Below are 57152 nucleotides of genomic sequence, written 5' to 3'. Positions count from 1 at the left end.
ATTGGTTGGATGCAAGACAATAACAGACTACAAAGAAAATAGTTATTATAATGCTACCATTGGCCCGGTCGCTGGTCGCATTGCCGGCGCACAGTTTGAATTAGATGAAACAATTTACAAAACAGAGGCTAATCAAAAGGGCAATACATTACATGGTGGTTTTGTAGGATTTGACGCGCGAAATTGGGAGGCACAAACCTTCACTAAGGATAATGAGGCTGGTGTTATCTTCACATTAAATGATCCGGATGGCAATCACGGTTTCCCTGGTAATTTAGTGGCAAAAGCAATTTATACTTTAACCGATGATAATCAATACAGTTTCAAATTTGAAGCAACCACAGATAAAAAAACTTTGTTCAATCCAACCAATCATGGTTACTATAATTTGACGGGTTCGCCCAGTGAGTCAATTGATACGCATAATTTACAAATTAACGCACATTTTGTTGCTAAAACCAATGATGACGTCACAACAACTGGCGAGAAAGTTGCGGTCGCTGGTACAAAATTTGATTTTGTGACAGGTGCTAAAATTGGCGAGACGCTTTTAGATGATCCTTTTTTGATTGATGAAGGTGCCCAAAAAGCATTAACTTTAACTGCACCAGATGGAAAAGTTGCCTTAAGTTTGATGACACAAGCTCCAGCAGTAGTTATTTATACCACCGGCACTGGGGAAGCGGGGACAGTAATGAAAAACGGCGTTATGGCAAATCACGGGGCAGTGGCGATTGAGCCACAAGGGGTGCCTGGTACTGAAATTTACCCTCAATTTGGCAGTATTACTCTGACAGCTGATAAACCTTACACAATGGAAAGTACTTTCAAATTAATTTTTTAAAAAATAGGCATAAAAAAACTTCACTAAAAAATTTGGTGAAGTTTTTTCTTGACCATTTACGTTTACAGATGTAAACTTAAAAAGAAGTTGAGATTACACTTGTAAACGAGGTGAGGATAACATGATGACAGAACCTGTCAAAATCAGCGATGCAGAATGGGAAGTGATGCGGGTATTGTGGACAGTAAAAGCTGCAACTGCGCATGAGATTGCTGAAATTTTAGGTGATAAGATGGATTGGAAGCTTGCTACGGTAAAGACACTATTAGGACGGTTAAGTAAAAAAGAAGTAATTCGGAGTGAGGCAGAAGGTAAAAAATTTATTTATTACCCCAATGTATCAGAAACTGCAACTGTTCGCAGTGCAACCGAAAATCTTTTTTCTCACATCTGTGCCAAAAAGATTGGTGTAACAATTGCTGACTTAATCAACGAAGCAGAATTGACAGCAGCAGATATTGCGGCAATTAATACTGCGCTACTTGCCAAAACACCAGTAGCAAGTATTGCTTGCAATTGTATTCCTGGTCAATGTGAATGTAGTCAACATCAAGTCAAAATAAATCATTAAAAAATATGAAAAGAGGAAATCAAGATGAAACAAACATTTAATATTAGTGGTATGAGTTGTGGGCATTGTGTCGCAAAAGTAGAAGGTACAATCAATGAATTACCGGGCGTGAAAAAAGTCAAAATTAATTTAAAGAAAAACAACGGCGTGGTGAAATACGATGATAGCCAATTAACCGATGAAAAAATTATTGCAGCAGTTACGGCGGCTGGGTATCCAACTGAGGTGGCCTAATGAATAATGAGCAAGTCGCAACCTTTGTCATTACAGGGATGACCTGCGCCAATTGTTCAGCTCGCGTTGAAAAAGAATTAAAGGCACAACCAGGAGTTGCGCAGGCGACAGTCAACTTGGCTACGGAAAAAGCTACCGTACAATTTAATGAAACCACTGCCGAAGCGTTAATTAAAAGTGTGGAAAACATTGGGTATGGTGCAATTTTGGATGATGAAGCGCATCGACAACAAGTAGCAGAAAAGAAACAAGCACGAATTCAAAAAATGCGACGGGATTTAATGATCAGCGTTGTTTTAGTTGCCCCTTTAATGGTTGCAATGATTGCGATGATACTTGGTGTTAATGCCTCCTGGGTGCACTTTTTCCATCGTCCTATCGTGCAGTTGATTTTAGTTGCCCCGATTCAATTTGGTGTTGGGCTACGCTTTTATAAAGGTGCTTATCACGCTTTAAAAACCAAAGCACCAAACATGGATGTTTTGGTCTCTTTAGGTACTACGGCAGCTTTTATTTTGAGTTTTTATAATGGTTTTTTAGGCGGTGATCCCCATGAACTTTACTTTGAAAGTAGCGGAATGATTATAGCCTTAATTTTACTTGGAAAATACTTGGAAACTACTGCAAAAAATAAAACTAGTTCTGCCATTAAGCAATTGATGCAACTACAAGCAAAAACCGCACGGGTGGTCAATGAAGATGGAAGCCAAAGTGAAGTAGCCATTGCATCTGTAAGACAAGGAATGCAAGTAATTATTCGCCCTGGAGAGCAAATTCCCGTAGACGGTATTGTGCTCAGCGGTAAAACGACCGTTGATGAAAGTATGCTGACAGGGGAAAGTATGCCTGTGGCAAAAACAAGCAGCAGTACTGTTTTTGGCGGGACTGTTAATAATACCGGCCAATTAGTGATTAAAACCTTGAAAGTCGGCGATGAGACAGTTTTAGCTCGAATTATTCGTATGGTTGAAGATGCCCAAGGACAAAAAGCCCCGATTCAACAAATTGCGGATAAAATTTCAGCAGTGTTTGTACCCAGCGTTTTAGCAATTGCTATGGTAACATTAATTGTAACAGGACTTGTGAGTGGCAATTGGCAGGAAGCTTTAATTCATAGTGTTGCTGTACTAGTTATTGCGTGTCCGTGTGCTTTAGGGCTGGCAACGCCAACTGCAATTATGGTTGGGACTGGACTAGGCGCTAAAAACGGTATCTTAATTAAAGGCGGAGCGGTATTGGAACAAGCTGCGCAACTAAATGCCATTGTCTTAGATAAAACGGGAACAATTACAAAAGGAAAACCTACTGTAACGAATTTGCAATTAGCCACAGCGGATTTATTAACTGTTTTAGTTAGTTTAGAAGCTGCTTCAGAGCATCCCTTAGCCGGTGCAATCGTTGATTATGGCACAGAAAAAAATATTCAAGCCGTAAAGGTTGATCACTTTGAAGCATTGCCTGGTTTGGGGATTGCCGGACAAATAAATGGTAAAACTTATTTTGTTGGCAATGCGAAGCTTATGGCAGAAAAAGAAGATTGTGACAACTACCTTTCAAAATTAAACCAATGGTCAAAAGAAGGTAAAACAGTCATGCTGGTTTCAGATGAAACAAATGTTTTAGGGATCGTAGCTGTAGCTGATGAAATCAAAGCAACTTCCAAAGCGGCAATTGCAACATTACAAAATCATGGGATTGCAGTCTATATGCTAACAGGTGACAACAAGGCCTCAGCTGAATATATCGGTTCACAGGTGGGAATTTCTGTTACGAATGTTTTTGCTGAAGTTATGCCAGATGAAAAATCTGCCAAAGTAGCAGAACTACAAGCAAAAGGTGCATTAGTAGGTATGGTAGGCGACGGAATTAACGATGCGCCTGCGCTAGCCTTAGCTGATGTTGGTATTGCAATGGGAAGCGGAACAGATATTGCCATGGAGACTGCCGATGTAACGTTGATCCACAGTGATTTAACCTATTTGGATCAAATGCTGCAATTGTCAAAAGCAACAATAAAAAAAATAAAACAAAACTTATTTTGGGCATTTGTTTACAATACAATTGGTATTCCCTTTGCTGCTTTAGGCTTTTTAAATCCGATTATTGCTGGCGGGGCAATGGCCTTTAGTTCAGTCAGTGTTTTACTAAACTCACTTAGTCTGAATCGATTAAAACTAGAAAAGAGGGAGTAGTGATGAAAGACGCAAAAGATGTAGATGAAAAAAAGCAGCCAATGAATCATGATAAAGCGGCAGCTATGGATCATATGGCTCACATGGATCACAAAGGTCATCAGGAAGATGAAAAGGGTGAAAATTCTGCTGAAAACACCCAGATTGCTACCAATCATAATATGACCGGTAGCAATCCTAATCATATGGGTCACGAGCAAATGAAACATGAACACATGGAACATGAGCAAATGGAACATGAACACATGGAACATGAACACATGGATCATGAACACATGAATCATGAGCAAATGAATCATGAGCAAATGGAACATGAACATATGGATCATGGGCACATGAATCACAACCATGGTGATCATGGGCAAATGCATCATGGAATGAGTCATGGTGATCACGATATGCAGCATATGGATCACGATATGAGTGGGATGGACCATTCTATGCATATGGGAAATTTCAAACAGAAATTTTGGCTCTCTTTAGTTTTAGCAATTCCGATTATCATCCTTTCACCGATGATGGGGGTGAGTCTGCCTTTTCAATTTACTTTTCCTGGTTCTGATTATGTCGTTTTAATTTTGGCTACGATTTTATTTATTTATGGTGGTCAACCATTTTTAAGCGGAGCTAAAATGGAATTACAAATGAAAAATCCTGCAATGATGACCCTAATTGCCATGGGGATTACGGTATCGTATATCTATAGTCTTTATGCATTTATTGCCAATCACTTTTTACACACCGAACATGTGATGGATTTCTTCTGGGAATTGGCGACCTTAATTGTGATTATGCTGCTGGGGCATTGGATTGAAATGAATGCTGTCTCAAATGCCAGCAGTGCTTTAAAAAAATTAGCTGAATTACTACCAGATACCGTGACAAGAGTTAATAAAGCGGGAAAAGAAGAAAAAATCTCGCTACAAGAAGTCCACGAAGGTGACACGTTGATTGTTCGTGCTGGGGATAAAATGCCAACAGACGGTCAGATTTTAAAGGGTGAAACAACTGTTGATGAGTCTGCCGTTACTGGTGAATCCCGAGGTGTGATCCGTAAAACTGGAGATCAAGTTATTGGCGGTTCTGTTAATGGCGACGGTACAATCCAAATTGAAGTAACCGGTACTGGTGAAAATGGATATTTAGCCAAAGTGATGAAAATGGTCAAAGACGCCCAAGCTGAAAAATCACATTTGGAAGCTTTGTCAGACAAAGTAGCAAAATGGCTTTTTTATGTCGCTTTAGTCGCTGGGGTATTGGCATTTGTCGCTTGGCTTGTAGCAGCGGATCTGCCAACGGCACTTGACCGCATGGTGACAGTCTTTGTAATTGCGTGTCCCCATGCTTTGGGTTTAGCAATTCCGCTTGTAGTGGCACGTTCAACTTCTCTAGCTGCCCAAAACGGGTTATTGCTAAAAAATCGGAATGCTATTGAAAATACGCATGATTTAGATGCCATTCTTTTAGATAAAACAGGGACCTTAACAGAAGGTACTTTTGCGGTCACCGGCGTTGAAATATTAGCCGCAGATTGGCAAGAAGACCAGGCGTTACAATATATTGGTGCTTTAGAAAAAAACGCCAATCACCCAATTGCAACTGGAATTATGAAATATATCGAAGAAAAAGAAATTGAAGTTCTAAAAGGCGAAGATTTAAAAAATATTGCTGGTGTCGGCTTGTCTGGTGTCGTTAATAACACCCAAGTTCTAATAGCAAACGACAAAGAGCTAGCAAAACGCAAACAAACAGTTGATAAAAAAACGTTGGCACCTTATTTAACACAAGGCAATACAATTAGTTACTTGTTTGTTGATGATAAATTAATTGCCCTCATTGCCTTAGGGGACAAAGTAAAACCGGAAGCAAAAACCTTTATTCAAGCGCTAAAAGATCGTGGTGTTGAGCCGGTTATGTTGACTGGTGACAATCAAGAAGCCGCTACAACTGTGGCCAATTATTTAGGCATTGATAATTTTCATGCAGGGCTATTACCCGATGGCAAAGAAAAAATTGTTAGTGAAATGACGAATGCCGGTAAAAAAGTAGCTATGGTAGGAGATGGCATTAATGATGCTCCAGCCTTAGCCCGCGCGACAGTGGGAATTGCGATTGGTGCAGGGACCGATGTTGCAATTGACTCTGCTGATGTGGTCTTGACTAATAGTAATCCAGAAGATATTTTACACTTCTTGGATTTATCAAAACAAACCCGGAACAAAATGATTCAAAACTTATGGTGGGGTGCAGGCTACAATATTGTGGCGATTCCTTTAGCTGCTGGTATTTTGGCACCAATTGGGATCATTTTAAGCCCAGCTGTGGGAGCAATTTTGATGTCTTTAAGTACGGTTATTGTGGCTATTAATGCCATGACTTTAAAAATTAAAAAATAGTCATTGAAACTGTAAAGTCATAGAAATTTTATGATTTTACAGTTTTTTTTATTCGTAGAAAAAAATTTTAGCCTAGTCAAAAAGTCAATTTTAAGCCGTTATTTGAAAAAATAGCGTGTATATTTGTTGTAGGTGTGTCAGACTTTATTTTTTTTGTGGCAATATGCACAGGATTTGCTAAAATGAAATAACAATAGAAAAATCATTTGCCTCATCTAAGCTTAGGTGTGCTATAATGTGTTCGTTGAACTACTTTGCTATGGAATTGATAAATACTAAATACGCAGGGCGGCTTGCTGACTGCCTTTTCTATAGTGGGAATTTTTCAAGGAGGAAGCAAAATGGAACTGAAAAAGTTAGAGGTGCCGACGACTTCTATTACCGAAGTGAAAAAATCTCCAATGGATGTTTTTAATCAGGCTCGAGAAGCGGGAACAGCAGTTTACGTTTTTAATCGGGAAAAAGTAGCCGGTGTAATGTTGACCCAAGAACAATATGAAAATCTATTACAGGAATTACATAATCGTCCAGAAGTGGAAGAGGATGATTTACAAACAGCCGATGGTCTAGAAGAATTTTTAGGAAAAATGCGGACTGCTTTGATTACAGGTTCTGTAATTTCAGCTAAAAATTTAGATGAGCGGATGGTTGCCCTCGGTTTTATTACCCGTAAGACTGGTTTTGGCGGTGTTGTGGATATGATATCTGAATTAAAAGAAAGCGGCAAAATTGTCTATCAGTTACGCAAAAAACACGAAGGTAAAACGATTGTCGCAGAAATTATCGGAGAACAAGATAGCACCTCTAGTTTATTTGACAAATTGATTATTAAAAAGATTCATTTGAAAGAGTCTTAAAATAATAGTATTACTTGTTAAACGTGGGGCGCTGAATTTTTAGAGTTTTTATGAGGCAAATAAAGGCTTCAAGTTACTTATTCGTGTAAGTAACTTGAAGCCTTTTTATAATTTATAACGCTATTTAAAAAAATGTACTTGTAGGGTCGTCGCCCAAATAATACCAATAATTTGCGGGATTAAATAGAGGACAGACAAAAGTAATACTAAAAATGCTGGGTTAAAAGGTTGGTAGAAAAAGTGCCATTCAGGATGTTGATTTTGCAAAATAACGGAAAAAACAGTAGAAAGAATATTGCCTAAAAACCATAAGAATAACTGATCACAGGCTTTAAAATAAAAACCGACACCAAGTGAAAAAATTAGTGTGATTAAAAAGCCAAACATCGAATGAAAATATGTATCAAGAAGTAAGGATAAGTAGACAAATGGAATTGCAAAAAACATGACGGGGAGTTTCAAAAATGCTTTTGACATCGGGCACCTCCTAGTTTAAGATGAATTACAAGTAACGGTGTTTTTTTAGTTATAATTCATTTTAGGTACTAAAAATGATAAAAACAATGTTATTTAATCATTTTGTTTTGAAAGTAATAAAATTCTTATTTTCCTCTTTGTTAAATAAAATAGAACGTTTTTTATTTTTTCGAATTTTTCGAATAAGACTGAATTTCATATGGAAGTAATTGTTATATTTTTCAGATCGATAAATGATTGTTAAAGCACTACAGCCAGCAAGTTTAATTGTTATCAAATCAGTAAGGAGATACTTTGATGATTGAAGCAAGTCAAATTTTAGATAAAATGAAGAACCAAAAAATTAACTATGACTACGTTTTACGGAAAATGATTACCCGTTGGGAAGAAGAAGAAAAACGCCCCACAATTTTGATTCATAGTTGTTGTGCTCCTTGCAGTACGTATACTTTAGAATTTTTAACACAATATGCAGACGTTACGATTTATTTTGCCAACTCCAATATTCACCCCAAAAGTGAATATGAGCGGCGTTTACTCGTACAAAAGAAATTCGTCGCCGATTTTAATGAAAAGACCGGCGCTGAGGTGGGGTTTATTGCTGCCGATTATAAACCCAATGAATTTTTAGCCATTATCAAAGAAAACCACCTACAAGATGAACCAGAAGGTGGCAAAAGATGTACGGCTTGTTTTCAAATGCGCCTCGATTTAGTAGCAGAAGAGGCGTTAAAGCTGGGGTATGATTATTTTGGCAGTGCCCTGACAATTTCGCCAAAGAAAAATGCGCAATTAATTAATCAGATCGGGATGGACATTCAAAAAATTTACAGTGTGAATTATCTACCAAGCGATTTTAAAAAGAATAAAGGTTATGAGCGCTCTATTCAAATGTGTAAGGAATACGATGTCTTTCGTCAATGCTATTGTGGCTGTGTTTTTGCTGCCAAACAACAAGGGGTAGATTTAAAAGTTGTGAACAAAGAAGCCAAAGCCTACTTAGCACAACAGTCAGAGCTGACTCATTAAAATTTTGCCACTTTAAACCGTACTAAAGACTGAAACACACAGTTTTTAGCACGGTTTTTCTATATTTGTACTGCATTTTATTTTTATTGAAAATTTCACTGCCGCTTTTTTTCATTTTATGGTAGGATAAAACATAAAACGTGATACAGTATCAAGGTTATTCATAAAAAGGAGTGGAGAAGATGGATTTAACAAAACGCTTCAACAAACAAGTTTATCAAATTGCAGTTTCTTTAATCCGCCAGTTTGATGAAAAAGTTTCCGGCATTGAAGATATTTTGAAATTGACTTTAGGAGAACCAGATTTCAATACCCCCGATCATGTCAAAACAGCTGGTAAAGATGCCATTGAGCAAAACTTCAGTCATTATACCGGAATGTCTGGCTTAGCAGACGTCAGGGAAGCTGCTGCTCTTTTTTTAAAGCAGAAATATCACGTCACCTATGATTACACTTCAGAAGTTTTAGTGACAATTGGTGCTACAGAGGCAATTTCCGCTTCATTGTTAGCTGTTTTAAATCCTGGCGATAAAGTACTATTACCTGCCCCTATTTACCCTGGGTATGAACCGGTTATTACCTTAGCCGCAGCCAAACCTATTTATATGGATACAACTGGTGATAATTTTGTTTTGACACCAAAAGTTTTGGAGGAGCATCTAATTGCCCATGGGGATGCTGTTAAGGCAGTAATTTTAAACTATCCAAGTAATCCTACTGGAGTTACTTATTCCAAAGCAGAAGTTAAGGCTTTGGCGGACGTCTTAAGAAAATATCCGGTATTTGTCATTAGTGATGAAATTTATAGCGAACTTTCTTATGATGAAGAGCATGTTTCGATTGCCGAATTTTTACGGGAGCAAACAATCTTGATTAATGGCCTATCGAAATCTCACGCCATGACTGGTTGGCGAATTGGCTTTATTTTTGCACCAAAAGAGTTGACCCAAGAAATCATTAAAGTTCACCAATATTTGGTAACCGCTGCTTCTACAATTTCACAAAAAGCGGCAGTTCGGGCTTTAATTGAGGGAATTGACGATGGTTTAATCATGAAAGAAGAGTATCGCTTACGGCGGGATTTTTTATATGAAAAAATGACAGCACTGGGTTTTGAAGTAGCTAAACCCTCCGGTGCGTTTTATCTTTTTGCCAAAATTCCTGCACATTTGGAACAAGATTCCATGAAATTTTGTATCGATTTAGCACAAAAAGCCAAATTAGCTGTTATTCCTGGGATTGCTTTTGGAAAAGAAGCAGAGGGGTATATTCGCTTAAGCTATGCTTCTAGTATGGAAAAATTAGTTGAAGCGATCGACCGCTTGACTGCTTATTTGGAAAATTAATGAAGATAAAAAAGATGGTCACCAATTCTTTTGCTTTCGTTTACAAGACGAAAGCAAAGATTTGTTAGCCATCTTTTTTTAGATCATAAAATTTTTTTACCACAGTTGTTCTTTGTTACTTTCAAAGAGTTGTCGGTTTTTTGTTAAATTTCGACTTTACGCATCAGACGACGAGTAGCCCAGTATTCTAAATCACTTAATAGAGCACCGATTTTTAGTAAAACTTCTTCGGATAATTCTTGCCGCATACTAACGCTAGATAAAAAGCGGCTGTGATAATTTGATTCTTGGTTTAAAAATGAGGTGGCAAAAGCATTTAGTTCTTCTTCTAAATTGACACTCGTGTCCTCACCTGAATAGTGAAGCCAAAATTCAACGGCGTAGCCGTAATGAACAAGTTCATAATCGGGATTTAAAAAGCACACAGGTAAATCTTCAAGTAATAGTTTCAGCTGATTATAGTGAGTGCTTGTTGCAAAGTGGTGAACACAGAAGTTTTCAAATTGAGAATTAGGCAGCTGTACGAGTTCTTTTAAAATCGGGGAGCCATAGCGTTTCTTCTGTTGTAGTAAACGGGCTTTTTCAGCTGCCCATAGTTCTAAATCCCGCAGTAATGGTTCTAGTAAAAAGAAGCGATATTTTGCCCCTAATTCAATGTCTTTGACGATGGCTTGATAATTTTTGGGTAAATAGCTGTTTTGATCAAAAAAAGCTTGGACGTGGCGTGCAACAAAATTTTCTTTGTCAACAGGAGCAAATTGTTCCCATAAAATACTTGCATACCCCATTACATATCGGTTACCGTTACCGTCTTCTTTTGGCACATAGGCGTATTTTGGCATTGTCGCCAAAACGGAACCATTTTTTTTGTTTTTAAGATAATAAACGGAAAAGTCTACTTCTTCACCGTCAAAATATTGGGTGATTTTCTCTTGAAAAGTGACAAAATCCATCTGTTCTAAAAGACGTGTCGTTTGTTCTTTACTTAAGTGCATCAGCGCCCCTACTTTCGGAAGTTTTCGTAATCTCATCTTAAGTTAATTGTAATTTAATTATATCGGGTATTTAGACAGAAGTAAACTAATGTAAAATAGATGCAAAGTAAATGAATGAAATGAAAGAAGGTTTTGAAATGAAATATGCTATAACCGAGTTTTTTCGTCGTTATCGTCAAGGTATTATCTTTTTTGAACAATTGCTCTTCATTCCGACAATGGTCATGATGTTAGCGGTGGGCATGCAGTATTTTGTTCGTTTTTTTCTGACTTTTATTGCAGTCGGAATCTTTTATAGTGTGATTCATTTTTTTGTACATAAAAAGCAAAGTAAAAAAGAGCGCCTTTATATTTTATTACATCCCAATCACGATCAACGTGAGAATGTTTTATTCATTGTGTTAACATTATTTTTGCTTTATGCATTTATTGTCTTTAACTTTATTAGATAATAAAAAATTCAAAAGAATTCTGCAGCTTAAAGCCAAAGGAGCAAAATTTGCAAAAATGGCTTTTTGTTTTGCACATTTTAACTTTTAACTAAAGAAGGAAGTGTGAAATAAGCCAGTTGGAAAAGCTTTTTTCACTCCTGTAACAGGACAGATAAAAAACCACTTATGAAAAAATCATAAGTGGTTTTTTTTATCTTCAAAAAGTAACTTAGAATTATTTAACTATTTGTTCAAATAATTGAATAAACCACCAATGGTTTTGTCGTCTAATTCAATTTCTTTGCCGTCTAATAGTGCTTTGGTTACTTGATAGTTATCTTGTAAGTCTGGCACTTCTTTATATTGCGCCCCAACAAAATCACTAGCTTTGTCGTATTTTTTTACTTCTTCATCTGAACCGGTTACGATGTAATGAATTTCTAACATGATTATCAATTCCTTTCTTATGTAACACAATTGTCTTTACAACTTTTATTATATTCCTTTTTTTTAAAATGAGGGTGAAATAAGCTCATGACAAATTGCTTTACGTAAATTTTACAATGCTTGATAAAATCTTTACACACTGCTTATATCAAGTTTACAAAGCTTGTGTAAACTGAGTTTGTAATTAAAGATAGGAGTGGAAAACGTGAAAAAAGTATATTTAGTAGCAACTGCAGTGGCAGCAACTTTATTATTAGCGGCCTGTGGGAATGGTAGTGCAAAAACTGGAGAAGAAAATAAAGCAAGCGGTGCAAAAATTACCGCGGTTGGTTCAACAGCCTTACAACCATTAGTTGAGGCAGCCAAAGATAGTTTTACTACTGAAAATCCCAATTATCAAATTACTGTTCAAGGTGGCGGAAGTGGTACAGGGTTGAGCCAAGTTGCTGCTGGTGCTGTAACGATTGGCAACTCAGATGTTTTTGCCGAAGAAAAAGATGGTGTCGATGCAAAAGAGCTAGTGGACCACAAAGTAGCGGTTGTAGGAATGGCCCCAGTAGTAAATAAAGACGTCGCAGTCAAAAATATTTCCCAACAGCAATTAATTGACATTTTTACTGGTAAAATTACCAACTGGAAAGAAGTTGGCGGCAAAGATGAAAAAATTGCAGTCGTTAATCGTGCTTCTGGCAGTGGGACCAGAGCAACTTTTGAAAAATGGGGACTTGATGGTGAAACACCGGTGCAATCCCAAGAACAAGATTCTTCTGGCACCGTGAAAAAAATAGTCGCAGAAACACCGGGGGCTATCAGTTACTTGGCGTTATCTTATATTGACGATAGTTTACAGGAACTTTCTGTTGATAATGTGACGCCAACCCCAGAAAATATCGAAACAAACAAATGGAAAATCTGGTCTTACGAACACATGTATACAAAAGGTGAACCAGACAAGGATGTAAAAAAATTCTTGGATTATCTACTAACCGATGAAATTCAAAACGGTCCTGTAAAAGAATTGGGTTACCTGCCAATTACCACCATGAAAATTGAACGTTCTGTTGACGGTAAGGTGACAAACAAATAGTCACACTCCTTTTTGGAGCTAGTAAAAAAAGCTACTGACAATAAATTTTGTCAGTAGCTTTTTGCCGTTTTGCTCTATTTAGAGCTTTGGTAGTGTCACGGTGAAGGTTGAGCCAACACCGGGGTGACTTTCTAATTGGACTTTGCCTCCGAGTTTTTCAACAGATTCTTTTACAATCGCTAAGCCTAAACCGGTGCCGCCGGATTGTCTTGCGCGGGCTTTGTCTACCCGATAGAAGCGTTCAAAAATGCGTTGTTGATCATCGCTGTCAATGCCAAGGCCTTGATCTGAAACGTTTAAGGTTAAATTATCTGCTAGAGTATAGCTAATTGTAATTTTTTTAGCTTCCGGTGTGTACTTAATTGCATTTTCAATTAAATTTTTAGCAATCGGATAGAAAAGTTCAACTTTTGTGGACCAGACTAAAGCTTGATCTCCTACTAAATGAACACTTAAATTTTTCGCTTGAATTTGAGCCTGATAACTTTCTAAAATTTGGGCTAAAAGTTCCGCGACAGTGATGTTTTGAATCGGGTAATCTAGGGCTTGACGTCCTTTTGAAAGCTGAATGATATCTTGGATTAAAGCTTGCAGCCGTTTGGCATCTTTTTCCATAATGCGTAAAAATTCTGTCGTTGTCCTTGGATCGTCTTTGGCACCATCTAAGAGCGTTTCGGTAAAGCCAATTAAGGAGGTGACAGGTGTTTTTAGTTCGTGGGAAACATTGCTGACGAAATCTTGCTGCATTTTTTCCAGTTGGCGCACTTGTGTCATATCATAAGACATCACTAAAATTTGCCGTTCTTCATTAAATAAACGCAAATCAATATCCAGCACGCGTTCACCGTTTTGATGTAAGGTAATTTCATCATGTAAAAAAGGATTATTCGGTGAGATGCGATAGACTAGCTGAATAAGTTGCGGATCTTTAATCACTTCGGCAAAATTAACTTTTTCTGCTAGATTTTGAAATAAGCCAAGTTGCCGTTTCATTTCAGGGTTGATCATGACGAGTTTGTTTTCACTATCGACAATGAAAATACCAATCATTAAATCGTTTAAAAGTGTATGCAGCTTGTGTTCGGTTGCAGAATAGGCTTTATACGTGTGGCTCATTTGTTCGCTTAATTGATTTAAGGCTTGGTAAAGTTCTTCCCATTGCGGCGTGGTTTGCATAATTGTTTCAGTACGGGTGGGATTAGCCACCATTTTTTTGATCGCTGGCAATAAAGTTTCTAAAGGCCGATTTTTTTGGCGTAAAAAATATAAGACAAAAATGGTAATCAACAAGCACAAAATCACATACACTGTTAAAATTGAATTTCTAACGCTACTAGCAGCGGTCATAAAAGTTGTAGTGCTTTCGGCGATCCGTAAAATACCAATTAAATGATTGTCTTGCTCCACAGGTAACGCGACATAGAGTAATTCTTTTTTTAAAGTGGCACTTTTTCGCAGCGAAGTACCCAATTTTCCTCCGGCTAAGACGGTTTTTACCTCGGGACGATTGGAGCGGGTCCCTAAAAGATTGCTATTAGAAGTATCAAAAATAATTTTACCAGTAGCCGACAGATAAGTTACCCGTTCATCTACGTGTTCAATATAGTGCTGACTCAATTGATGTAGACTCGCCTCATTATAATTTTCTTCTTTTGCCATTCGTAACAGTAGATTCCCTTTTTTTTCTAAGTAATTCTCTTGTTGGCTTAAGACCTGGTGCTCAAAAAAACCACCAATTAATTGCCAGGCTCCTACAAAAAGCACGAGTAATGTTGTAATCCACAGCAAATATTCTAAAACACGCCGTTTTTTCATGCTTTGGGCTCCTGAAATTTGTAACCAAAGCCTCTAACTGTTAAAAGATAGCGGGGATTTTTAGGATCTTCTTCAATTTTTTCCCGTAAATGTGAAACGTGGACATCCACGATGCGACTTTGACCGGCAAAGTCGAAATTCCAGATGCGGTCTAATAGCGTATCACGGTCAATCACACGATCTTTTCGCTTCATAAAGTAGACGAGTAATTCAAATTCTTTGGGGGTTAAAAATATCTTTACGTCGTTAACGGTGACTTCGTAATTATCCATATCCGCTTTAATTGCACCGATTTGTAAAATTTCTCCGGTTAATTCATCGTCGGTATCTTTTGGCTCATTGGCACGCAACGGAGTTTCAACGGGACGCATCCGTCGAAAAATAGCTTTCATGCGGGCCAAAACTTCTCTGGGACTAAAGGGTTTAGTCAGGTAATCATCAGCGCCGATTTCTAAGCCTAAAATTCGATCAATCGTATCATCTTTTGCCGTTAGTAATAAAATCGGCGTTTCTTTTTTTTCTTGCCGTAATTTTTTCGTAATTTCAATGCCGTCAATTCCCGGCAGCATAATATCTAAGATAATAAAGTCAAAATCTTTGGTTAAAGCCAATTTTAAGCCAGTTGTACCATCTGTGGCAGAGGTCACAACGTAACCTTCTTTTTCTAAATTAAAGGTCAGCAATGTGACGATGGAAGGTTCATCGTCAACGATTAACACTTTTTTCATAGCAAACTGCTTTGCGGTGTTTTTCTTAGTCGCATACCTGCGACAGATGGTTTTATTTTAGCATAGAAAAGCGGTGGGGACTATTTAAGGAAGGGAAATAATGCTATAATAAAGGGCGTTAAATTGACTTTTAAGAAAAAAAGAATGGCTTTTGTTGCTAAAATTTTAGCTTTGTGTATAAAAAATCGTGCTGTTGTTTAAGGAGGACATATGATTGGAATTAGTGCCTGTTTAGGTGGCGTTTTTTGCCGTTATGATGGCAATACGCAAACAATCCCACAGCTGCAAGCTTTGGTGGCAAAGAAACAAGCAATTATGATTTGTCCTGAGGTTTTAGGTGGATTAAACACCCCAAGAGATCCGGCTGAAATTATCGGCGGCGATGGATTTGACGTCTGGAGGTGCGATGCGGTGGTTGCTTCTTGTCAAGGCGTCGATGTGACCGCCGCATATAAAGCAGGTGCGATACGCGCTTATGAAAAATTGAAAGCTCTGGATGTTACGCAGGTAGTCTTAAAAGAGGGCAGTCCTTCTTGTGGCAGTCATCAAATTTATGACGGTGCTTTTAGTGGCAATAAAGTAGCTGGTGTCGGGGTTGCAACTGCCTATTTTGTAAAGCAAGGCATAGAAGTTTATTCAGAAAACAATTATCATCAACTGATCACAATAGCTACCAATTAACTAATTTTTCATGACAGGAGGAATCTCATGGAAATCGAAAAGACAAATCGTATGAATGCATTATTTGAATTTTATTCTACGCTTTTGACCGAAAAGCAGATGAATTATATGGAGTTGTATTACGCCGATGATTTTTCACTAGGGGAGATTGCAGAAGAATTTCAGGTGAGTCGTCAGGCAGTTTATGATAATATAAAGCGGACGGAAAAAATTTTGGAAGATTATGAGCGCAAGCTTCATTTATTTTCGGACTATATTGTTCGCGGCGAAGTTTTAGATCGGGCAGAAAACTACATTAAGGCCCATTATCCTAAAGATGCAGAGCTGCCGAAATTTTTGCAGGAACTGCAAGAAATCGATGAATAGTTTTTAGTTGAAAGGAACGAATAAAATGGCATTTGAAAATCTAACAGAACGCCTGCAACAAGCCATGAGCAAGTTGCGTAAAAAAGGAAAGATTACTGAGGCTGATGTCACAGAAATGATGCGGGAGATCCGCTTGGCATTACTAGAAGCCGACGTTAATTTAAAAGTTGTCAAAGAATTTGTTAAAAATGTACGTCAAAGAGCAGTCGGATCAGAAGTTTTAGATAGTCTATCACCAGCGCAACAAATTGTTAAAATCGTTGATGAAGAACTAACCAAGACTTTGGGAAGTGAGACTGCAACCTTAAATAAATCACCAAAAATTCCGACGGTTATCATGATGGTGGGGTTACAAGGGGCTGGTAAAACAACATTTGCTGGTAAACTTGCCAACCAACTGATTAAAACGGAAAAAGCCCGACCACTAATGATTGCCGGTGACGTTTATCGTCCAGCGGCGATTGATCAATTGAAAGTTTTAGGCCAACAATTAAATGTTCCAGTATTTGATATGGGAACTGATGTCAGTCCAGTGGAAATTGTGCGCCAAGGGATGGAATTAGCACGGGAAAAGAAAAATGATTATGTTTTAATCGATACAGCGGGTCGCTTGCATATTGACGAAAAGCTGATGGATGAATTAAAACAAATCAAAGAAATTGCCCAGCCCAATGAAATTCTTTTAGTCGTAGATGCTATGACGGGGCAAGATGCGGTTACAGTTGCAGATAGCTTTAACCAGCAACTAGGTATCACGGGGGTCGTGATTACCAAATTAGATGGGGATACCCGAGGTGGTGCCGCCCTTTCCATTCGTCAAGTGACTGGTGCACCAATTAAATTTACCGGTACTGGTGAAAAATTAACGGACTTAGAAGTTTTCCATCCCGACCGGATGGCGAGTCGTATTTTAGGCATGGGGGATATGCTGACCTTAATTGAAAAGGCGCAACAAGATTACGACGAGAAAAAAGCGGAAGAATTAGCGAAAAAGATGAAGGAAAATACCTTTGACTTTAACGATTTCATTGAACAAATGGATCAAGTCATGGGGATGGGACCTTTAGAAGATTTATTAAAAATGATTCCAGGAATGAGTCAAATGCCAGGAATTGAAAATGTTAAAGTCGATCCTAAACAAATCGCCCGCCAAAAAGCAATGGTGATGTCGATGACACCAGCCGAACGAGAAGATCCGGACTTGTTAAATCCAAGTCGCCGTCGCCGCATTGCTGCAGGTTCTGGTAATTCAGTGGTTGAAGTGAATCGCATGATTAAGCAATTTAAAGAAGCCCGTAAAATGATGCAACAAATGACAAAAGGTCAAATGCCGGCGGGAATGGATCAGATGTTTGGTTCTGGCATTAAAGGTAAAATGGGCAAAATGGCTATGAACCGTATGATGAAAAAACAAAAGAAAAAGAAAAAACGTAAATAAACTAATGGGCTAAAAGGCTTAGTTTATGATGATGATACCCGAATACTATAGCCTTTTTTACTGCTTGTTTATTTCAAACAGCACGTCTGTAAGAAAGGATATAAGCTGTTCGGGTTTTTGTGTCTTTTTTTAAAAGGAGAAAATAAAAATGCAAATTGAAACCAAACGTCTTATCTTGCGTCCGTGGGAAAAAGGGGAAGAACACTTTTTAGCAGAATTTTTACAAGATGAGCGGGTGATGTATGCCTATGAGGGCGCTTTTTCTGATGAAGAAGTGAGCAATTGGTTAAATTGGAATTTAAAGCTGTATCAGGAAAAAGGCTATAGTCTCTTGGCTATGATTCGCAAAAGTGATGGTAAAATTATCGGCGAATGCGGCTTAACTGATCAACTCGTGAGTGGCAAAACCTATTTGGAAATTGGCTATCATTTGATTTATGACGCTTGGGGTGTGGGCTATGGGATAGAAGCAGCTAAAGCAGTAAAAGAATATGCGTTTAGAAATTTGGGAGCATCATCCGTTGTTTCCACTGTCCGGGATACGAATTTAGCTTCAATGAATGTTGCTATTCGCAATGGCATGGTGGTAAAAGAGAGTTTCATTAAAAATTATCGTAATGTGGTGATGCCGCATTATTTGTTTATGGCGACAAAATAAAAAAGTGCAGGATTTGCTATTAAAGCATAAAATCCTGCACTTTTGCTCGTAGGCGATTTAAAGGAGTTCGGAAAGCTTTTTTTAATATCTGGCTTCACAAACGAGCTTATGAGAAAGTTCGTGAAGTTATTTAGCTTAATTTTCCTCTTGTAACGATAATAATTGTTTAATCGTTAATAAGACACCATTCTCGTCGTTACTTTTACAGATGTATTTGGCAGCTGCTTTAGTTTCTTCAAAGGCATTACGCATTGCAAAACTAAATTCACCAGCTTGCATAAGCTCTAAGTCGTTGTGACCATCGCCAAAGACCATTGTTTCTTGTGAGCTGACCTGTAAAATTTGCTGCAATTCTTCAACTGTGTGTCGTTTGTGTACGCCAAAATTGGTAATGTCAATCCAAGCTGCTTCAGAAGCCACGATGTAAGCTTGTTTTTCAAATTCAGCTAACTGGGGTGCCACTTCATAACTTCTTAATTTTCCATCGTAAACGGTAATTTTGACAAAGTCATCGTTAATTTCTTGGTAGTCTGCTATTTTTTCAACTACTTCGTAAGATCCCCGTACCATTTTTTCACTTTCGGCTGGAGTGTCTTCACTAATAATGGCAGCTGTTTGCGTACAGGCAATAATTGTGAAGTCCTGATGGATACTTTGTAGTTTGGCAATAATTTTTTTGCCAATGGTATTAGGTAGTAAGGATTCATACATGTACTTGTCTTTGTGTTTAATTCGCGTGGCGCTATCGCCTAAGATCCATAAATCTTCACTACCAACATTTTTGAATAAAGCTTCTACCCGTTCGCATTGCTTACCTGTACATGGGGCGAAGATAACATTTTGGCGGTGCATGATTTGGCGCACTTCTTGATACAAATTTTCGTCAAATTTACTTTGACTGTTTAAAAAAGTACCATCCAAATCACTAATAATCAGTTTAATCATGATTTTCCTCCTCAAATTGTAATCGGTTACTGTTATTAGTGTAGCAAATAAAAGGGTAAAAAAATAAAACGTCGGGGAAGATTCCACGACGTTTTACAAATGTTCGCATAAATTATTTATTTTTTGTAAATTTTTGTTCTAAAAGTTAGTTTAGTTCTACTCCGTGTTTTTTACTACGATAATGGTGCCAAGCAGCTTTAAGGGTAGAAAAGAAGACTAGTACATAGAGCATAATACCGAGTAAAACAAGCGTTACAAGCGTAGAAATAACTGTGCTAAACAATGAAATACGTTCAGGAGTATCTAGTAACATCAAGTAACTTTGCCATGGATTCGTAAATGTGTTCAAACTAATAAAGCCGGTGAAGACCCACATTAAAAACCAAACGGGCCAACGAGAATCACGATGAAGTAAGTAATCCCCGTCGTTTTCTAGGGACAAAACAGTAAATTTGCGATAACTCCACCAGATAAATAAGAAGGCTGCAATTAGAAAAATCGGAATCATCCACCAATAGCCACCGGTTTTACCGATGCGATAAATAAACAAATTTTCCAAATTAAAGGGGAAGCTCCCGTATTCTTTGAAGGTAAAAAGATTTAAAAAGTTTGTAACAGAACCAGGAGTAAAACTAGCAAAAAATACAAAGACAAGCCAAGTCAAAGGACCGAATACTAGATTTCCTACCATTGAACCGATAAATATACTTACGGCAAACAACAAAGTAGCTAAACTAAAACTACTAAAAACAGCATGGAGTAATTGACTCCAACTGGCATTTAAATAGGGTGCTGGAATACCGATTTTTATATATGTCACATAAAAGAGTTGTCCCAGTAAGAAAATCGCTAAAATAGGTAAGGCAACATACAGCAATTTCGCCCTAAAAAGCTGTTTACGTTTTTGTGGTAGTGCAAATAAAAAACGATTAAATGCGGTCTTCTCATCAATAAAGAAAAGTAAAAATCCAGCTAAAGCAACCAGAACAATATTTAAAATAGTAAAATCGCCACCAAAGCGAGTGTAATAAGTTGTTTTGGCATCATATTTTTGCGCCTGTTTAGCAGAAATATTGTGTTCTGAGTAGGCGGTACCATAGACATATAACTGATCTTGTACATAATCTTTACTTGAGGTATAAGGTACATCTTTTTCATTTTCTTGATTCCAATAAGTGAAAGATTCCGGATGCTCCTTAAATTCTTTTTCAAATTGAGAAGAGTGATAGTAGTTATTTTGTGATTGCCAATTGGTAACAGCGCTATGGGCATTTAAAAAGTAAAGTCCAAAAGTTATGACAGCAAAGGCGATTAAAGCTTTACCGTAGCGTTTTAAATAGATTTTCTTTAACATAATAAACTCCTTTCTTAAACCAATAATTTTTCTTTTTGCAAATTGGCTTCAAAAAGATCTTCTAGTGTTAGCGGTAGTTCTTCAAAAACTAATGGTTCATAGCTTTTAATGGTAGCGGCTAATTCAGCTGTGTAATTTTCAAAGATTGCGACGATTACACGTCCTTGGATTGTGACAAGCTTTGAGTTTTCTTTAACGATTGGTGGTATCTGTTTTGTGCGGAAAACAAGCTGAATTTTGCGGGCATTGGCACGCATATTTTCTAATGTATAGTCTTTTGCAATCGTTTGACCTTTAATCAGTAGTGCCCGATCGATAATCCCTTCTAATTCTTGCAGATTATGAGAGGCGATTAATGCGCTACGGCCGTCTTCTGCTAGATGAGTTAATAGTAAGCCGATTACTTTTTTGCGGACAATGATATCTAGGCCATCAAAGGGTTCATCTAATAAAAGATATTTGGCACTAGATGAAATTGCTAAAATCATTTGATAGAGTCCTTGCATGCCTTTAGACATTTTGCGATAGTGTAGTCGTTGATTTAGGCCATGTTCTTTCATTAATTGCAAGTAAAGGTCTTGATTAAACTTAGGATAGGCGGTGCGATAAAAATCATTAATCCCTTGCAGTGGATAATATTTTAAAAAGTTATCCAACTCATCAATATAAAAAATTTCAGTTTTTAATTTTGTATCCTGGGTAATATTTTGACCATTGATCGTGATGCTTCCTTCATCTGGCAAATAATTACCAGCGATGGTACGAAACAAAGTCGTCTTGCCAGAGCCGTTGCGGCCAATCAACCCAACAATCTCATTTTCATGTAAGGTAAAATCAATATCAGTTAAAACAGTTTTTGTGCCAATTATTTTTTTTAGCTGGGTTAATTTCATTGTGTGCCTCCTCCTTTTAACTGTGGTTCTTCTAACCAACTAATCAGTTCATGTTTGGTCACTTGCAACTGCATAGCCTCAATAATTAATGCTTGAAAATTTTGCTTTAGCTGCTGGATACGAAATTCATCACGGGGGATATTTTCGGTATTTTTAATGAAAGTACCCTTACCTTTAACGGTTACAATTACATTTTCCACTTCTAAAACTTTATAAGCTTTACTGATGGTATTTGGATTCATCAATAATTCTTTAGCCAGTTCACGCACAGACGGTAAGCGATCGCCAGGCTGCAAAATACCAGTGACAACTTGCTGTTTTATCCCTAAAACTAACTGCTCGTAATAGGGTTTGCTACTGTTTTTATCAATCGTAAGCATAAGTGTGGGCAACTCCTTTCTTACTGTTAAATAATTAAATGAATGGTAAAGTAATGACCTTCATTGTGTGTACTAGTATATGTAGTACACCTGGAAAAAGCAAGTGTTTTTTGTTTTATCTGTTAAAATAAAGAAAAATGTGACAAGGAGAATAAACATGAAGCGATGTGACTGGGCCGAAACTGGTAATCAGGCAATGAAAGAATATCACGATGTCATCTGGGGCGTACCAGAATATGATGATCAGCAATTATTTCGCAAATTGGTTTTGGATAGTAATCAAGCGGGGTTAAGTTGGCAAACGATTCTAAATAAAAGTGTTGCTTTTGATGAGGCCTATGAAAATTTTGAAATTGAAAAAGTGGCTGCTTTTGATGATGAGAAAATTGCAAGCTTAATGGGTAACGCTGGCATCATTCGAAATCGGCTTAAAATTACAGCGGCGATTAACAATGCAAATTGCATTTTACAAATTCAAAAAGAGTGGGGAAGTTTTTCAGCATATTTGTGGCACTTTGTCGCAGGTAAACCGGTGGTGCATTATTTTAAAACGAGTGAAGAAATACCAACAAAAACACCACTTTCCGATGAAATTACCAAAGACTTAAAAAAACGAGGCTTTAAATTTGTTGGCAGTACAATTATCTATGCTTTCTTACAAGCTGTGGGGATTGTAAACGATCATCTTACAGTTTGTTTTCGTCACGAAGAAGTACAAGAAAAGCTGTGATTTTTACTGTAGCTAAAAGAATAAAACTGAAGTGTTCAAAATGAAATAATAGCTCGTAAAGTACGATAGATAGATATCAAAAAGACCTGTGACCACTAATAGTCACAGGTCTTTAAATATAGTTTGGCAATCTTTTTTTACTATCTAACTAATACCAAAAAAATATTATTCAGCCGTTAATTTATTGAAGAAGGCGATGTATTTATCTACGATTAGTTGGAAGAATTTAGCCGTATCTTCAATAATCGAGCCATCTTCTTTAACAAGATTATGAATGCCACCAATATAAGCTTCTGGTTGTTGCAAGGTTGGCATGTCTAAAAAGACAAGGGATTGACGGATATGATGATTAGCACCAAAACCGCCAATGCCACCAGGAGAAGCGGTAACCACAAGAGCTGGTTTGCCACCCCAGACACTAGAACCCATCGGACGTGAACCAACATCTAAGGCGTTTTTTAAAGCGGCAGGGACAGAACGATTGTATTCAGGTGAAAAGAAGAAGACGCCATCTACTGTAGCCACTTCACTTCGTAGCCGTTTCCAGCTTGCGGGCATATCATTTTCATTTTCCAAATCTTCGTTGTAAAAAGGCAAGTCTGAAATTTCAATGAACTTTGCTTCAAAACCAGCGGGCAATAATTTTGCAAATTCTTTGGCAACGGCTAAGTTGTAAGAATCTTTCCGTAGGCTACCGACGATAAAACCAATTGTTTTCATAAATCATATTCCTCCTATAGTTTTATACCTGTGATAAATGCTTTCGTTACAACAATCATAACAAGAAAAGTATGAAAAAAACAAAAGATAAGTCTTGTTAAAAAACGAACGCTATTTTTAATTGGAGCTAGTGGAAATTCTTTAAATGAATGTTTAAAAAAATTTTATTTTAGCTGTAAAGAAAAAACTCTTTACACCAAGTGAAAAACCTGTTAAACTACCTCTTGTGATTAAATTATATGGAGGTGGAATTGTAATGGCAGTAAAAATCCGTTTAAAACGTATGGGTTCTAAAAAGAAACCTTTTTACCGTATCGTAGTAGCAGACTCTCGTTCTCCTCGTGATGGACGTTTCATCGAAACTGTAGGTACTTACAATCCTTTGATTGACCCTGCAGAAGTAACAATCAAAGAAGATTTAGTACTTGATTGGTTGCAAAAAGGTGCACAACCTTCTGATACTGTTCGTAACATCCTTTCAAAACAAGGCGTTATGAAAAAACACCACGAAGCAAAATATACGAAATAAGGTGACCAATGATGACTGATTTAACTGATTTAGTCTTGACGATTGTTCGTCCGTTAGTTACTCAGCCTGATCTTGTTAAACTTAATGTTGAAGAGTCAGCTGACTTTTATGAGTATAATTTAAGCGTGGCACCAGAAGATATCGGTCGTATTATCGGCAAACAAGGGCGAGTAGCCAAAGCTATTCGTACAATTGTTTACGGTGTACGTACTGAAGGTACCAAAAAAGTCCGTTTAAACATTCTAGATGGCAAGTAGATAAAGATTAAGGCAGTTCCTTTTTGGGACTGTCTTTTTTTCATACTCAAGACGGAGGACAAGAAATCTTTTCTGATAGATAATAAAAGAAAAGTCAGGAGGAAAAAAAGATGACACAATGGCTTGTAATTGTAGCAATTATCATTATTTTGTTTATTATTTTTAAATTAGGCTCCTTTTTATGGCGTCTTTTAGGGCTAGCTATGGCAATTTTTTTGGTATGGATTTTCAAAGACGATATTGCCAACTGGTTTAATCAAACAGTAACACACATTAATGCCGATGGAATTGATTCTGTTTTAAATAGTAGTGTAGACTTTGTTAAAGAAGCGTTTCATAATGTTAGTAACTGGGTTTCAGATAAGATTGGGTAGCCTTTAAGTCGTATTGATTGTCAATTGTCTTCAAATTGAGTACGCTTAATTTTAATCAATAATCTTTTTTTTATTGATTGGAATCGCTCAAAAATTTATGTCTTAAATTTGGAGGATTAAAATGAAAAAGATAATTTTATTGGGGGCTTTACTTTTAACCCTGACAGCTTGTGCAAGTAAAACACCAGCTGCCAATAGTGAAGAAGATAAAAGTACAGCACAAACAAACGCAACCACTACGACAACAGATAAAAATTCTGAAACAAAAACAAAGTCAAGTGAAAGTACTAAAAACACGACGAAATCAAGTTCAAGTGAGAAAAAGGCTGACGCCTTAGCCAAATTAAAAAAAGAAAATCCGAAGACCTTACTGCCAACTAATATTCCGCGGGATGAAAATCGTGCTTTGAATATTGCGATGGATAAGCAAAAAGACAGTTTGGCGGTTTTGTATTATATTATGGATACACCACTGGTTTTAAACGATCAATCTTTAAACCAGCAAACACCCTTTGCCCGTTATAAAATGGAGCAGTTTGCCAGTAAAGATGCCGCTAAAAAGGCGGTCAACTACCAATTTGATGATGGGGGCCAAAAAGTGGACTTGGGTCATGATATTACCGCCTATAGTCAAGGTGCGGCAGGCTCAACTTATTTAAATTGGAAAGAAGGCAACTGGTCGATTGTGCTGCGGGCAAGTAATGTTAATGGGCAAGATGGTACAGCCTTAGCCAAAGAAGTGGTAAATTATTTAGAAAAAGCCATGTTACCTGCACCAAAAAGTGTTGGACAAATTACCATTGATATGGCACAAAATGGTTATGAAAGTAATCAGGTCGTCTGGCAAGTAGACAAAACGGTTTATACTGTCACCCATGAAGATACAATTCCTGCCTTGGAGATGGCAGTTTCTATGAATAAATAAAAAAAATACGGCGAACTTTATGCTCTACAAACGAAATCAATACTGCTAAAGTTAAATTTTTGGCGGCAATTTCTTCGTTCGTGGAGCTTTTATTGACTCTAAATATGAAAAAGCTAATGTTGGTAGAAAAGAAAGTGCTTCTGAGTAAAATTAAAAATGTTATAATAAAAATACATTTGGGAAGTTATGTGGAAATGGTAATTAAAAAAAGTGGTGAGACAAAATGAAAGTTTATCGTGAATTAAATCTTTTAGAAGATGAAAAAGTTATCAAAAAGTTAAACATAGCTGCCTTGGTAATTATGGCGATTTGTTATGGTGTGCTGTTGTTGCCGCCATTTAATCAGCATAATTTTCAAAGTATCTCATTTTTACTAGAAATTGGCGCAATTATTATTAGTTTTTTGGTGATTGTCATTATTCACGAAGGCATCCATGGTATTTTTTTCAAAATCTTTAATTTGAAAGGCCAAGTAAAATTTGGTTTTAAAAATGGTATGGCCTATGCTACAAGTCCAGGTTCACTGTATCCTAAATGGCAATTTTTCATGATTAGTATTGCTCCATTTGTATTGCTTACAACTGGCTTGTTATTGATTATGAATACTTGGCCTTATGCATGGCTACGTCTTTTAGTGGCAGCCCATAGCGGGGCATGTGCGGGTGATTTTTATTGGTGTTATCTCCTTTTAAAGACCCCTAAAAATTTATTGGTAGAAGATACAGAGGTTGGCTTGACCTTTCACGAAGTAGGCTAGAAAACAAGCAGTAACCGTGATAAAATAAATCAGAAATTCTACTTGAGAGAAAGAGGCTATTAAATGGAATATTTAAATGTAGGAAAAATTGTCAATACCCATGGTATCCGTGGCGAAGTTCGTGTTATCTCATTAACAGACTTTCCCGAAGAGCGGTATCAAAAAGGGGCAACCTTGCTTTTATTCAAAGAAGGTATGCCTCCTTTAAGCTTGACTGTAGCAAGTCATCGCCGCCATAAAAACTTTGATCTATTAACTTTTGAAGGTTACCCTAATATTAATGATGTCCAAAATTTTCGCGATGGTATTTTAAAAGTGAACAAAGAGGATTTAGCTAATTTGGAAGAAGATGAATATTATTATCATCAAATTATTGGATTGACAGTTTTGGATGAAAATAAGCAAGAAATTGGCAAAATCAAAGAAATTTTATCACCGGGAGCAAATGATGTCTGGGTCGTACAACGTAAAGGTAAAAAAGATGCCCTAATTCCTTATATCGCGTCAGTTGTGACAGGAATTGACTTGGACAATGGTGTGGTCAATGTTGAACTGCCAGAAGGGTTGATTGACGATGAGAATTGATGTCTTAACGCTATTTCCCCGGATGTTTGAAGGACCAATGGGTGAATCTATTATTGGCAAAGCGCAAGACAAAGCGTTATTGGAGATCAATGTTTCTAATTTTCGCGATTATGCCAATAATAAACATAAAACAGTAGATGATTATCCTTATGGTGGCGGCGCGGGGATGCTTTTAAAAGTACAGCCGATTTACGACAACTTAAAATCAATCGAAGCAAAAACACCAACTGTCAAAAAAAGAGTGATCTTGCTAGATCCTGCGGGCAAAAAATTTGATCAAAGCGTAGCAGAAGAGTTTTCCAAAGAAGACCATTTAATTTTTATTTGTGGCCATTATGAGGGGTATGATGAACGAATTAGGAGTTTAGTGACAGATGAAATCTCTTTGGGGGATTATGTTCTAACTGGAGGCGAGCTAGGGGCGATGGTCATGATTGATGCCACGGTTCGCTTATTACCTGATGTTTTAGGAAATGAAACCTCGGCTCAAACGGATTCTCATTCCACAGGTTTATTAGAGCATCCGCAATACACCCGGCCAGCCGAATTTGAGGGAATGAAAGTACCAGAAGTTTTGATGAACGGCAATCACAAGTTGATTGCATCTTGGCAATTAAAAGAATCATTGCGGCGTACTTATTTGCGTCGTCCCGATATGCTAGCCCAATTTCCTTTAACAAAAGAAATGGAAAAGCTATTAGCTGAAATTAAAAAAGAAGAAGCGTAAAGGTATTAAAAGTCAACCTTGATTAAGTGTATGCTCGTTAATTACTGTTGGTTGTATAGAGCAACCACAGTGAATGACGAGTTTTTTTTATTTTTTATTGGTGTGTTTTTCATAATTGATATGCTCAATAAAATTTGGTGTTAAGTTTAAATTTCATAAAAAACTTTTCTCTTGGTACAATTAAAAGAGATACCTTGATGAGAGGAGTCCTTTTTATGGCGAAAAGTAGTGTGCTAAGCAATGAGGAACTTTATGAAAAGATTTCTGCTAGTATCAATATCAAAAAAGAAAATTTTGTCATCTTGATTTGTGCCATTTTTATTGCTTCAATTGGCTTAAATATGAATTCACAACCGATTTTAATTGGTGCAATGCTCATTTCGCCGTTAATGGCACCAGTTCAAGGCTTAGGGCTGGGTTTGGGAGTTTTTGATAGTCGACTGACAATTCAAGCATTGCGCCTATTGGTTTTAGAGGCGCTATTTGCTATTGTAACAGCAATGCTTTATTTTTGGTTTTCTCCTTTAACTTATGCTAGCAGTGAAATTTTGGCTCGAACGGAACCAACGATTTGGGATGCACTAATTGCCATTTTAGGTGGAACCGCAGGGATGATTGGTGCTAGACAAAAAGAAGCCAATAATATCGTACCCGGTGTTGCGATTGCTACAGCTTTAATGCCGCCACTGTGTGTGATGGGGTATGGTATTTATACCCAAGCGTGGTCAATCTTTTTGGGAGCCGGTTATTTATTTTTAGTTAATGTTGCCTTTATTATGATTACAACGTTTATTGTCGTACGGGTATTGCATTTGAATTTTCGGATGCAGGTGGATACTACAAAGCAAAGACGCCGCCATTATATGATGATAGGGGCTGCAGTTCTCATTGCCATTCCAAGTTTTATCTCAGCAGGAACGCTAATTCAAACTGAAATGTCGCAACAAAGGGCTAAACGTTTTGTCGCTGAAGCGATGGCAGATTACTATATTTTAAATCAAAATATTGACGGCAAGCGACATCAGTTAACCTTAGATTTATTGGGAACTAAGCCTGCGGGAGCCGAATTAGAAGATTTGGCTAAAAAACTTAGTAATTATCATTTAGAGGATTATCAGTTGGTGATCAATCAAGTGGCAAATAACGAAACGGTTAACATGCAAGACATTGACCGTTATATTGATCAAAAGTTACAAAATCAAAATGCAGCCAAAGTCGTTACGAATCAGGCTGAAAGTGCGTCATTAACTGAAACACTAAGTGAAATTAAACGCCAACTTTTTCTTGACTATGCAACTCAGGTAATAAAGGTTAAAACAGATAGGTTAACTACCAATAAAATAGAGACAGGGCAAGTAATCGTTACTATCGCTCCAGAGGTGACAAAAGAGCAACAAGAACAAATACAAGCTACTTTAGATAAATTAATTGCAAATAGCGACTATGCCATTAAAAACGTCATAAAAAAAGGAAAATGACAAGAAAATCTTCTTTACATCCTGATTTGATCTATGGTAGTATACTTTAGTGAGTGTTTCACTCAACTATTACGATAATCCGCTGGGGTGTGTCATCCTATGATTGTTTGGAAATAAGGAGAATGATAAAAATGAATCCATTGATTCAAGAACTAACTCAAGAACAACTACGTACTGACATTCCTGCTTTTCGTCCTGGGGACACTGTTCGTGTTCACGCGAAAGTTGTCGAAGGTACAAGAGAACGTATCCAGTTATTTGAAGGTGTTGTAATCAAACGCCGCGGTGCTGGTATCAGCGAAACTTACACTGTTCGTAAAGTATCAAACGGTGTTGGCGTTGAACGTACTTTCCCATTGCACACACCACGTGTTGCTAAAATCGAAGTAGTTCGCTACGGTAAAGTTCGTCGTGCGAAATTGTACTACTTGCGCGCTTTACACGGGAAAGCTGCTCGTATCAAAGAAATCCGTCGTTAATTATTATTATCGAATGGAAAAAGAACCCTTATTTTATAAGGGTTCTTTTTTTTATTTTGTTAGTCCTATTATTGAATTAATAAAAGTGAGATAGAAAACCTGGCCTTTATTAATCCTTTACTTAGCTAAATAGAAGACATTTTTTAATACACAAAAGAATACGAGTATAAAAAGTTAGTGGTAACAAACTTTTTATACTCGTATTTCAAATAAGTCTAAATTCGCTTATCAATTAATCCAACCAAAAAGCCGTCGGCAATTTTATCTTTACGTGATTCATGGACTAACATGAATTTATTGGTGACTTTAACTAATGGGTTGTCCACTTCTTCTGTTAGTGGAGTGTTAGTGCCTTTGATTAGGGCAATGGCCTGTTTATAACCCGTTTTGTTTGTTTCAATTGGACTGTAGTGCAAGGTTGTGCTAAATAGCTCAATTGCAGTTCCTTTTTCTAATAAAAAACTTTCCATTAATTGGGCGTCGTAAGTATTGTTGACAATGTCATAACGATGCCCAACAACTAATAGCGCATCGGTTACAGCGACGATGACTTCACTGCCTTGATGAAATTCAATTGCGGTAATGGCTTGGTTGTGACCGGCTCCAGAACCAAATTGAATCGATAGGCCAGCAAAAATATGTTTTCTAACCCAATCAAATTCTGGCAATGCTTCAATAGCTGGTACTGATGCGATATATTGATTACCAGATTCTGGTACACCAATCATGTTCTTTTCTTCCATTGCTTGAATCATGTTGCTGAAATCATGTTCTGTGATAACGCGGCCATAAGATTTGAAAGATGAATCTTTTACTGTTTTCATTTCGTAACCCCTTTCTTTTTTCATTTTTATTTTACTACTTTTTGTTTGAATTTGCATTATTTTGTTTGTTTTAGTTTAAATATGGTGTGTAAAGTGTTTGCTTAATTGCTTTTTTCTGAAAAATGATGCAGACTTTTATAATTCATATCGTTAACAAGATCGACAGTAAAATCATCTAAATGATAAACAATTGACCATTCTGTTTGCCATTCACCATTCCACGGGATACTCACTTTTTGTAATAGATTCATCGTTTCTTTGGCAGATAACGTATTTTTTTTAGCTGTTAAAGTTTTTTTCAAAATATTATAACGGTTATGACCGATGCCAACGCCCAAATCATCTCCTTTAGAAAGTTGGAAATTTGTGGCGATGTTTGTGGAAATAGTATTCATTTTTTGGCCAGCCCAATCAACTACGACGCTTTTCCCACTGCGATCAGCAATTAAAAAGTGATAAGGTTTCCCAGCAGAAGAGTGCATATCGTATTTTTTTAATAAATTTATGGCTTCTTCTGTCGTTGCGGCTTTATCTAATAGCATGCGGACAGAAACTGTGGTGATAATAGGTATTTTACCGGTGTTTTGTTGGGTAGGTTCGGTCTGTAATTCAAGAACAGAAACGCTTAACCCTTTTTCATTCATGCCATCTACACATCCGTATGGAGCAGCTAAAATAGCCAGTTTACCTCGCAGTGTTTCAGGCATTGTCTGTTCTTTTTTTGAAACACCAAGATGAGCTAAACTGACCATTGAATAAGCAGCATAACCTTTTTTGGGTTTTGTGTAGACGAGTAGTGAGCCGGCTTTAGCGTAATCAAAATTCCGGCCGACTAAATTTTTTCCAGCAGGCGTGACCGCTGTAAACGCGCCACAGCCGAATAAGTTTTCGTTTGTTTCAATTGGGTAGCCAAAAAATATTTTTTTTGATACTTGTTTTTCCAAATCTTTAACACTTGCGACACCATGGGCCAAAATTTCATCTAACTTATAATCGGCTGTATAACGAACGTGATAAAAATCACCTTCAATTTTTTTGATTGAATTGATTGTTTTGATCTTAGTAAATAAAAGGATGGCTAAAATGATGCAAAGAAATAATGCGCCTCCCATAATAAGTTTTAACATTCGTTTCACAATACTACCTCTTTTCTTTTTGATGAAATTATTGTATTATGCGAATGCTTTTGGCTACAATGGTTAATAAACAGCCGTTTTGTCGGTTAACCGACAAAAGAGAGATAGTCTGTCGATTAAGGAGAAAAAAGATGAATCAAGCAGATCGTCGCGTAAGACGTACAAAAAAAGTTTTACAAGAAAGTTTAGCGGTGTTGTTTAACGAAAAAAAATTAGAAAATATTACAATTCGAGAATTAACAGATTACGCTGATGTGCACCGCTCGACTTTTTATGCGCATTATGAAGATATCTATGCGTTATACACAGAAATAGAAGATAGCGTAATTGAACAGTTAAACCAGTTAATCAATGAAAATTTTACTGTGGATTTAACGCAGTACTACCAACTGCTGTTTACTTATGTAGATCAGAATCAAAAATTTTGCAAGATGCTCTTTAGTGATCATGCACCAGCTACATTTTTAGCGCGTTTAACAGTATTATTTCAATCAGCTTGTTTTAAAAGCTGGCAAGTCATACTTCAGACAGAGTATATTTCAGAAGAACTTCTCTATCTGGCAGATTATCAGGTACAGGGAAGTTTTATGCTTGTAAGACGGTGGAGTAAGTCTGACTTTTCTTTTTCGAAAGAAAAATTGATTGCAATGATTGCAACGATTGATGAAGAAATAAGTAATCAACTAGTTAAGAAAAAATTTTCAAATCGGCTTAATTTATGAAGCTCACTGCGCTTTTAGCAAATTGATTAATGTGAAAAAACCAACCTTTATCTCATGAAAAAAGATTATAAAAGCCTGATTTAAAAATAACCCGCTTTATCTTGAAAATGAATTTTTAATTGTGGTTAAAAAAAATAGTACTTTCCCCAAAATTCTCTCAGTTAATTATTCTTGAATTTTATAAGTGAAAAGAATAAACTAGTCCCTGTGAATTTTCAGAAAAATTTCTTTATTTTAAAAAATGAAGCAAAAGGGGCTTTTTTATGGAAGAAAAAACTTTTATGGGGCAACCGCGAGGGCTAGCGACATTGTTTTTCACTGAAATGTGGGAACGATTTAGCTACTACGGTATGCGCGCAATTCTACTTTATTATATGTATGATGCCGTTACAAATGGCGGCTTGGGTTTGCCTAAATCAACTGCAGTTGCTATCATGTCGATTTATGGTTCGTTAGTTTATATGTCGAGTATCGTGGGAGGCTGGATCTCTGATCGATTGTTGGGATCCCACAAGACAGTATTTTATGGCGGTATTTTTATTATGTTTGGTCATCTTGTCTTAGCAACGCCTTTTGGTTTAGCAGCACTTTTTATTTCGATGATTTTAATTGTGATTGGCACCGGGATGCTCAAATCAAATGTTTCCGGTATGGTGGGCCATCTTTACTCCAAAGAGGATTTACGCCGCGATACAGCATTTTCCATTTTTTATATGGGGATTAATATCGGCAGTCTGATCGCCCCGCTTGTGGTGGGGACGCTAGGACAAAATGTTAACTACCACTTAGGTTTTTCAATTGCAGCAGTGGGGATGTTCTTTGGTTTAGTCCAGTACCGTATCCAAGGACGCAAAACTTTAGCAAATATTGGCGTTAACGTTGCCAATCCATTAGTCGGCGCCGAACGGACCAAATTTTTCCGCAATTTGGTTGTGGCTGTAATTTTAGTTGGCATCCTTTTTGGTGGAGCGTTTATTTTCAACCGTTTGGATGTTGATTTCTTTATTGACAGTATTAGTGTTTTAGGAATATTGCTGCCGGTCTATTACTTTACGACGATGTTACGTTCAAAAGACGTTACCGCTGATGAAAAGAAAAAAGTTTTAGCCTATATCCCATTGTTTTTATCCGCGATAGTTTTTTGGTCACTAGAAGAACAAGGCTCATCAATATTGGCACTTTTTGCGGCGGATCGTACCCAATCTACCATTTTTGGCATCGCGATTCCGGCTAGTCTATACCAAACCTTAAATCCGCTGTTCGTCGTATTGTTGACGCCAGTTTTTGTCGCTCTATGGACAAAGTTAGGTAAAAAACAGCCAACTACAGAAGTGAAATTTGCGATTGGCTTGATCTTAGCAGGGCTTTCCTTTGTATTGTTGATGTTTCCAAGCTTAATTTTCGGCGTTGATCATAAAGTAAGCCCAATGTGGTTAGTAGGGAGTTTCTTTATTATGATTGCCGGTGAGATGTGCCTTTCACCGGTGGGCTTGTCTGTCACGACCAAATTAGCGCCAAAAGCTTTTGAAGCGCAGACCTTGGCTATTTGGTTATTGGCAGATGCTTCTTCACAAGCAATCAATGCGCAAATAACCCGTTTTTATTCACCTAGCACAGAAGGAAGTTACTTTGCGATTGTTGGTGGGGTAGCCGTTGTTGTAGGGATCCTACTTTATTGTGCTAAAAAACCAATTCGTCGGTTGATTGGTAATATTCATTAATAAAAAGACTGAAGAAATCCCATAACTTAGAGCAAAAGTATTGAAATCACCATTTTTACTTGTGATAAACTTATCCTTTCTTATCGATTTACAAAAGTACATTGTCAGTTTCTTTGAAGAGGCTGGTAATGTGCTTTTTTTATTTAAATACTAGCTTTACAGCTATTTGTCTTTTCCAAAAAAGGGCTGAGAAGGAAATTTCTCTTAAGAAATTCTTAATATTTATTGCTGTTTTTTTATTACGTGAAAATTTCTGTTTCCCTAAAAGAAAAGCTATTTAATTAACTCTTTAATAATTTCTTAATACGTTGATAAACAGTAGCTTGATAGGAATAAAGAAACCTTTTTAATTCAATATTATTTGTTTTATATCATTTTTCTTCAATATTTTTTTGTTTTTTTATTATGAAAGCACTTTTTCTTAGATACACTTTGTTTAAGCTTTTTTTCAGAAAATGCTATGATTTTTATAGAAGTTAACAAAAAGTAAACGCTTGAAATTCTTTTAAAAAGGAGGGTATATCATGGGATTTATTTGGTCGTTAATTGTTGGTGGTGTAATTGGAGCGATTGCTGGTGCAATTACAAATAAAGGTTCTTCAATGGGACTAATTTTAAATGTACTAGCAGGATTAATTGGCTCATCAATTGGTCAAGCTCTATTTGGCACATGGGGTCCTGTAATCGGAGGAATGGCAATTTTTCCATCTTTAATTGGTGCAGTTATCTTAGTTGCGGTCGTATCATTTTTTGTCAGTAAAAAAGCAGCCTAAAAGGAAGTGATTGTATGCGAAAAAGTACAAAGGTAGTTTTACTTTTAGTAATCTTTTTCTTATTCTTTCCCCTTTTTCACACTTTGATTACAACACAATATGTGGCAGGCTGGTCTTTTGTACTACGCCCTTTTACAACGTATCCACTTATTGGTGATGCCATGGGGCAATTTTTATTTTGGTCGACAGCAGGTTTGTTGATTTTGCTGATTATTAGTATTTTTGTGATTATTTTCTTTCCTAAAGTTAGTAATGAATTGGAAATTAACACTGAAAATGGAACGTTGACAATCCAAAAAAAGGCAATCGAAAGCTACGTATTAACAGCAGTCAAAGAGGAACCTTTTATTGCTAATCCATCAGTTAAAGCTGTGATTAAGAAAAAGAAAATTAAAATCTACGTTAGTGGTCAAATGCGCAAAGTCTTTCAGACTACACAAAGACAACAAGCGCTTGCAGATAAAATCAAGACCGATTTAAACCAATTATTTGGTGCCAAACAGGAAATCGTAACGGATGTAATTTTCAAAGATTTTCGTGATCAAAAACACGAAAACGATGAGCCAAGAGTTCTATAGGAGGGATGATGATGAAAGAATTAGCAGCACAATATAAATATCCTTTGATTTGTGGAGCCCTTGGTTTATTACTGGCAATATTAATTCTTACGATTGGCATTTTAAAGACATTATTGTTAGTAATATTTACTGCAATTGGCTTATATTTGGGTTTTTATCTGCAATCAATTGGTTTTTTTGAGCAATTCCGCTCAAAGCGTTAAAAAATTTAAGTGATTAAACCGCAAGTTCGGTTAACAAATATTTAGGAGGAATTTAACATGGAAAACAAAACACCAGGTATGAAACCAGAAACAAAACCGGTACCACCAAAACCACCAGTACCAAAAGCTGAGGGGATTAAAGGTGAATTGACTTTTGATGACAAAGTTGTTGAAAAAATCATCGGTATCGCTCTTGATGAAATCAGCGGTTTACTAACAGTAGATGGTGGCTTCTTCTCTAATATTGCTGGCAAATTAGTGAATACAGACAACCCAACTTCTGGCATTGATGTTGAAGTTGGTAAAAAACAAGTGGCAGTAGATCTTTCCATTGTAGCTGAATATGGCAAAGACATTACTTCTATCTACAATCAAATCAAAGAAGTCGTTGCCCGTGAAGTGAAAAATATGACAGGATTAGATGTTATTGAAGTTAACGTTGACGTTGTCGATGTGAAATCAAAAGAACAATATGAAAAAGATTCTGTTACTGTTCAAGATCAGCTATCTGACGCTGCATCTGCTACAGGTGAATTTGCTTCTAAACAAACTGAAAAAGCAAAAAATGCTTTAGGCAAAGCCGGAGATAAAGTTAGTGATGGCGCGCAAGACGTGAAAGAAAATGTACAACAAGCAAGAGAACCACGGGTAGAGTAGCGACTTACCTTTTTAAATTAACCCGACAAATCAGCAAGTTTTATACTTCTGATTTGTCGTTTTTTTTGTTTTTACAAGATAAAGCATGAAGGCTTTATTTATATGCTCGTCAAGTTAATATTTGTTTAACGTTCTCATTTGGCGTAACATAAAAGAAAGGCATAAAAAAGGAGAGCCGTGATGGGGGAGTTGACAGAAAATTTTTGGGATAAAATTTTAGAAGAAATGATGAATAATATTCAAGATCCAAATGAGTTCAGTGGTAAAATTGGCATGTCAGTCGTCTTATTACTACTGTTAATCGGTTTGGAGTGGCTTTTTCATCAGCTTTGGCGCAAAATTATTGAAGATGTCAAAACGTTAAATATCGTGGGAACAATTACACGTTTTTTATTGCGTTTTTTATTTTTAATTAGCTTAACGCGCCTGTGGTTAAATGCGTTGGATACATTATTAATTGTACTGATTTTTATTGGTCTAGTTCTTTCGTTGGCGATTAAAGGATTAATCAGTAATGTGGCCGGTTGGTTTTTAATTGTGAATAAGCATCACTTTAGAATGTATGATCGAATTGAAATTGGTAACGTTAAAGGTGAAATCATCTCTGTTGGCATCTTATATTTTACACTCATGGAAATTAGTCATTGGTTTGACGCAGAAGCCCCTACAGGCCGAACTGTCAAAATTCCCAATAGTAAAATTTTGACAGAAGCAGTTTACAATTATAATGAGATGACGCCTTTTGTCTGGAAAGAAATCAGCTACAATTTGGCTTTTGAAAGTAATTGGCAACTGGCACAAAAAATTATAGCTGCATCTCTTTTAAACTATTATGAAAATTTTGAAAAAGAATACTTAGCAGATGAGCTGTTTAAAAAAGCTGTAATGAAAAAAATGCAGTTGTTTGACGGTGAATTAAAACCAGTTCAAATTGTTGATGTCACAAAAGACGGAATTGTATTAAAAGTTCGCTATATTGTCTACTATACAGAGGGTACTTACGTCGCGACACAATTGCACCAAGAAATATTACAAGCATTTCAGACTGAAAAAATTGAAATGGCTGGTAGAAGAATCTATTTTACCCAAGGAGAGAATATAAATGGTTAAACCAACGATTACGATGAAAGATTTAGACAAGATAGATATCCGCGTAGGGAAAATTGTTAAAGTTTTTGATATTACTGCCTCTGATAAGTTAGTGGGTTTAGTGGTAGACTTCGGTGAATTCCAACGAACCATTTTAGTGGGGATGAAAAAAGAACGAGAAAATCCCCAAGCAGAAATTGAAGGCAAGCAGGCATTATTTGTCGTTAATTTGGCACCCAAGCTGATGTTTGGGATTGAATCCCATGGGATGCTTTTTGATATAGGCTATACCAATAAAATTACGCCGGTTTTAGCAATACCAGAAAAAGAAGTTCCCAATGGTACAATTGCTGGTTGAATACAGTTTTACTAATAAAGAGGATAAATTAAAAGGCATCAGGTCAAACTGGCATTTTAATTTATCCTCTTTATTTTTAGCGTGATTTTAAAGTTTGCTCCCAAGACTGGCTAAATGTGGATGAGTCTCCAAAATTAAACCAGCCGTTTCTTCTATTGAGCGATTTGTGACATCAAATGATTGGATACCATATCTTTGGTACAGTTCTTTTGCATAGCGCATCTCGTTTTGAATACGGGTTTCGTCGGTATAACTGCTACCATTGGTAAGACCCAAGGCATAAAGTCGAGAGTGACGGAATTTTTTTATATATTGGGGATCGGCCATTAAGCCAACAATCTTTTCTTTAGGGACTTGTTCTAATTCTTGCGGTAAACTGACTTCTGGAATTAGGGGCAAATTAGCAACTTTAATCGACTGGTTGGCCAAATACATGGAAAGTGGTGTTTTTGACGTTCGAGAAGGCCCTAGAATAATTAAGTCTGCTTTTAAAAAGCCTTTGGGATCTTTACCATCATCATAACGAGAAGCAAAGTTAATGGCATTCATTCGATAATAATATTGATCGTTTAATTGACTAACCGTCGAAGGGTCGTTGATTGGTGCTGTATCTGTCAAGGTTTCGAACATGTGCAAAATGGAGTTTAAAAGCTCTTGATGTTGTAGATTATTTTCCTGACAAAAGCTTTTGACTTCCTTAGCTAACTCATCTTGAATAAAAGTAGTCAGGACTGCACTCTTATTTTCTTTTGCTTCTGCTAAAATTTCCTTTAGCGTTTGTTTATCACGAACTAAAGGATAACGTTTCAAATCAATATCTTTTCCGCGAAACTGTCCGGCGGCAGCATTGGCTAAAACTTGGGCAGCATCACCTGAGACATCTGAAATAACTACAATCGATAACTTTTCCATCGGCTTACTCCTTTATATTTTCAATTAGATAATCGTGAATACGGGTTTTGGTAATTTTACCTACAGCAACTTTAGGATTGCTTTTTTTTAGTACCGGTAGCGAGTCAACGTGCAGTGTGCGCAATTTTTCTGCAGCAGTTAAAAGCAGATCATCTTCAAAACAAGTACTAATTTGCGGGAGTCGCGTCATGACCACTGTTACGGGTGTCTTATCAATCATCTTATTTAATGAGGCCCGTAATAAATCTTTGCGGGACAATAAACCGACTAATTCGTGGGCATCGTTTACTACATATAAGGAACCGACATCGTACATGAAAAGGGTGGTAATTCCATCGTAAATCGTACTTTCTTGTGAAATATTTAAAGGCGGAATCATAATTTCTCTCACAGATACCGCGAGTAATTCCTCCAAGGTTTCACTCTGGTTTATTGGTCCAGCATAAACATAGCCAACTTTTGGACGTGCTTGCAAAACGCCTGTCATAGTCAAAATGGAAAAATCATTTCGTAAGGTGGCACGAGATAGACCAAGAATTTCAGCAATTTTTTCTCCGCTGATTGGTTGGTTTTTCTTTACGATTTCAGTGATTGCTAATTGTCGCTGGGATAATTCCACCACAATCCCTCCAATCTTTTATAAAATACTATCTTTTGATTTTATCACTTTTTATGCAGGTGTGACACATTATAATTATATAGTGTAACTAAATTAATTAACAGTATATCACATATTTTTATTGACAAAATATATTTCCAAAGGTATAGTCGTTTTATATTAAATAGTATATCACTTTGGAGGTAATGGTGTGACTAAATTGACGTATCGTTTTCAAGAAGGTAAAAAAGAATGGAAGGATCTTTTGGGCGGCAAAGGCGCTAATTTATGTGAAATGACAAATCTTGATTTACCAGTGCCGAATGGATTTATTATTAGTACAGATGCATGTAAAAATTATTTAGCTCAAGAAGAAAAAACACTATCAAAAGGCTTGATAGCTGAAATCAATTTTCAAGTAAAAGAATTGGAAACGCTAACGAATAAAAGTTTTGGTATAGGTCTTAATCCGTTGCTAGTATCGGTTCGTAGTGGTGCGAAATATTCGATGCCAGGAATGATGGATACAATTTTGAATTTGGGGTTAAATGATGAGACAGTTTATGCACTAGCTGAAATTACCCAAAATAAAGATTTTGCTTTTCAGTGTTACTGTCGCTTCATTCAAATGTTTGCTGATGTTGTGTATAATATTCCAGCTGAAAATTTTGGAGCAATTCCAACTGGGACAAAAGAAAAGTCAGATTGGGAAACTATTATCTCGAATTACCAAAAGATTTTTGCGCGTGCAACAGGGCGGAAATTTCCTCAAGATGCCTTTGAACAATTACAAATTGCCGTGGAGGCAGTTTTTTCCAGTTGGAATAATCAACGCGCCAAGGTATATCGTCGTATTCACAATATCTCGGATAATTTAGGCACTGCGGTTACCATTCAACAAATGGTTTTTGGTAATTACTCTGAAAATTCTGGAACAGGGGTGATGTTTACCCGCAATCCCGCCACAGGAGAAAAAGGCGTGTATGGGGAGTACTTACTAAAAGCGCAAGGAGAAGACATCGTCGCAGGAATTAAAACCCCCGAACCAATTTGTACGCTCCAAGAAAAAATGCCAGATGTATACGCTGAATTAATTGAAATTGCTATGCAACTTGAAAAGCATTATTGCGACATGCAAGATGTTGAATTTACGATTGAAGCAGGAAAATTGTATATGCTGCAAACTCGCAACGGTAAACGCACACCCCAAGCGGCAGTTGCAATCGCCTACGATTTAATGAAAGAAGGCGTAATCAGTGAAGAAACATTGATTAATCGCCTTGATGAAGAAATGATTGCGCAATTGATGCATCCAAGTTTTACCAATGATGCTAAAAAGAAAGCAGCAATTGTTCGCGGTTTACCGGCAAGTCCAGGAGCTGCGGTGGGTCAAGTGGCTTTTACCTCGAAAGCCGCAAAAGAAATGTCTGATAAAGGCAGCCAGGTAATTCTAGTCCGTAATGAAACTTCCCCAGAAGATATTGAAGGTATGAGTGTCAGTGAGGCTATCGTCACAGCTCGTGGCGGAATGACTTCTCATGCAGCAGTTGTAGCTAGAGGAATGGGAGTATGCTGTGTTGTAGGGTGTGAAGACTTGCAAGTCGATGAAGAAAAAGCGGTTGCTAACTTTACCGATGGAATTTTAAAAACAGGTGATTTTATTTCAGTAGATGGTAGCAGCGGTCGTATTTATTTAGGTCAACTGACTTTAAATGAGGTCGAAACTTCAGCGGTTTTAGAAAAAGTTTTGAAAATCTGTGATGCCCATGCCACAATGGCTGTCTATGGGAATGCTGAAACACCGCGAGAAATAAAAGAGGCACTTTTAAAAGGAGCGAAAGGAATTGGGTTAGCACGCACCGAGCACATGTTTTTCCAAAAAGAACGCCTCAAGATGATGCGGCAATTAATATTAGCTGATAATCGTTCTCGCATGGATGAAGCACTAGGGTATATCAAGGAAAAGCAAAAAAATGATTTTCGTCAAATGTATCAAATTTTAGGAAAATTGCCTTGTACAATTCGTTTATTGGATCCACCATTACATGAATTTTTACCTCAAGATAGATCAGAATTGCGTGCGATCGCCAAAGAGTTGAATTTGAATAGTCAAGAGGTAATCGCCAAAGTAAAAAACTTAGCAGAGGTAAACCCAATGTTGGGTCTGCGGGGTGTACGCCTAGGAATTACCTGTCCGGAGATTTATCAAATGCAAGTAGCAGCGATTATGGAGGCGGCACTTGAGATATCTGCGCAAGAAAAAATTACCATAACGCCCCACATCATGATTCCTTTAGTGGGGACAGTCAAAGAATTTAGGATAGTAAAGGACAGTTGTCAGGAAGTTATTAACGGCTTGTTTGAAAAAACAGGAACAAACTTGCCTTTTGAAATTGGAACGATGATTGAAATTCCTAGAGCTTGCCTGATTGCTGATCAATTAGCAGCAGTAGCAGATTTCTTCAGTTTTGGGACAAATGACTTAACCCAGCTGACTTATGGTTATTCAAGAGATGATGCCCATAAATTTTTGCCAACATATACGCATCAGGAAATTTTGCCAAGTGATCCTTTCCAACATTTAGACCAAGAAGGCGTAGGAAAATTAATGCGTTTTGCTTCAGAAAATGGCAAGCAAGAAAAAGAATCTTTGTCAGTTGGAGTTTGCGGAGAGGTGGGGGGAGATCCAGCGTCTATTGCTTTTATCCAAACCTTACCGGTGGATTACGTCTCTTGTTCACCATTTCGAATTCCTAACGCCCGTCTCGCTTGTGCCAAGGCTGCAATTGCAAATAAAAAACAACTTATAAAATTGTAGCTTGAAGTCTGTCGTAAGATAATACAAACCCGCCACTTTTATAGAGGCGGGTTTTTTAATTATCAGGAAAGTATCCCATTTTTTACGCACATTTTCATAGAATCTTTTTGGAATTGAAAATAATTTATAAAAAATCCCAATCTCAAAATTCGATCCGCTTTCATAAGTCGTAATAAAAGACAGATGAAGTAAACTAACTTATAATAAGTAAATCGAAATTCTTTTTTTAAAAGAAAGTAGATAATCTTAACGTGATGTTAGAGGAATTATTTGGGGGTATTCGATGACTACTTTATTAATTATTGCTGTATTGGTGGTTTTTGCTGCGCTGCTTTATGTGTTTTGGCGCCAACAGCAAAAACACTTGAAATTTTCAACCCGCGTCTTTGTGGCATTGTTTGCTGGGATTGTTTTTGGCGGACTATTGCAATTAATTTTTGGCACAAAAGACGCTGTGACCGCTGGTGCTTTAGAATGGATTCAAATTGTCGGGAATGGTTACGTAAGCTTATTACAAATGTTGGTTATGCCACTTGTCTTTGTTTCAATTGTGTGTGCTTTTACACGCATGAAAGAAAGTAACAAGCTAGGAAAAATTAGTTTTACCGTCTTGGCAACGCTCTTAGCAACAACAGCTGTTGCGGCGTTAATTGGTTATACGAGTATTGTGGTATTCAATTTAGATGGCGCCTCTTTTACGCAAGGTGCAGCTGAATCTGCTCGCATTGCTGAATTAGCACAACGCCAGACACAAGTGGAAAACTTATCAATTCCACAACAGATTCTATCTTTTATTCCAACCAACGTTTTTGCTGATTTAGCTGGCACACGGGCAACCAGTACGATTGGGGTTGTAATCTTTTCGGCATTTGTCGGTGTTGCTTATCTTGGTGTAAAAAGAAAAGCGCCAAAAGAAGCGGAATTTTTTGAAAAGCTGATGGACAGTCTTTACAAAATTGTCATGCGGATTGTAACTTTGGTTTTACGCTTAACACCATATGGCGTTTTTGCCTTAATGATCAATGTATTGGCTTCAAGTGACTTTGCGGCAATCGTTAACTTAGGTAAATTCATTTTGGCTTCTTATAGTGCATTAATTGTCGTGATGTTGGTCCATTTACTTGTATTAAGTTTTGTCAAAGTCAGTCCAGTTACTTATTTGAAAAAAGCATTGCCAGTTTTAAGTTTTGCGTTTACCTCACGTTCATCTGCCGGTTCAATGCCATTAAATATTGAGACACAAACCAAGGCATTTGGAGTGGATGATGCCACTGCGAATTTTGCTGCTAGCTTTGGTATCTCAATTGGACAAAATGGTTGTGCGGGAGTTTACCCGGCGATGTTAGCAACAATTGTTGCACCAACTGCCGGCATTGATATTTTTAGTATCCAATTTGTCTTAATGTTAATCGCCGTGGTGACGATTAGTTCCTTTGGTGTAGCCGGAGTTGGTGGTGGCGCTACTTTTGCTTCGTTGATCGTCTTAGGTGCATTGAATTTACCGATTGCTATTGTTGGTTTGGTTATTTCAGTAGAACCACTTATTGATATGGCTCGGACAGCAATTAATGTCAGTGATGCGATGGTGGCAGGAATTGTCACTTCCACAAGAATTAAAGAAATTGATCGTAGCGTCCTTGAAAATCCAGACGCTGTCATTGATACCCAAGCATAATAACAAAAACAGTAAGGAAAATGCGTAAAGTTAAAATAGAGAAGTCTATTTTTGTCTTTATTCGTTTAATCCTTACTGTTTTTATTTCGTTTTAATAAAAATGTTTCACAAAAAAATATTGTAATTTACTTAAATGTAATAGGTAGCAGAATTATCACTGTCTTATCGAAAATAAATTAAATGCAAGTTTCTTTTCTTGCGGGGATGTTTCACAATAGGCCAATCTTTTTCCACAATTAAAAAAAGGTATTAGAAAAAAATGGGGGAATCCGAGTGAAAAAAATTTAAAAAAGGATTGTTTCCTGAATATCTTTTTGCTAGAATGGAAAATCAAGCCGAATTTCTTTTTTTGTAACAAATTGGTAGAAAATAATTTTTATTGAAACTTTTTTGGCTAAAAAAGTGATAATATTTCTTTTTTTTATCTTTTTTAGAAATTTTACTTTATGGTCTATGATATAATGGCAGTGTTTTTAAAAGGTAGTACCAATTGTTAGCAACTATCTTTTAAAGCTAGAGAAGAGGTTATACGATGTACAGAAGAGAACTCCTAAATGACTGGGATAAAAAAATTATGGAATTTCTCCGTTTTCTGACCCAAAGAGGAAATCGTGCTACTAAAAAAGCAGTCGCGCAAAAATTAGCACTGACAAGACCAACCTTGTTGAAACTAGTGGCAGATATTCAAGCAATTTTTAAGGATATGGAAGGGTTCCAACTGACTGCTTCCAACTATGAATATTATTTACATATTGATTTAACTCAGAATTTAAGTTTTATTACAAAATATTTGATGCAATATTCCCGTAAGTATAAGATTTTAAAAGAGATTTTTTTTCGTGAAAATGTGAATGTTAACTATTTTTGCGATTTAAATGGGTTAAGTATGGCAACTTATTATGCTGAGGTAAAGGAACTGAATCAATTATTACTTGAATTTGATTTGGTTATTAAAAATAATCAAATTCAAGGTTCTGAATTGCAAATTCGTCATTTTTTCAGTTCTCTTTTTTTTCATACACTTCCTGTTACAAAGATTGAACAATTACAAGAGCAGTTGTTACCGACCGCGTTTATTTCTGATTTGGAACAATGCTTAGAAATTCGCGTTAATCATTGTTTTTTACATGAATTGACCCTCTACTTATGGGTCGTGAAAATTCGCAGCGAACAAGGAAAAGATCAGCTAGCTACTGAGGCTGATTTTGTGGCGGAAATCCGCAATCTAGGTAATCGGGAGAGCTTTATTAGTGGCGTGCAGGAGATGTCTAGTTTTGGCATTTTAAAAAATTTATGCCATAAGCATTTAGTTTATTTTCCGACCCAAAAAAATAGTGAAGTGAGCCGCTTGATTTGCTTTTTCATGAGCCATCATTTTTCTTCTTCGGATTCTTTATTGTTCAGAGAATTAAAAGATCTAGGTCGAAGACATAACTTTGTCAGCTTTCGTTTTGTGCAAACATTTCTTTTTCTATCAGAAGCTACCTCAACTAAAAATAGTTATGTCGTCTATAATGTAATCAAGTCGATTTGGCAAAATATTTTGCTAAAAGGACAGATTATGATGGATCAAGCTATCTTTTTTAATCGCTATTTAGATGAATTGGAAGCTATTGATCAAAAAAAACATTTTGATGGGATTGTCTTGCAATTAGAAAGTTACTTTCCAGAATTATTTTTTCATCAAAAAATCACCGATCCGCTACGGGGTGATCTAGGACGGGCCTTTTTATATTTACAAGAAGAAAAAGAAGCCTTGTATCATGTGGGGATTTATTATGTCGGCAACCAACTTTTGGCCCGGCAAATGACGGAATATTATCTGTATGAGCTGAATAAGTATCCGAATCTATATGCCACTGCTTGGAATAGCAGTAGTGACTTTGATATCGTATTAAGTAATTATGAAATTGGTGATTTAATTCAAAAAGAACAATTGTTTTATATTAATGTTTCTCATCCGGAGTTGAATATTCAAGAAATTTTGAAATATGTAAAAACAAAACAAAAACGGGTAGGGTAAAAAAGTTAGGTTAAAATTAGTAGGATAAAGCTCCTAGCACAAATAGAATTTTCTTATTGGCTGTATATCTGCTAAATTTTATTTAAATACTTGTGATAATTAAAAAATCCAAAAGCAAAGTTTTATTGTCTGAGCTTTTGGATTTTTTAGTAGCTTAAAAATAGTTTCCCGATTTTTCTAATATTTTTACAGGGGTGTAAAAAAAATCAGAACTTTTATTTCTATTAAATTGTTAGAATTTTATTAGATAAGGGGGAGTTATATGAGGAAAACAAAATTTACGAAAAAAATGATTTTAGATAAAGCCGCAAAGTTTGTTCAGACATATGGCTTTGATGAATTGACGACCCGTAACTTAGCCGACTATATGAAAATGAGTACCCAACCAATTTACAAACAATTTGATTCGATGCATGATTTAAAACAAGCATTGGTCATCAATTATTTTGCAAAAATTAATCAAAGTTTTGAAAAAGTCGATTATGCGAATGGTTTAGCCGACTTTGCGTTACATTTTGTCGTTTATAATCAGAAATGTTATGAATTGTTTTTACATATCTTTTTTTATCCTAAAAAAAAGAGCACAACTTGTCGTGCGATTCAAACAATTTCCCAACAATTCTTTTATGATTTGATTCAAGCTGACCCCAAATTATGCCAGTTATCTACAAGTCAGCAACAGCAATTACAAGAGAAGTATTTTCTACTTCTAATTGGAAGTGTGCTGACCCATCGCCGTTTCATTGAAGTGCAGCAAGAAAAAGTTATGTTGTTGCAACTAAATGATTTAGTAGACAATCTAACCCAACATATCGCCAAACAAAATTGATGAAGTCTTTTAGTAAAGTAGAAGTAGCCAAATTGTAATAATGGCTATCTGCTAGCTAAAAGGCTTTTTTATTGTGGTAAGAAAATCTCATAAAGGGGGATTTCTTTACTATTATTTGATGGAGGATTGTAAAATAGCTGTATTTTGCTACTCTGAATAAAGAGAGACGAAATAAATGGGGTTAGGGGCGATTTGATGAACTTAAGGTCACTACTAAGTAAAAGCATGCTACGGCATTTACACTTATTAGAATTACTACATGAAAGTCAATATGGACTACCAACAGATACGCTAATAAAGGAATTGCAATGTTCATTACCAGTCTTATTAAACGATATACGTCTGATTAATGAAGAACAAGATATCGCACAAATTGAGAAATATAAAGGATTACATCAGCTTAAAATGCAAAAATCATCCTCCGTTAGTCGTTTGTATGCTGAATTTTTGCGGCGATCCTCGGAGTTTCAGATTTTTGAGGCTTTATTATACGAGCAGCACGATAATATTACCGAATTGGCAGGAGAATTATATTTAAGTGTTTCCAATACGCAACGTTACTTGAAAAAAATTCAAGCTGCTCTAAAAGAAATCGGCGTTGAATTAAAACATCGTCCTTTACGCTTGGAAGGAAAAGAAAGTACTATTCGGCAACTCTATTATCGTTATTTTTCAGAAAAAAATTATCAATTGGAAATTAGTTTGCCAACCTTTACAAAAGAGCAACAAAATCTGTTGATCGACTTTGTAAAAGCGTTTCTTCAAAAAAATGGTTTTTTACAAAAACATATTTTTGTTCATCGTTTGGTTTATAATTTATACATTAGCTTATGGCGGATTAAAAATCACCATCATTTCTCAAAATGGCAATTACAAAATGAAGGTATTGCATTACCAACAGGAAGTATGGCAACACAATTTCAGCAGTTGGTTTTTCAAGCTTTTAACTTTGCTTATGGTGAGCAAAATTGCAAAGATTCATTTTGGCTTTTATATAGTGACAGCCTAATTTTGAACACCAATCAATTGGCAGCAATTTTGCAAAATAATGAACGCGGCAAGACTCATTTTGCCATTCACCAGCAACTGGTTGCCAAGTTTAGTGGACTGTTGACAAAACCCTTAACAAAAGAGGAACAAATAGAGCTTAGTTGTATTTTGCAAAATTTTTCTTTTCTCTATGCAACTGATGGTACTTGTGTAAATATTCTTCGCCTTGATAAAAAAGATTTCGTTGTCGCAATGGCAAAAATATATCCCTTTGGTGTAGAGAAAATTAAACAATTAGTAACAGATATTGCCACGAGCTATCATTTTTATTTTGAAAAAGACTTCATTATTGCTTATGTATACTGGCTTATCACCTTTGTACCAGATTGGATGGAAAAAATAAAATTAAGTCACAAGAGACTTAAGATTTTGCTGCTTTCGAGTCTGTCGCCTACCGCAGAAAGCTATTTAGCTATGCAGATTACCAAAAAAATTTATGGTAATTTTGAAATAGTGCAAGGAAATCAAGCTGAAAAAGACTTCATGACAGAAATTAGCCACTATGACTTAATTTTAACCACAGAAGACTTGAAACTAGATGATAATTTGGCTGTGCTACATATCGACTCGTATTTGTCTTGGCACAATATTTTTTTAATACAAGAAAAAGTCAGTGAATTAACTGAAAATATGACCGAATTAGCGGAAAAGGTATCTTAAAAAGTGTTTTAGCGGTAAAAAAGACCGAATTATCTTAAAGATAGCAGCGGCTATTTTTAAATTATTCGGTCTTTTAAAGGCATACCAGTAATATCTATTTTAATTGAAAATCAAGCGTGACAGGATTGTGATCAGAATAAGCAAAATCTGTATCTACTACTGCGATATTTTTAACCGCAATATTATCTGAAACAATAAAGCCATCGATCAAAGTCACGAAGGTGTGGCCTTTTTTATAAGCCTCATTTAAATTTCGCGCAGAAGGAACTTTGGCAGTTGCTAAATTGTTTACGGGAATATGAAATCCTTTGGGTAACTTGTCTTTTGGAAAAGGATGCGTCCAAGTCAAAGGCGTTTTGGCAGTGCCAAAAACCGCAGGAGCATCTCCTAAAATATCGTGATTAAAGTCGCCGGCAACTAAAACGTAATTGCCTTTTTCATATTCTGTTGTCAAAAAATCTGTGAGTTTTTTTAATTGTGCATTTTGAATAGCTTTGTTTTTGGTATATGCTGATAAATGAATGTTAATTAAAACTAATGCTTTACCATTTTTGACAGGAGTTTTTGTTACTGTAAAGGCACGGTCATAGTCTAAAATTTTTGTGACGCCTTTATCAATGGGCAGCTGGTAGCGTTTGGCCTGCATTAATGAACTCTTACTCAACGTAACTAAGCCAGATTTTGTTTTGCCAATGGGCTCAGAAAAAGGGTAGAAGAGATAAGGTGAGTCATAGTTTACCCCATAGACACTATTATAGTTACCAAATTTTTGTTGGAGCAAATTTACTTCGTTAACGTGATAAGAACGATCACCATTTTCGTCAACTTCTTGATAGAAGACTAAATCTGGCTTTTGTTTTTTTACGGATTTGGTAATTCCTGCCAGATTTTTATAAACAATCCCTTTATTATCAGCCCGGGATTGTGTCCCGCCATCCATAAAGAAACTGTAAGTCGGTGGATAAGAAGCGTAGCCAATATTATACGTTAGTGCGCGGTAATTTGTGTTTGTTGCTAGGGTTTTCTCTTGCTGGGCTTTGACATTTAAATTTACATTATCGGCAATACGATGATAATTCAAAAAGACATACCCTAAATATCCGCTTACTACTAAAAGAAACGTGCCAATGAGTAGTAAAATTATTTTCAACCATTTTTTCATTTTCTTACCTCCTGGTAGTTATCCTACACAAAATCATAAAAACTGTCACACGATTGAATTTACGAATTATTTTTTAGATTTTTTTTACTAGAGTTAACTTTAATGAAGTATTTTCAAGCAGTTTGGGGTATAATCCCCAACAAGAGGTGATGTGCGTGGCTTGGACGAAAGAAGAAAAAATAGCTGCTTATGAATTATTATTACTGCAACAAAAAGGATTACTTGAAATCGAGGATGATCTATTGGCAAATCTCGCCAATTCTTCTGCTTTATTAAAGGAAACTTTGCCGGATACTGTATTTTCTGGCTACTATCTTTTTAAAGATGATCAGTTAATTTTAGGCCCATTCCAAGGGCGCGTTTCCTGTACCCGCATTCAAATGGGGAAGGGTGTTTGTGGTGAAAGCGCTCAAAAACGACAAACAATTATCGTAGCCAATGTGAAAGAACATGAAAATTATATTTCCTGTGACTCTGCTGCGCTGTCTGAAATTGTCGTGCCTTTGGTTAAGAATAATGAATTGATCGGAGTCTTAGATCTTGATAGTAGTAAAACAGGTAGCTACGATGAAATTGATCAAAATTTTTTAGAGGAATATGCACAACTACTAATGCAGTAAACAAAGTAGCTAAAAGAAAAATTACACAGACAGTACGAAGAACAATTCATTAAAAATTAATGCTTTTCAATTTTTATTAGTTTAAAAAACTCTGGATAACAGTCTTTACGAGCTGTTTTCAGAGTTTTTTTGTCTTTTTTTGTTAAAAATACTTGGCAGTATAATTAAATAATGGTATATTTATATTATAAAATAATGAAAATAAGGTTATAAAAGGAGAAGCAATGAACAGAGATAATATTAGTTTAGGTCATGTATATGAATGTAAACCAGTCGGACTACAACGTCGTGTTATTGGTGAAGTTGTTAAAAAATTGGAGAATTGCCTAGTATTAAGCGTTGAAAAATATGATTTGGTTGATCATGATGAAATTCAAGAACGCTTTGGGAAAGTTGTTGTGAAATACTCAGAGGTTTATGGCAAAGCTGAAGTAGAATGTTTCTTTAGTTAAGTTAAACTAAGATTTTTAGAAAAAACAGGAGTCTAAAAATCAAAAAAAGACTTCAAAAAGTAGCTTGTAAAAATACGCTACTTTTTGAAGTCTTTTTATAGTTTAGCCTGCGATAGTTAAAGAGGTGCCATACACCTGGGCCACTTTTTATTTAAGACAACAAAGAATAGATCCAGTTAAAAGGGATAAAAAATAGTTTTTCCAAATTAAAGACCTCCTTTTTTATCATTTTAACATGCAAAGGAATTACATAATGATGAATTTTTTTTACAGTTTAGCAAAAATTAAGACAAAAGTGACAAAAATATAACAGCGGATAAATCATTTTTTACGGGACAATCAGTATGAAATAGTGCACTAAATTTAACGTAAATTTAGTTAAAGAGATTAATCTTTGCAAAAAAAATATTTATTGTTTTGTCATGTTAAAATAATTGGACTATTGGTATCATTATACTGGCAGAGAAACTGAAGGAAATATTTGTTTTTTTATCAAATTTGACATTTTTAAGTAACCGGTTTACCATAACGGATATAAAAACGCTTTAAAACTGGGAGGACAACACAGGTGAATGCTCCAAATCTTATATTTGATGTAACTTTTTTGGATGAAAGCATGGGCTACACAAAAGAAATACTATTAATTGATTTGCAAAAAATGGGTTTTAAAGGAATCACTATTCACCACAAAATGCTTGAAGAAGTAGCAAAAACAGATGAAATAAAAAAAATAGCGGCCATGGCACAAAAATTAGGGTTAAAAATTAGTTATGTTATTGAAGATGAATTGTTTAAAATGGGCCGGTTAAATAAAATGGTGCCGCATTATTTAATGGAAGCTAAAAATTTAGGAGCAACAGAGCTAATTTTAACTATTGGTGACTATAGCCCAGCTGGATTAAGAGCCCTTAGAAAATTAGATTCATTGGCCATTACAATAACAGTAACCAACGATCAAGCTTATCCATCAGGAAGACTCGATAAGATTGCAGAGTTTCTTTTAGCAGTTAAACTACTTCCTATTAATCTAGGCTATCTGTTTAATCTTGGAAATTGGCGTTTTGTTGGAGAAGATGAGCAAGTTGCCGTAGACATGCTAAAAGAGTATATCACAGAAATTTTTTTGCAAGATGTTACATATATTAATGAATTACCGGTCATAACAACACCAGATTGTGGCTTTGTTGACTGGCGACAAGTTTTGCGCTGCTTACCAGCCAATGTAGATATTGTTCTTTCGTTTCCAACTACTTCTCTTGCTGAGATTAAAAAAGTGAGAGACCTAGTGCTGGAACATAACGCTATTCCTTCAGTGGAAGCGAGCTAGTTTTCCACACATATTTGTAAATATGTGTTTTTCTATTTTTTGGAAAAAAAGATGTTATAATCATAGTGTCGAACTATATCGATTAGTGTTAAGCGGAAGTGGTGAAGGCGTATTTTAAAAGAAGAAATTTTTCAATATGTTAAGAAAAATACTAAAAGTAGTACGAATTGGAATGGTAATAATGCACAAGCAATTGCACTGCAATTTGACGTTAGTCGTAATATTGTTTCACAATATTTGAATGAATTTGTAAAAGATGGCGTGATAGGTAAAATTAATAGTCGGCCAGTTATTTTTTTTACGCTTCCTGAAAGAGCTACTAAAGAGCAGAATTTTTCTTCTTTAGAAGAAGCAAAGCAATGGGTGCTACAAAATGATCAATCATTGTTAGAAAGTGTAATTGGTAGTAAAGGAAGTTTGAAAAATACTATTAGTCAAATTAAAGCCGCTATTCAATATCCTCCCAATGGTTTGCCAATTTTAATTCACGGAGCTACAGGTACTGGTAAGAGTTTTCTAGCTCAAGGAATTTATCAACATTTAAAAACTTATCGATTAATTGATGAGAATGCGAATTTTATTGCAGTAAATTGTAGTGAATACGCCAATAACCCAGAATTATTTTTGGCGAATTTTTTTGGATTTGTTAAGGGGGCTTATACTGGAGCGAATGAAACAAGAAAAGGTTTGGCAGAACTAGCAGATGGTGGCGTTTTATTTTTGGATGAGGTTCATTCACTTAGTAACGAATGTCAGGAAAAGCTTTTTCAATTTATGGATGCACAACGTTTTCATCGGCTTGGTGAAAATGAGCAATGGTATGAATCCCATTGCCGAATTGTATTTGCTACGTCAGAAAATCCTGAAGAAAATTTATTGACAACACTATTAAGACGTATCCCAGTAAAAGTAACATTACCAATCCTTCAAAGGCGAACAGTTTCAGAAAAAAAGCAATTGATCCAATTATTTTTTAAAGAAGAAGAAGCAAAATTGCATCGAAAAATTATGATTTCCAATCATCTCTTTTCTTTTTTACAACAAAATGATTTTGTAGGAAATGTCGGAAATTTGAAAAATGTAATTCAACTTTCTTGTGCAAATGCCTTTGTAACGGATTTTAGTGATACGGAGATTTTGAACGTACAAATGACGAATTTGCCGGAAAATATTAGTCGTCATAGCTTTACGATAACCTTGTCAAATGCTAAGAGTGAACTAATTTGGCTCGACGATTTGCTAAGTAGCGAGCAGATTTTGTCTTATCAAACTTTTTTGGGTGAATTAAGTTCTATTTTCTCTAGTAATTACGTGCAAGATAGTTTATTCGTTCAATTTGATCATTTTTTTAAACGCCAGTTTCATCGTATTCAAATGGATTTAGCAGTCGACGATACGAGTTACTTAGCAATTAAGTTTCGTCAATTTATTAAGATATTAGAAAAAGAATATCAACAAAATGTTGATTCCTTCTATTTAAAAGTAACGCTCTTTTACTTAAATCAATGGAGCAGCGAAAGAAACAGTATAATTTCAAATGAAGAAATTGATGAATTATACGATTTCTTTGTAGCCAATTGTAGTCGTGAAAAAAATATGGTTGAAGAGTTTTATAATCATTGTGATGGTACTTTTAGTAAACTCGAGAAAACAATTTTAATGTTATTATTCCGATTAATGATAGACAAAAATTTTACTCAAAGTCGATTAGCATTAATTATTGCACACGGGGAAAGTACTGCGTCATCGATTGCTAAAACAGTGAACACATTGGCGGGTGATTTTATTTTTGATGCGATTAATATGCCTTTGCAAAGCAGTTCAGAAGAAATTTCCAAACAAGTGAATAGTTATCTGCAAGAGAGGAGTACTTTTGATGAGTTGCTCTTATTAGTAGACATGGGATCTTTAGAGAAAATTCATGAAAGACTTAACTTGCCATCCAATAAGAGTTTAGGGATTTTAAATAATGTTAGTACTAAAATGGCACTAGATGCTGGACATCAATTGCATTTGAAAATTCCATTAAAGGATATTTTAGCCAGCATTCAGCATAATCACGAAATTAAGGGGATTTATCAAGCTTCAAGAATTAAAAGAGATATGATCCTCTGTTCTTGTGCTAGTGGCTTAGGGACTTCCTATAAGTTAAAAAGTATTTTAGAAAACAGTTTTCCAAAGAAAACAGATATTCTAATTGAAACTTGTGATTTTTATTCATTAGCAAATGAAAACTATATTGAAGAATTAGAAAAAGAATATAATATTCTATTTATTGTAGGTACGTTGAATCCAGAACTAGAAAATAAAATATTTTACTCTATCGAGGAATTAATTTTGGGAATAAATATTGAGGAGCTAGCAGGGCAATTAAAACGACATTTTACTGAAAAAGAAATTACTGATTTAAATCAAAGTATTTTGAAAAATTTTAGTTTAACTAATTTGATGGAACAGCTAACTATTTTAAATCCAACTAAACTGCTAGAGCAAGTGACAGATGCTATCTATATTTTACAAAATGATATGAATTTAGTCGTGGACAATAATACTTGTTTTGGCTTATATGTTCATATAAGCTGCTTGATTGAACGTTTGGTGACACAATCACACTTACAAGATGAAATTAATCTCAATTTTGATGATGTTAAATTACAAAATTTTTATTATAAATTTAAAAAGGCCTTTACTGTCGTTGAACAATATTATAGTGTCGAAATTCCGCCATTTGAGGTAAGTTATGTTTATGATTATATAAAAAAAGCTTGATTTATCAAGCTTTTTTTATTTTGGCACACTAATTGCTTATAAAGAAATGAAAATAATTATTTGGAGGAAAAAAGATGAGTATTGTAATGACAAGAATTGATAACAGATTGCTACACGGAATTATTGTAACCCAGTGGGCACCGATGTCTGGTGCAAATCGTGTGATGGTGATTGATGACAAGGTAGCAAATGATGATATTGCAAAAGCAAGTATGCGTTTAGCACGTCCGGCAGGTATGGCTGTTTCAATTATTACAGAAGAAACAGCAATTAATAATTTTAAACAGGGAAAATATGATCGTGAGAAGGTTTTTATTATTGTAAAAGAACCTGAAACCATTCTTCATTTAGTAGAAAATAAAATTTCAATCACTAAACTAATTGTAGGTGGAACTGTCGTGAAAGAAGGAGGAAAACAACTATCACCTCGTGCATACGCAACACAAGCAAATGCAGAAACTTACCAAGATTTAATAAAACGTGGTGTTGAAGTTGTAACACAATTTGTTCCAGCAGATAAAGCTCAAAATGTTGCAGAAATGCTTTAAACAATAGAAAGGAAGTAAGAAGATGCACTTATCAATATTACAAATTATTTTACTAACCGTTTTAGCTTTCATTAAACATGTAGACTATTATGGCATTCCAATGCTGTTTGTGAATTATCCTGTATTTTGGGGATTATTCACTGGATTATTAATGGGAGATGTAAAAACGGGATTAATTGTTGGTGGTACTGTTCAATTGATGTCTTTAGGGGTAGCTGGTTTTGGTGGTTCATCTGTTCCTGATTATGGAACTACGACAATTATAGCTACAGCTTTTGGTACAAGTTTAGGCGTGGATGCAGGTTTAGCAGTTGGTTTACCCGTGGGGATGCTTGGGGTTCAATTAGACGTCATTGTAAAAATTTTAAATGGGTTTGTTGTAAGAAAATCCCAAGAATATGCGAATCAACAAGAGTTTAAAAAGATGACTGGCATTTTGTGGTTGGGCCCATTACTTTTTGGACTTTCAGCAGCCCTACCAGTATTTTTATCTGTTACATTAGGTCAATCTGCTGTTAATTATTTATTAGAACATATGCCAACTTGGTTTATGAGTGGATTAACTTTAGCAGGTAAAATGTTACCAGCAGTCGGGATTGCAATGTTATTACGTTTTATGCCAACCAAGAAATATATGAGCTATCTATTGATTGGTTTCTTCTTAGCCGCATTTTTAAAAGTACCTATCATTGGTGCTGCAGTAATTGGTTTTGCTTTAGCGTATATTATCTATCAACGAGCAGAAAAAGATGCAACCTTAGCGGCTCAAGGAGCTGGTACACAAGGCTTTATGGGGGAGGACGAATAAAATGCAAAATAATATTTCCAATGAACAATACAAAGTAACAAAAAAAGATTTGCGCAAGGCTAATTATCGCTGGTTAATGAGTGTTTGCACTTTTAATTACCAGTCTCAACAAGGCGCATCTGTTGCCTATGCTTTGTCACCTATTTTGCGTAAAATTTATAAAAAAGATGAAGACTACATTGAATCTTTAAACAACCATTTCCAATATTATAATACGCAACCTTGGTTAGCTGCGATTATTCTTGGAGCTGTTGTAGCAATGGAAGAAAAGCAAGGATTAAGAGCAAAAGACGCGATTCAAGATTTCAAAGTTGGGACAATGGGACCTTTAGCGGGGATTGGCGATTCATTATTAATGACAATGATTCCAACGATTATGGGCTCAATTGCGGCATATATGGCATTGGAAGGAAATCCAGTTGGTACGTTATTGTGGTTAGCTTTGATTTTAGTTATTTTCTTTTTCCGAATGCGTGCTTTTGAGTTTGGTTATAAACAAGGAACAAAAATCATTACTGAATACGGTGAAAAAATTACGTATTTAACTGAAGCAGCCTCTGTTTTAGGTTTAACGGTAGTTGGTTCTTTAATTGCGTCAGTTATTAATGTGGCAACGCCAATTAAATTTAAATTTGGAGAAGTTGCTATGGAAATTCAACCGATGCTGGATAAAATTTTACCTGCATTAATTCCAGTAGCTATTACAGGGTTAGCTTATTATTTACTATCTAAGAAAAAAGTCAGCATGACGATACTAATTTTATTAGTAATTATATTTTCAATGATTATGGCAGGATTTGGTATTTTAGCTTAAAAAAGTTAGGTGGAAGTTATGAGAAAATTTGTGATTGCAAGTCATTCGACTTTAGCACAAGGATTTAAAGAAACATTAGAATTTTTAACAGGTCAAGGTGATCGTGTAACTGCATTATGTGCTTATGTGGAATCAAATGAAGAAATTGACGAGGTTGTGGATGAGCTAGTAAGAGAAAATAATGAAGTTATTGTTTTGACAGATATGGCTGGAGGCAGCGTAAACCAAAAGTTCTTTGCCCATATTTCCGATAAGATTCATGTCATTGCTGGACTAAATTTGCCTTTAGCGATGAGTATTT

Annotated in this window: 60 protein-coding genes (2 of these 60 cut by a window edge); 45 read left to right on the top strand and 15 right to left on the bottom strand. The window is 36.0% G+C overall.

Annotation, left to right across the window (positions count from 1 at the left end; translation table 11 throughout):
* The 6 genes from K4422_RS03240 to K4422_RS03215 all read left to right on the top strand — a co-directional run.
* Positions 1–844, top strand: the 3' portion of a protein-coding gene (locus tag K4422_RS03240; protein WP_230709148.1) for an aldose epimerase family protein. Its footprint begins 146 nt before the window's first position; 844 of the gene's 990 nt are visible here — the last part of the coding sequence; its start codon lies off the left edge, out of view; it ends in the stop codon at positions 842–844.
* A gap of 121 nt (positions 845–965) precedes the next feature.
* Positions 966–1415 (top strand): CopY/TcrY family copper transport repressor, encoded by a 450-nt coding sequence (locus tag K4422_RS03235; protein WP_206904898.1) that lies wholly within the window; start codon positions 966–968, stop codon positions 1413–1415.
* Positions 1416–1439: 24 nt separating this feature from the next.
* A complete protein-coding gene (gene copZ, locus K4422_RS03230) occupies positions 1440–1649 on the top strand; it encodes a copper chaperone CopZ (RefSeq protein ID WP_206904896.1) in 210 nt (69 codons plus the stop codon).
* A complete protein-coding gene (locus tag K4422_RS03225) occupies positions 1649–3841 on the top strand; it encodes a heavy metal translocating P-type ATPase (protein ID WP_230709147.1) in 2193 nt (730 codons plus the stop codon). The genes copZ and K4422_RS03225 overlap by 1 nt, the downstream gene beginning before the upstream one ends.
* Before the next feature lie 200 nt (positions 3842–4041).
* Positions 4042–6237, top strand: a complete 2196-nt coding sequence (locus K4422_RS03220) for a heavy metal translocating P-type ATPase (RefSeq protein WP_442896727.1) — start codon at positions 4042–4044, stop codon at positions 6235–6237.
* Between the two features lie 341 nt (positions 6238–6578).
* A complete protein-coding gene (locus tag K4422_RS03215) occupies positions 6579–7094 on the top strand; it encodes a type II toxin-antitoxin system Phd/YefM family antitoxin (RefSeq protein ID WP_206904883.1) in 516 nt (171 codons plus the stop codon).
* Between the two features lie 120 nt (positions 7095–7214).
* Here the strand turns inward: K4422_RS03215 and K4422_RS03210 are convergent, their stop codons facing one another.
* A complete protein-coding gene (locus K4422_RS03210; RefSeq protein ID WP_230709146.1) occupies positions 7215–7571 on the bottom strand; it encodes a hypothetical protein in 357 nt (118 codons plus the stop codon).
* A 297-nt stretch (positions 7572–7868) separates the two neighbouring features.
* Between K4422_RS03210 and K4422_RS03205 the strand changes: the two genes are divergently transcribed.
* Both K4422_RS03205 and K4422_RS03200 read left to right on the top strand, forming a co-directional pair.
* Positions 7869–8600, top strand: a complete 732-nt coding sequence (locus tag K4422_RS03205) for an epoxyqueuosine reductase QueH (RefSeq protein WP_230709145.1) — start codon at positions 7869–7871, stop codon at positions 8598–8600.
* Between the two features lie 182 nt (positions 8601–8782).
* Entirely contained in the window at positions 8783–9946 is a 1164-nt protein-coding gene (locus tag K4422_RS03200; protein WP_230709143.1) for a pyridoxal phosphate-dependent aminotransferase, read from the top strand.
* Positions 9947–10089: 143 nt separating this feature from the next.
* Here the strand turns inward: K4422_RS03200 and K4422_RS03195 are convergent, their stop codons facing one another.
* Entirely contained in the window at positions 10090–10941 is an 852-nt protein-coding gene (locus K4422_RS03195) for a hypothetical protein (protein ID WP_230709141.1), read from the bottom strand.
* A gap of 110 nt (positions 10942–11051) precedes the next feature.
* On the opposite strand from K4422_RS03195, the gene K4422_RS03190 reads away from it, so the two are divergent.
* The gene (locus tag K4422_RS03190; protein ID WP_230709139.1) at positions 11052–11393 is read left to right on the top strand and encodes a hypothetical protein; all 342 of its coding nucleotides are present in this window, start codon (positions 11052–11054) and stop codon (positions 11391–11393) included.
* Between the two features lie 222 nt (positions 11394–11615).
* Here K4422_RS03190 and K4422_RS03185 read toward each other — a convergent pair whose 3' ends face one another.
* The gene (locus tag K4422_RS03185; protein ID WP_206904875.1) at positions 11616–11819 is read right to left on the bottom strand and encodes a hypothetical protein; all 204 of its coding nucleotides are present in this window, start codon (positions 11817–11819) and stop codon (positions 11616–11618) included.
* 205 nt (positions 11820–12024) lie between these two features.
* Between K4422_RS03185 and K4422_RS03180 the strand changes: the two genes are divergently transcribed.
* Positions 12025–12906 (top strand): phosphate ABC transporter substrate-binding protein, encoded by an 882-nt coding sequence (locus K4422_RS03180; RefSeq protein ID WP_230709137.1) that lies wholly within the window; start codon positions 12025–12027, stop codon positions 12904–12906.
* Positions 12907–12984: 78 nt separating this feature from the next.
* Here K4422_RS03180 and K4422_RS03175 read toward each other — a convergent pair whose 3' ends face one another.
* Complete coding sequence (locus K4422_RS03175) at positions 12985–14721, bottom strand: sensor histidine kinase (protein WP_230709135.1); 1737 nt, start codon at positions 14719–14721, stop codon at positions 12985–12987.
* Entirely contained in the window at positions 14718–15449 is a 732-nt protein-coding gene (locus tag K4422_RS03170; protein ID WP_206904870.1) for a response regulator transcription factor, read from the bottom strand. The genes K4422_RS03175 and K4422_RS03170 overlap by 4 nt, the downstream gene beginning before the upstream one ends.
* Before the next feature lie 210 nt (positions 15450–15659).
* On the opposite strand from K4422_RS03170, the gene K4422_RS03165 reads away from it, so the two are divergent.
* From K4422_RS03165 to K4422_RS03150, 4 genes are all read left to right on the top strand, one after another.
* Entirely contained in the window at positions 15660–16130 is a 471-nt protein-coding gene (locus tag K4422_RS03165; RefSeq protein WP_230709132.1) for a DUF523 domain-containing protein, read from the top strand.
* A 27-nt stretch (positions 16131–16157) separates the two neighbouring features.
* A complete protein-coding gene (locus K4422_RS03160) occupies positions 16158–16496 on the top strand; it encodes a putative DNA-binding protein (RefSeq protein WP_206904863.1) in 339 nt (112 codons plus the stop codon).
* 25 nt (positions 16497–16521) lie between these two features.
* Entirely contained in the window at positions 16522–17934 is a 1413-nt protein-coding gene (gene ffh, locus K4422_RS03155) for a signal recognition particle protein (RefSeq protein WP_206904860.1), read from the top strand.
* 148 nt (positions 17935–18082) lie between these two features.
* A complete protein-coding gene (locus K4422_RS03150; RefSeq protein ID WP_230709130.1) occupies positions 18083–18592 on the top strand; it encodes a GNAT family N-acetyltransferase in 510 nt (169 codons plus the stop codon).
* A 135-nt stretch (positions 18593–18727) separates the two neighbouring features.
* On the opposite strand, the gene K4422_RS03145 is transcribed toward K4422_RS03150, so the two are convergent.
* The 4 genes from K4422_RS03145 to K4422_RS03130 all read right to left on the bottom strand — a co-directional run bounded on the left by K4422_RS03145 (position 18728) and on the right by K4422_RS03130 (position 22164).
* Positions 18728–19537, bottom strand: a complete 810-nt coding sequence (locus K4422_RS03145; protein WP_230709128.1) for an HAD family hydrolase — start codon at positions 19535–19537, stop codon at positions 18728–18730.
* A 145-nt stretch (positions 19538–19682) separates the two neighbouring features.
* Positions 19683–20891, bottom strand: a complete 1209-nt coding sequence (locus K4422_RS03140; protein WP_230709126.1) for an ABC transporter permease — start codon at positions 20889–20891, stop codon at positions 19683–19685.
* Between the two features lie 14 nt (positions 20892–20905).
* On the bottom strand, positions 20906–21784 hold the full coding sequence (locus K4422_RS03135; RefSeq protein WP_206904849.1) for an ATP-binding cassette domain-containing protein: 879 nt from the start codon (positions 21782–21784) through the stop codon (positions 20906–20908).
* The gene (locus K4422_RS03130; RefSeq protein ID WP_206904847.1) at positions 21781–22164 is read right to left on the bottom strand and encodes a GntR family transcriptional regulator; all 384 of its coding nucleotides are present in this window, start codon (positions 22162–22164) and stop codon (positions 21781–21783) included. The genes K4422_RS03135 and K4422_RS03130 overlap by 4 nt, the downstream gene beginning before the upstream one ends.
* Positions 22165–22321: 157 nt before the next feature.
* On the opposite strand from K4422_RS03130, the gene K4422_RS03125 reads away from it, so the two are divergent.
* Positions 22322–22894, top strand: a complete 573-nt coding sequence (locus tag K4422_RS03125) for a DNA-3-methyladenine glycosylase I (RefSeq protein WP_230709125.1) — start codon at positions 22322–22324, stop codon at positions 22892–22894.
* 165 nt (positions 22895–23059) lie between these two features.
* On the opposite strand, the gene K4422_RS03120 is transcribed toward K4422_RS03125, so the two are convergent.
* Entirely contained in the window at positions 23060–23614 is a 555-nt protein-coding gene (locus K4422_RS03120; RefSeq protein WP_206904840.1) for an NADPH-dependent FMN reductase, read from the bottom strand.
* A 256-nt stretch (positions 23615–23870) separates the two neighbouring features.
* On the opposite strand from K4422_RS03120, the gene rpsP reads away from it, so the two are divergent.
* The 9 genes from rpsP to rplS all read left to right on the top strand — a co-directional run bounded on the left by rpsP (position 23871) and on the right by rplS (position 29725).
* Positions 23871–24143: a 30S ribosomal protein S16 gene (gene rpsP, locus K4422_RS03115; protein WP_016171544.1), complete on the top strand. Its 273-nt coding sequence runs from the start codon at positions 23871–23873 to the stop codon at positions 24141–24143.
* Positions 24144–24154: 11 nt separating this feature from the next.
* On the top strand, positions 24155–24400 hold the full coding sequence (locus K4422_RS03110) for a KH domain-containing protein (protein ID WP_206904836.1): 246 nt from the start codon (positions 24155–24157) through the stop codon (positions 24398–24400).
* Positions 24401–24510: 110 nt separating this feature from the next.
* Positions 24511–24774: a hypothetical protein gene (locus tag K4422_RS03105; RefSeq protein ID WP_230709123.1), complete on the top strand. Its 264-nt coding sequence runs from the start codon at positions 24511–24513 to the stop codon at positions 24772–24774.
* Positions 24775–24895: 121 nt separating this feature from the next.
* Positions 24896–25699, top strand: a complete 804-nt coding sequence (locus tag K4422_RS03100; protein ID WP_230709122.1) for a hypothetical protein — start codon at positions 24896–24898, stop codon at positions 25697–25699.
* A 223-nt stretch (positions 25700–25922) separates the two neighbouring features.
* Positions 25923–26456 (top strand): DUF3267 domain-containing protein, encoded by a 534-nt coding sequence (locus K4422_RS03095; protein WP_206904823.1) that lies wholly within the window; start codon positions 25923–25925, stop codon positions 26454–26456.
* 63 nt (positions 26457–26519) lie between these two features.
* The gene (gene rimM / locus K4422_RS03090; protein ID WP_206904821.1) at positions 26520–27041 is read left to right on the top strand and encodes a ribosome maturation factor RimM; all 522 of its coding nucleotides are present in this window, start codon (positions 26520–26522) and stop codon (positions 27039–27041) included.
* On the top strand, positions 27031–27768 hold the full coding sequence (gene trmD, locus K4422_RS03085; RefSeq protein WP_230709509.1) for a tRNA (guanosine(37)-N1)-methyltransferase TrmD: 738 nt from the start codon (positions 27031–27033) through the stop codon (positions 27766–27768). The genes rimM and trmD overlap by 11 nt, the downstream gene beginning before the upstream one ends.
* Before the next feature lie 215 nt (positions 27769–27983).
* Positions 27984–29246, top strand: coding sequence for a TIGR00341 family protein (locus K4422_RS03080; RefSeq protein ID WP_230709121.1), 1263 nt, complete (start codon positions 27984–27986; stop codon positions 29244–29246).
* Between the two features lie 131 nt (positions 29247–29377).
* The gene (gene rplS, locus K4422_RS03075) at positions 29378–29725 is read left to right on the top strand and encodes a 50S ribosomal protein L19 (protein ID WP_071864872.1); all 348 of its coding nucleotides are present in this window, start codon (positions 29378–29380) and stop codon (positions 29723–29725) included.
* Positions 29726–29940: 215 nt separating this feature from the next.
* On the opposite strand, the gene K4422_RS03070 is transcribed toward rplS, so the two are convergent.
* Both K4422_RS03070 and K4422_RS03065 read right to left on the bottom strand, forming a co-directional pair.
* Entirely contained in the window at positions 29941–30549 is a 609-nt protein-coding gene (locus K4422_RS03070) for a DUF4867 family protein (RefSeq protein WP_230709120.1), read from the bottom strand.
* Between the two features lie 101 nt (positions 30550–30650).
* Positions 30651–31676: a linear amide C-N hydrolase gene (locus K4422_RS03065; protein WP_230709508.1), complete on the bottom strand. Its 1026-nt coding sequence runs from the start codon at positions 31674–31676 to the stop codon at positions 30651–30653.
* Between the two features lie 140 nt (positions 31677–31816).
* Between K4422_RS03065 and K4422_RS03060 the strand changes: the two genes are divergently transcribed.
* From K4422_RS03060 to K4422_RS03025, 8 genes are all read left to right on the top strand, one after another.
* Positions 31817–32407 carry a TetR/AcrR family transcriptional regulator gene (locus K4422_RS03060; protein WP_230709119.1) on the top strand — a complete coding sequence of 197 codons (591 nt, stop codon included), beginning with the start codon at positions 31817–31819 and terminating at the stop codon, positions 32405–32407.
* Positions 32408–32670: 263 nt separating this feature from the next.
* The gene (locus K4422_RS03055) at positions 32671–34128 is read left to right on the top strand and encodes a peptide MFS transporter (RefSeq protein WP_230709116.1); all 1458 of its coding nucleotides are present in this window, start codon (positions 32671–32673) and stop codon (positions 34126–34128) included.
* Positions 34129–34652: 524 nt separating this feature from the next.
* Positions 34653–34901: a GlsB/YeaQ/YmgE family stress response membrane protein gene (locus K4422_RS03050; RefSeq protein ID WP_230709114.1), complete on the top strand. Its 249-nt coding sequence runs from the start codon at positions 34653–34655 to the stop codon at positions 34899–34901.
* A gap of 14 nt (positions 34902–34915) precedes the next feature.
* On the top strand, positions 34916–35479 hold the full coding sequence (amaP, locus tag K4422_RS03045; RefSeq protein ID WP_230709112.1) for an alkaline shock response membrane anchor protein AmaP: 564 nt from the start codon (positions 34916–34918) through the stop codon (positions 35477–35479).
* Between the two features lie 11 nt (positions 35480–35490).
* On the top strand, positions 35491–35682 hold the full coding sequence (locus K4422_RS03040) for a DUF2273 domain-containing protein (protein WP_206904723.1): 192 nt from the start codon (positions 35491–35493) through the stop codon (positions 35680–35682).
* A gap of 57 nt (positions 35683–35739) precedes the next feature.
* On the top strand, positions 35740–36339 hold the full coding sequence (locus tag K4422_RS03035; protein WP_206904721.1) for an Asp23/Gls24 family envelope stress response protein: 600 nt from the start codon (positions 35740–35742) through the stop codon (positions 36337–36339).
* 180 nt (positions 36340–36519) lie between these two features.
* Positions 36520–37449 carry a mechanosensitive ion channel family protein gene (locus K4422_RS03030; protein WP_230709111.1) on the top strand — a complete coding sequence of 310 codons (930 nt, stop codon included), beginning with the start codon at positions 36520–36522 and terminating at the stop codon, positions 37447–37449.
* Positions 37442–37786 (top strand): tRNA-binding protein, encoded by a 345-nt coding sequence (locus K4422_RS03025; protein WP_230709110.1) that lies wholly within the window; start codon positions 37442–37444, stop codon positions 37784–37786. The genes K4422_RS03030 and K4422_RS03025 overlap by 8 nt, the downstream gene beginning before the upstream one ends.
* 87 nt (positions 37787–37873) lie before the next feature.
* Here the strand turns inward: K4422_RS03025 and K4422_RS03020 are convergent, their stop codons facing one another.
* Positions 37874–38698, bottom strand: a complete 825-nt coding sequence (locus tag K4422_RS03020; RefSeq protein WP_230709109.1) for a pyruvate, water dikinase regulatory protein — start codon at positions 38696–38698, stop codon at positions 37874–37876.
* A gap of 4 nt (positions 38699–38702) precedes the next feature.
* Entirely contained in the window at positions 38703–39317 is a 615-nt protein-coding gene (locus K4422_RS03015; RefSeq protein WP_206904706.1) for a helix-turn-helix transcriptional regulator, read from the bottom strand.
* Positions 39318–39507: 190 nt separating this feature from the next.
* Between K4422_RS03015 and ppdK the strand changes: the two genes are divergently transcribed.
* The 5 genes from ppdK (at position 39508) to K4422_RS02990 (ending at position 48351) form a co-directional block, all read left to right on the top strand.
* Positions 39508–42114: a pyruvate, phosphate dikinase gene (ppdK, locus tag K4422_RS03010; protein ID WP_230709105.1), complete on the top strand. Its 2607-nt coding sequence runs from the start codon at positions 39508–39510 to the stop codon at positions 42112–42114.
* Positions 42115–42397: 283 nt separating this feature from the next.
* Positions 42398–43789: an L-cystine transporter gene (locus K4422_RS03005; protein WP_230709103.1), complete on the top strand. Its 1392-nt coding sequence runs from the start codon at positions 42398–42400 to the stop codon at positions 43787–43789.
* Positions 43790–44321: 532 nt separating this feature from the next.
* Positions 44322–45812, top strand: coding sequence for a helix-turn-helix domain-containing protein (locus K4422_RS03000; protein WP_230709100.1), 1491 nt, complete (start codon positions 44322–44324; stop codon positions 45810–45812).
* 262 nt (positions 45813–46074) lie between these two features.
* On the top strand, positions 46075–46641 hold the full coding sequence (locus K4422_RS02995; protein ID WP_230709098.1) for a TetR/AcrR family transcriptional regulator: 567 nt from the start codon (positions 46075–46077) through the stop codon (positions 46639–46641).
* A gap of 195 nt (positions 46642–46836) precedes the next feature.
* Entirely contained in the window at positions 46837–48351 is a 1515-nt protein-coding gene (locus tag K4422_RS02990) for a helix-turn-helix domain-containing protein (RefSeq protein WP_230709096.1), read from the top strand.
* 94 nt (positions 48352–48445) lie between these two features.
* Here K4422_RS02990 and K4422_RS02985 read toward each other — a convergent pair whose 3' ends face one another.
* Positions 48446–49513 (bottom strand): endonuclease/exonuclease/phosphatase family protein, encoded by a 1068-nt coding sequence (locus K4422_RS02985; protein WP_230709094.1) that lies wholly within the window; start codon positions 49511–49513, stop codon positions 48446–48448.
* Between the two features lie 149 nt (positions 49514–49662).
* Between K4422_RS02985 and K4422_RS02980 the strand changes: the two genes are divergently transcribed.
* The 8 genes from K4422_RS02980 to K4422_RS02945 form a co-directional block, all read left to right on the top strand.
* Entirely contained in the window at positions 49663–50133 is a 471-nt protein-coding gene (locus K4422_RS02980; RefSeq protein WP_206905317.1) for a GAF domain-containing protein, read from the top strand.
* A 224-nt stretch (positions 50134–50357) separates the two neighbouring features.
* The gene (locus tag K4422_RS02975) at positions 50358–50585 is read left to right on the top strand and encodes a hypothetical protein (RefSeq protein WP_206904693.1); all 228 of its coding nucleotides are present in this window, start codon (positions 50358–50360) and stop codon (positions 50583–50585) included.
* Positions 50586–51153: 568 nt separating this feature from the next.
* Positions 51154–51912, top strand: a complete 759-nt coding sequence (locus tag K4422_RS02970; RefSeq protein WP_230709092.1) for a hypothetical protein — start codon at positions 51154–51156, stop codon at positions 51910–51912.
* Between the two features lie 237 nt (positions 51913–52149).
* Positions 52150–54681 carry a sigma 54-interacting transcriptional regulator gene (locus tag K4422_RS02965; RefSeq protein ID WP_230709090.1) on the top strand — a complete coding sequence of 844 codons (2532 nt, stop codon included), beginning with the start codon at positions 52150–52152 and terminating at the stop codon, positions 54679–54681.
* A gap of 74 nt (positions 54682–54755) precedes the next feature.
* Positions 54756–55229 (top strand): PTS system mannose/fructose/N-acetylgalactosamine-transporter subunit IIB, encoded by a 474-nt coding sequence (locus tag K4422_RS02960; RefSeq protein ID WP_230709088.1) that lies wholly within the window; start codon positions 54756–54758, stop codon positions 55227–55229.
* A 22-nt stretch (positions 55230–55251) separates the two neighbouring features.
* Positions 55252–56037 carry a PTS mannose/fructose/sorbose/N-acetylgalactosamine transporter subunit IIC gene (locus K4422_RS02955; RefSeq protein WP_230709086.1) on the top strand — a complete coding sequence of 262 codons (786 nt, stop codon included), beginning with the start codon at positions 55252–55254 and terminating at the stop codon, positions 56035–56037.
* Position 56038: 1 nt separating this feature from the next.
* Entirely contained in the window at positions 56039–56851 is an 813-nt protein-coding gene (locus K4422_RS02950; RefSeq protein WP_230709084.1) for a PTS system mannose/fructose/sorbose family transporter subunit IID, read from the top strand.
* An 18-nt stretch (positions 56852–56869) separates the two neighbouring features.
* Positions 56870–57152 carry the 5' portion of a PTS sugar transporter subunit IIA gene (locus tag K4422_RS02945; protein ID WP_230709081.1) on the top strand. It continues 113 nt past the right edge of the window, so 283 of the gene's 396 nt are visible here — the first part of the coding sequence; it begins with the start codon at positions 56870–56872; its stop codon lies off the right edge, out of view.

Origin of the sequence: Enterococcus sp. SMC-9, from assembly GCF_021011285.1 — a bacterium.
In the GTDB taxonomy this organism is placed as follows: domain Bacteria; phylum Bacillota; class Bacilli; order Lactobacillales; family Enterococcaceae; genus Enterococcus_C; species Enterococcus_C montenegrensis.
This window is presented reverse-complemented; position numbering and strand designations above follow the sequence as displayed.

What these genes read in the sequence shown, in the direction of transcription:
- copZ (WP_206904896.1), top strand. Translation starts at nt 1,440, where the DNA reads ATGAAACAAACATTTAATATTAGTGGTATGAGTTGTGGGCATTGTGTC.
- K4422_RS03185 (WP_206904875.1), bottom strand. Translation starts at nt 11,819, where the DNA reads ATGTTAGAAATTCATTACATCGTAACCGGTTCAGATGAAGAAGTAAAA.
- K4422_RS03165 (WP_230709132.1), top strand. Translation starts at nt 15,660, where the DNA reads ATGATTGGAATTAGTGCCTGTTTAGGTGGCGTTTTTTGCCGTTATGAT.
- K4422_RS03135 (WP_206904849.1), bottom strand. Translation starts at nt 21,784, where the DNA reads ATGAAATTAACCCAGCTAAAAAAAATAATTGGCACAAAAACTGTTTTA.
- K4422_RS03020 (WP_230709109.1), bottom strand. Translation starts at nt 38,698, where the DNA reads ATGGAAAAGTTATCGATTGTAGTTATTTCAGATGTCTCAGGTGATGCT.
- K4422_RS02985 (WP_230709094.1), bottom strand. Translation starts at nt 49,513, where the DNA reads ATGAAAAAATGGTTGAAAATAATTTTACTACTCATTGGCACGTTTCTT.
- K4422_RS03225 (WP_230709147.1), top strand. Translation starts at nt 1,649, where the DNA reads ATGAATAATGAGCAAGTCGCAACCTTTGTCATTACAGGGATGACCTGC.
- K4422_RS03000 (WP_230709100.1), top strand. Translation starts at nt 44,322, where the DNA reads ATGTACAGAAGAGAACTCCTAAATGACTGGGATAAAAAAATTATGGAA.
- K4422_RS03040 (WP_206904723.1), top strand. Translation starts at nt 35,491, where the DNA reads ATGAAAGAATTAGCAGCACAATATAAATATCCTTTGATTTGTGGAGCC.
- K4422_RS03070 (WP_230709120.1), bottom strand. Translation starts at nt 30,549, where the DNA reads ATGAAAACAGTAAAAGATTCATCTTTCAAATCTTATGGCCGCGTTATC.
- K4422_RS02995 (WP_230709098.1), top strand. Translation starts at nt 46,075, where the DNA reads ATGAGGAAAACAAAATTTACGAAAAAAATGATTTTAGATAAAGCCGCA.
- K4422_RS03030 (WP_230709111.1), top strand. Translation starts at nt 36,520, where the DNA reads ATGGGGGAGTTGACAGAAAATTTTTGGGATAAAATTTTAGAAGAAATG.
- K4422_RS03150 (WP_230709130.1), top strand. Translation starts at nt 18,083, where the DNA reads ATGCAAATTGAAACCAAACGTCTTATCTTGCGTCCGTGGGAAAAAGGG.
- K4422_RS03235 (WP_206904898.1), top strand. Translation starts at nt 966, where the DNA reads ATGATGACAGAACCTGTCAAAATCAGCGATGCAGAATGGGAAGTGATG.
- K4422_RS03080 (WP_230709121.1), top strand. Translation starts at nt 27,984, where the DNA reads ATGGCGAAAAGTAGTGTGCTAAGCAATGAGGAACTTTATGAAAAGATT.
- K4422_RS02960 (WP_230709088.1), top strand. Translation starts at nt 54,756, where the DNA reads ATGAGTATTGTAATGACAAGAATTGATAACAGATTGCTACACGGAATT.
- K4422_RS03195 (WP_230709141.1), bottom strand. Translation starts at nt 10,941, where the DNA reads ATGCACTTAAGTAAAGAACAAACGACACGTCTTTTAGAACAGATGGAT.
- K4422_RS03095 (WP_206904823.1), top strand. Translation starts at nt 25,923, where the DNA reads ATGAAAGTTTATCGTGAATTAAATCTTTTAGAAGATGAAAAAGTTATC.
- K4422_RS03120 (WP_206904840.1), bottom strand. Translation starts at nt 23,614, where the DNA reads ATGAAAACAATTGGTTTTATCGTCGGTAGCCTACGGAAAGATTCTTAC.
- K4422_RS03100 (WP_230709122.1), top strand. Translation starts at nt 24,896, where the DNA reads ATGAAAAAGATAATTTTATTGGGGGCTTTACTTTTAACCCTGACAGCT.
- K4422_RS03110 (WP_206904836.1), top strand. Translation starts at nt 24,155, where the DNA reads ATGACTGATTTAACTGATTTAGTCTTGACGATTGTTCGTCCGTTAGTT.
- K4422_RS03145 (WP_230709128.1), bottom strand. Translation starts at nt 19,537, where the DNA reads ATGATTAAACTGATTATTAGTGATTTGGATGGTACTTTTTTAAACAGT.
- K4422_RS03215 (WP_206904883.1), top strand. Translation starts at nt 6,579, where the DNA reads ATGGAACTGAAAAAGTTAGAGGTGCCGACGACTTCTATTACCGAAGTG.
- K4422_RS03005 (WP_230709103.1), top strand. Translation starts at nt 42,398, where the DNA reads ATGACTACTTTATTAATTATTGCTGTATTGGTGGTTTTTGCTGCGCTG.
- rpsP (WP_016171544.1), top strand. Translation starts at nt 23,871, where the DNA reads ATGGCAGTAAAAATCCGTTTAAAACGTATGGGTTCTAAAAAGAAACCT.
- K4422_RS02955 (WP_230709086.1), top strand. Translation starts at nt 55,252, where the DNA reads ATGCACTTATCAATATTACAAATTATTTTACTAACCGTTTTAGCTTTC.
- K4422_RS03205 (WP_230709145.1), top strand. Translation starts at nt 7,869, where the DNA reads ATGATTGAAGCAAGTCAAATTTTAGATAAAATGAAGAACCAAAAAATT.
- rimM (WP_206904821.1), top strand. Translation starts at nt 26,520, where the DNA reads ATGGAATATTTAAATGTAGGAAAAATTGTCAATACCCATGGTATCCGT.
- K4422_RS03025 (WP_230709110.1), top strand. Translation starts at nt 37,442, where the DNA reads ATGGTTAAACCAACGATTACGATGAAAGATTTAGACAAGATAGATATC.
- K4422_RS03125 (WP_230709125.1), top strand. Translation starts at nt 22,322, where the DNA reads ATGAAGCGATGTGACTGGGCCGAAACTGGTAATCAGGCAATGAAAGAA.
- K4422_RS03060 (WP_230709119.1), top strand. Translation starts at nt 31,817, where the DNA reads ATGAATCAAGCAGATCGTCGCGTAAGACGTACAAAAAAAGTTTTACAA.
- K4422_RS03220 (WP_442896727.1), top strand. Translation starts at nt 4,042, where the DNA reads ATGAAACATGAACACATGGAACATGAGCAAATGGAACATGAACACATG.
- K4422_RS02950 (WP_230709084.1), top strand. Translation starts at nt 56,039, where the DNA reads ATGCAAAATAATATTTCCAATGAACAATACAAAGTAACAAAAAAAGAT.
- K4422_RS02975 (WP_206904693.1), top strand. Translation starts at nt 50,358, where the DNA reads ATGAACAGAGATAATATTAGTTTAGGTCATGTATATGAATGTAAACCA.
- amaP (WP_230709112.1), top strand. Translation starts at nt 34,916, where the DNA reads ATGCGAAAAAGTACAAAGGTAGTTTTACTTTTAGTAATCTTTTTCTTA.
- K4422_RS02990 (WP_230709096.1), top strand. Translation starts at nt 46,837, where the DNA reads ATGAACTTAAGGTCACTACTAAGTAAAAGCATGCTACGGCATTTACAC.
- K4422_RS03140 (WP_230709126.1), bottom strand. Translation starts at nt 20,891, where the DNA reads ATGTTAAAGAAAATCTATTTAAAACGCTACGGTAAAGCTTTAATCGCC.
- K4422_RS03130 (WP_206904847.1), bottom strand. Translation starts at nt 22,164, where the DNA reads ATGCTTACGATTGATAAAAACAGTAGCAAACCCTATTACGAGCAGTTA.
- K4422_RS02980 (WP_206905317.1), top strand. Translation starts at nt 49,663, where the DNA reads ATGTGCGTGGCTTGGACGAAAGAAGAAAAAATAGCTGCTTATGAATTA.
- K4422_RS03190 (WP_230709139.1), top strand. Translation starts at nt 11,052, where the DNA reads ATGAATGAAATGAAAGAAGGTTTTGAAATGAAATATGCTATAACCGAG.
- K4422_RS03170 (WP_206904870.1), bottom strand. Translation starts at nt 15,449, where the DNA reads ATGAAAAAAGTGTTAATCGTTGACGATGAACCTTCCATCGTCACATTG.
- rplS (WP_071864872.1), top strand. Translation starts at nt 29,378, where the DNA reads ATGAATCCATTGATTCAAGAACTAACTCAAGAACAACTACGTACTGAC.
- ffh (WP_206904860.1), top strand. Translation starts at nt 16,522, where the DNA reads ATGGCATTTGAAAATCTAACAGAACGCCTGCAACAAGCCATGAGCAAG.
- K4422_RS03160 (WP_206904863.1), top strand. Translation starts at nt 16,158, where the DNA reads ATGGAAATCGAAAAGACAAATCGTATGAATGCATTATTTGAATTTTAT.
- K4422_RS03210 (WP_230709146.1), bottom strand. Translation starts at nt 7,571, where the DNA reads ATGTCAAAAGCATTTTTGAAACTCCCCGTCATGTTTTTTGCAATTCCA.
- K4422_RS03035 (WP_206904721.1), top strand. Translation starts at nt 35,740, where the DNA reads ATGGAAAACAAAACACCAGGTATGAAACCAGAAACAAAACCGGTACCA.
- K4422_RS03065 (WP_230709508.1), bottom strand. Translation starts at nt 31,676, where the DNA reads ATGTTAAAACTTATTATGGGAGGCGCATTATTTCTTTGCATCATTTTA.
- K4422_RS03050 (WP_230709114.1), top strand. Translation starts at nt 34,653, where the DNA reads ATGGGATTTATTTGGTCGTTAATTGTTGGTGGTGTAATTGGAGCGATT.
- K4422_RS03200 (WP_230709143.1), top strand. Translation starts at nt 8,783, where the DNA reads ATGGATTTAACAAAACGCTTCAACAAACAAGTTTATCAAATTGCAGTT.
- trmD (WP_230709509.1), top strand. Translation starts at nt 27,031, where the DNA reads ATGAGAATTGATGTCTTAACGCTATTTCCCCGGATGTTTGAAGGACCA.
- K4422_RS03055 (WP_230709116.1), top strand. Translation starts at nt 32,671, where the DNA reads ATGGAAGAAAAAACTTTTATGGGGCAACCGCGAGGGCTAGCGACATTG.
- K4422_RS03175 (WP_230709135.1), bottom strand. Translation starts at nt 14,721, where the DNA reads ATGAAAAAACGGCGTGTTTTAGAATATTTGCTGTGGATTACAACATTA.
- K4422_RS03105 (WP_230709123.1), top strand. Translation starts at nt 24,511, where the DNA reads ATGACACAATGGCTTGTAATTGTAGCAATTATCATTATTTTGTTTATT.